Here is a 57,671-nt window from a genome sequence, read left to right on the forward strand (position 1 = left end):
GCTTGCCCTTGATGGGTTCTGACAGAAACGCTACGATGTTGTCCCCGACGGTGGGAAGTATTAGCTGTTCTTATCATCTTCACCGTCGGCAAAGCCAAGCAGCGTTTCTGTCGGGTTCGGTCAAGGGTGGCGTACGGTAGCAATTACATTAGTTTAGTACGATGGAAAGTGGACTATTATTGACACTCAAACTTCATGATGATAGCCTAAAATGAGCGGATGAAATTTCGCTTATTCTTATGATGCCAACAAGGCAAAGGCATATCAAGGTTCCTTTAACCCATTAAATCCTACAGTAAATTTACACTGTCCTTGACTTTCATAACTTTGACTGAATCCAGTAGAGTATTATAATTGAATTAATTAAACTTCGCACTTGGGGATGCCGGTCCGTCCAAGTGCGAAGTTTCCATTGAATTAAAATAATGAGGCTTTGTAATGAGGAAAAAAACGGATAATGCGATAACAGAAGGCGTGATTTGGAAAGAGATGCTAAAGTATTTCTTTCCTCTTTTGTTTGGAACTTTTTTTCAGCAGTTATATAACACAGTAGATGCTATCATAGTAGGAAGGTTCGTGGGTTCGGGAGCACTTGCTGCCGTAGGCGGCTCCGCAGCTATGATAGTTAACCTTTTTGTTGGCTTTTTTACAGGCCTTGCATCAGGTGCAACTGTAATAATAGCTCAGTATTATGGCGCAAGAAGACAGGATGATGTGACCAAGGCTGTGCATAATGCAGTAGCTGTGGCACTTGCAGGCGGTGCCATGTTTATGATAGCAGGCTTAGTCCTGGCTCCCTGGGGGATAAAAGTTTTAAATACGCCTCAGGATACAGTTGAGATGTCAGTATTATATCTAAGGATCTATTTTATAGGAATGATACCTAACCTTATGTACAACATGGGCGCGGGGATACTGCGCGCGGTAGGTGATTCCAAGAGACCTTTGATCGTACTTATCCTTGCAACATTTTGTAATATAGTACTTGATATAATCCTTGTTCTTGGCCTTAACCTGGGAGTTGCCGGAGTTGCAGTAGCTACTATAATATGCCAGACAATAAGCGGACTCTTTATACTGTATATCCTGACTCACCTTGATAAGTCTTATAAACTGTATATGTCAAAGATATCTTTTGACAGGAATATACTTGTCAAAACTCTGCATATAGGCCTTCCTGCAGGATTTCAGTCTACAATGTACTCCTTGTCCAATCTTGTAATACAGTCTGCTATCAATTCTTTTGGCAAAAACGCCGTTTCGGCATGGGCAGCATATGGCAAGATCGATGTACTGTTATGGATGATCACAGGATCACTTGGCATATCCGTAACAACATTTGTAGGACAGAACTACGGAGCCGGCAAATACGACAGAGTACGGCAGTCAGTCAGACAAGGCTTTATCATAACCGCTATATTCACTATCATGTTGTCAACTTTTATGTATATCTTCAGAATGCCTCTTTTATCATTGTTTACAACAGATGAGGATGTACTTGCTTTTGGTGATGTTATGATGTGTGCCATGGTGCCGTATTATATACTGTATATAAGTGTAGAGATGTGCTCCGGGGCACTTAGAGGTATGGGCGAAGCTATTATCCCTACTATATTGACGCTAACCGGGGTGTGCCTATTGAGAGTAGCGTGGATCATGTATGCACTTCCACTTAGGAACCAGATAACTACAGTAGTTTACTCATATCCTATTACCTGGACTGTTACATCAGTCATGTTCCTTATATATTACTTTTTTACCTCTGGCAAAAAATTAAAACGTACCCCGTCATTATAACTTTAGCAGCACACAAAAGTACCCTCCTAACCAGATGAAAAGGTAAGAAGGGTACTTTTTTAATTTGTGGAGGTAAGGGGCAGTTGTTTTTTATAACTTCTTATGACTACTTATTGATGAAGCTGTTTAAGAAGGGCTACGAATTCGGTTTTATATGGATCATCGCCTGCAGAGTTCTGCGCACGTGCTGTCGCGTTTTCAAGATTGGCATTTTCTTTATAAGCGCTTGATGAGATTATAAGGGAGCTTTCAACAACTGCTGCTGCAAATGTGAATGATGCAGAGTTATCACCTTCTGATGGTGTTATTACATAGTTAAGTTCTACAGACTTTTCATTATCAGAGTTCTTGCCTTCCGGCTTCTTGTAACGGATAGATAGAGCCAGGATCTCATCAGAATCAGCTTCTGTAGTTGTCTGGACTCCGTTTTGGTATCTAAGATCTGAATCTGATCCTTCACCATCTGCATATACAAGTTCGTATACTACAGTTACATCCTGACCGGCACCAACTTCACCGCCGTCCTTAGTGTCATCTTCAAAATCCTGTGCTGCCATTGTTCTGTTCTCGTATCCTACAAGTCTGTAGGAGCTTATCTGATTAGGATTGAATTCTACCTGAAACTTTACATCCTTGGCTACAGTAACAGTTGATTCTGAAATCTTATCGCACAGAACTCTCTTGGCTTCGCCTAGACAATCGATGTAGAAATAGTTACCATTACCTGCATCTGCAATAGCTTCCATATTGGCATCTGAGTAGTTGCCTGCGCCAAAACCAAGAACTGTAAGGAATACACCGGATTCTTTTTCTGAAGTGATAAGGTCTGTAAGCTCTGTTGCAGATGTAAGACCCAGATTCATATCACCATCGGATGCAATGATGACGCGGTTATTGCCGCCTTCTATAAAGTACTTGTTGGCAATCTCGTAAGCTGCTGTGATTCCTCCGGAGCCGTTGGTACCGCCGCCGTATTGTACGCAGCTATTGTAGGCTGCAGTTAAGGCCTCTTTGATCTGACCTTTGTCAGAGGAACCTTCGATGAGAGTTTCAGATGATCCTGAATATGTAACAACTGAGATAGTATAATTACCGGAGAGCGTTTCGAGAAATGCATTAAATGACTGTACTACAAGGCCTATCCTCTCTTCTTCAGGACTTGACATAGAACCTGAAGTATCTATAAGGAATACGAAGTTGGTTCCTGCATTATCTACCTGAGTCTGATTGGCCTTTACGTTCATAACTAAAAGCCCGTTTTCTGTATTCCAGGGGCAGGTTCCTGTTTCGTAAGTTACGCTGAAAGCTTCCTGTACATCTGATGAGATATTCACAGCATTTGTATTTAGGTTATCATAATCGAAATAGTTGAGCATCTCTTCAACTCTGATGGATCCTTCAGGGATAGTATCAATTGTATATCCGCTATTTACAAGTCTTCTGAAATTGGTATATGATGCCGTGTCAACGTCTGCTCCAAATGTAGAGAGTGCATTATCGGATACGTTTGTGAAGCCGTTTTCGACTTGCTGGGTATATTCTTCTGTATTCATATCCGGTTCTTCATAGGCGTAGCTGTCGGTTTCACAGCCGGATGTATCAGTGCACTCGTTATCGACACAATAATTGCTGGGAGCTTCAACACACTTATAGTCGCTGGCTGGATCTTCAATAATACAAGGACTCATTGTATTATAAGTTTGATCTGTCGCCTGATCATTAGTTGTCTCTACCTGGACGGAAGATGAGCATCCTGCAAGGATCGTGAGAGAAGTTGTCAGTGTTAGAGCTTTTACAAATGTTTTCTTCATAATATATCCTCCATTTATTTATTTGAGATGTGTGCATATACAGGTTTATCTTTTGGGGAAGATGTACAAGCCTATACACCATATCTTTTGTTCGGTACATTTATATAGACGGAGGCATTTTTTTAAGCGTCACATATTAAGTCAAAAAAATTTTGGGCTTTAATTATCATGTTTTTTGGCCGATATATTTAATTAGTAGAGTACTGATTTTAGAGAAAGGACATGGGCGTGCCGGGATTTGATGAAAAACTGAGACTGTCATCAAGACTAGTACAGGAGTTATACCATAAGTATAATTTTAATATGTATGATGATATACCCTATGGCTACGCTGTTTTGAAAGTCATCGAAACAGGTGATGATGATGGCGAGGCTTTCTTTATCTATGCCAATTCGGCCTTTTTGTCCATGACAGACAATGCGGATGTAGATGTCAAAGGCCGCTCTTACAGAGAGGTCATGGGATATCTTAGCAGCAACGTATATACTCATTTATGCAGCGCGGCTCATTGCAAAGAAAAAGCTGTATTTTTTGACAATGTCAGAAAAGATGGTTCATGGTTTGATATTATGGCTTTTGGAACTTTGCAGGATGGATATTGTGCCATGACTTTGTTTGACACCTTTTCTCTTAATGGTAATTCTATAGAAAACGAAGATCTTGCAGAAGCTGACAGAGTTATAGTTAAGACTTCCAAGATGATCCATTCTAAAGATGATGAATTTGATATCAATATTCACAGAGCCTTGAGATTTATCGGAGACTGCCTTAAGTGTGAGAAGTCTTATATCATAGAATATTATCATGGACAGCCGATCATCAGGTACGAGTGGCAAAAAGATGAGAATATAATGGATGACGACTTTGCACCTGAACTTGTGATGGAGAGGATCAGATATGTTGAGCCGCTTATCTGTGAGGGGCAGATTCTTATCTTTGAAGATATAGAGAAGATCCGTAATGAGAGCATGCCTTTATATGAACTTCTGCGCTCAAAGGGCACCAGATCCATGATCCTGGCCCCCTATTATATAGACAGCAGCATAGTGGGCTATTTTATAATAGATAATTATAATGAAAAAAATATACGCGTCGTAAAATACCTCGCTGAGACACTTGCGATAACCTTTTTTGCTGAGATCCATTCAAGACGCCTTGTTGAAAAGCTGACCTTCATGGGAATCCATGACCAGCTTACCAATGTAAATAACAGGAATGCCTTTAATCTGAGAATACAAGAACTTGAAGGCATGGACTGCAGCGTAGGAATCGCATATGCTGATGTTAACGGCCTTAAGATGATTAATGATGAACTGGGGCACGATTCAGGAGATGCCAGGATCATCAAGATCGCTTCGATACTGTCCAGAGTATTCCTTAGAAGGGATGTATTCAGAGTTGGAGGCGATGAGTTCGTAGTTATCGTACCTGATATAAGTAAAGAAGAGTTTGAGACCAAGATAGAATACCTTAAGAAAATATCAAAACAGCTGGAAAACGAGGAATCATCTTCAACTGCAGATATCAGTATGTTCTACTCGCTTGGAAGCATATGGTCGGATACTTGTTTTGAACTTGATGCCCTATTGAAGAAAGCTGATGAATACATGTACGAAGAAAAGAAGAAATATTATAAAAAGGTTGGCCATAGCAGATGATGACATTTTTTAGAATGTTTTTGTGATAGTATACAGGTTTTACAATACGGAAATTAATTTCAGATTGTGAAAAAACTCAAAGTGTGGTACAAAATGTATGGAAGCATTTACATTTTTACTACACTTTTTTGAATGGAAGGGATGTTTCAAATGGAAGATAAGAACCCTATACAGGTTGCTGACAGACTGTTTGGCGTTGTAGAGTTTCTGGCAGAAAGAGACTCCTCAGGACTTATGGAGATAGCATCAGCACTTGGACTTAATAAAAGCACAACACACAGAATACTGACATCTTTGCAGTACATGGGATATGTCAGACAGACAGAAGAAGGCAAATATGTTCTTACTATGAAAATAGTAGAGCTGTCAGGCAAAGTCATGAGCCGCGTTGATATCATAGGAGTTGTTCGTCCCCATCTTAAAAGCCTTATGGAACTTACAGGAGAGACTGTCCATTTTGTAAAAAGAGATGGTAATGAAGCAATATATATAGACAAAGTTGAATCACGTACCAATACCATACAGATGGTATCACATATAGGAAGCCGTATACCTTTGTTCTGCTCTGGCGTTGGCAAAGCTATGGCAGCTACTTTTTCACCTGATGAAGTCAGACGTATGTGGAAAGACAGCAATATAGTAAAGCTCACTCCAAATACCATTACCGACTATCTTGACTTTGAAGAGACACTGGCAAGGGTTAGGGAAGAAGGCTATGCCATAGATGATGAGGAGAATCAGCTGGGCGTAAGGTGCGTTGCAGCAGATCTGTCTGCTCCCGGCAAACCTGCAGAATATGCTCTTAGTATATCTGCTCCTGTATCAAGAATGGATGATGGAAGACTTTTAAAGCTTGCAGATTATATGCTCAAAACCAGAAATGAGATCCTTGATGCTATAAGACCGATTTTGTGATTTTTGCATGAAAGTGTTTACAAAAATCGGTGCAAAATAACTTTATATAACTTATTGACATAAGTTTGTGAGAGATTATAATAAAACTGTCAAAACCATTATATGAAAACAGGTTTCATAATATGAAACTTTTAACTGACAATAATAGTTTTTTTAATAAGGAGAATAATTATGAACGCAGTACTTGAAAAGTTCCAGAAAATCGGAATCATCCCTGTAGTAGTCCTTGATGATGCTAAGGACGCAGAGGCACTTGGAAATGCTCTTATGGAAGGTGGTCTTCCGGCTGCAGAAGTTACATTCCGTACAGAGGCAGCAGAGGAATCTATCCGTATCATGGCTGAGAAGTTCCCTGATATGCTTGTTGGTGCAGGAACAGTCCTTACAACAGAACAGGTTGACCGTGCTGTAGCAGCCGGCGCTAAGTTTATCGTAAGCCCTGGACTTAATCCTAAGGTTGTTAAGTACTGTATTGAAAAGAATATCCCTGTTACTCCTGGAACTCAGACACCTACTGAGATGGAGCAGGCTATCGAGCTTGGTCTCGATATTGTTAAGTTCTTCCCAGCAGAGCCTGCCGGTGGTCTTAAGATGATCAAGGCAGTCTCTGCACCCTATACAATGCTCAAATTCATGCCTACAGGCGGAATCAATGCAGAGAACGTAAAAGAGTATCTTGCATATGACAAGATCCTTGCATGCGGCGGAAGCTGGATGGTTAAGAAAGATATGATCAAAAACGGTGAGTTCGATAAGATAAAAGAGATGGTTGCCGAGGCAGCTGCTATCGTTAAAGAGATCCGCGGATAAGTTATATTGAACTTATAGTAAGTTCAATATCAGGTTGCAGCCTGCGAATATCCAAAAGTTAAAACTATACATTAGGAGAAAATACAATGAAAGTAAATATGAATTTAAGACCTGCAGAAGAATGCAAGTTTGATGCAGTATCACTTGGTGAGATCATGCTTCGTCTTGATCCGGGCGAAGGACGCATCCGTACAGCACGTTCTTTCCGTGCATGGGAAGGCGGCGGAGAATACAACGTAATCAGAGGCCTTCACAAGTGTTTTGGCATGAATACAGCAGTTATCACATCTTTTGCTGATAACGAAGTTGGTAAGCTAATGAAGGATTTCATCGAGCAGGGCGGTGTTGATACATCTCTTATCAACTGGAAGAAGACAGACGGAATCGGACGTCTTTGCAGAAACGGTATCAACTTCACAGAAAGAGGATTCGGTATCCGTGGAGCAGTTGGATGTTCTGACCGTGCTAACACAGCTATCTCACAGGCAAAGCCTGAAGATTTCGATTTTGACTATATCTTCGGTACACTTGGAGTTAGATGGCTTCATACAGGCGGTATCTATGCAGCTCTTTCTGAGCAGTCTTGTAAGACAGTTATCGCTGCTATCAAGACAGCTAAGAAGTACGGCACAATCGTATCTTACGACCTTAACTATCGTCCTTCTATGTGGAGCGCTATCGGTGGTCTTGAGAAGGCTCAGGAAGTTAACAAAGAGATTGCTAAGTATGTTGACGTTATGATCGGTAACGAAGAAGACTTCACAGCTTGCCTTGGTTTCAAGATCGAAGGCAATGACGAGAATCTCAAGAGCCTTAACATCGATGGCTACAAGAAGATGATTAATGAAGCAGCTAAGACATATCCTAACTTCAAGGTTGTAGCTACAACTCTTCGTACAGTTAAGACAGCTACTGTCAACGACTGGAAGGCTATGTGCTGGGCAGATGGAGAGATCTTCATGTCCAAAGAATATCCTGGTCTTGAGATCATGGACCGTGTAGGCGGTGGTGACTCATTCGCATCAGGTCTTGTATATGGACTTATGACTACAGAGGATCCTGAAGCAGCTGTTAACTACGGTGCTGCACACGGCGCTCTTGCAATGACAACACCTGGTGATACATCTATGGCATCCAAGGATGAAGTAGAAGCAATCATGGGCGGCGCAGGTGCTCGTGTAAAGAGATAAAGGGACATAGGAATGCATCCATGCATTCCTGGACATGTCCGAATTACATCCTGTAATTCTAGGACATAGAAATGCATCCATGCATTCCTAGGCATGTTCTAACATCTTTTGCTATTTTCTAAATTTCAAATATATACTTCAAAGACATGGCCGGGGATTTCCTCGGCTATTTCTTTTTGGATAAAAGACCGATATATAACTATAGCGGGAAGTTTGCAGTATACATTTTTGAATCTTTGATTCAAAAATATATACTATTTGAAAATGTAAGAGTTTTTTAACAATTGCGTCGTTGACTGGTACTGGTTTCGTTGTTACGATTGAATATGCAGGAGGAATTTGACATGAAATTTGATAAAGAATGGCTGAAGCAGAACTGGGTAGCATATTCCGTCGCTTTGTGCACAGGCATTTTATTTTTTGTGATTATTTCTAATATAGGAAACATCTGGTCCGGTCTTAAAGTCTTATATAGTTTTATCTCACCTATAATAGGTGGAGCTATCATTGCATATCTTCTCAATCCACTAATGGTTTTTTATGAAAAGACTCTTTTTAAAAAGATCAAAAATCATGTAATACAAAGAGGTTTATCTGTATTTCTGACTTTTGTGACCTTCGTACTTGCTATTGTTATACTTCTGATAGCCCTTATACCACAGATATTAGACAGTATTTCTACTATCATAGACAATCTTGATGTTTATGTTGCAACTTTACAGGATCTTCTTTCAAGAGTAGGGACATCTGCACAGGAACTTAAGATAGATATTCACTCTCTTACAGATATGGGCACTAACATGCTGAGCTCATTTACAGAGAATCTCCCTGACAATATTAATAGTATAGTAAGTACTTCTGTTAATATAGGTACATCTATCATCACTTCAGTGATAGCTTTCATATTGGCGATATACTTCCTTAGTGATAAGGAACATATGGTTGGAGGCATGACAAGGCTCCTTAGCCTTATATTGACCGATAAACAGTATAAAGAGTGGTCAGATTTCTGGAGACGTTGCAATTCAATCCTTATAAGATATATAGGCGGAGATATTCTGGATGCTATACTGGTTGGCGTTGCAAATCTGATATTTATGAATTGTACTTCAATGTCATATGCAGTACTGATATCACTTGTTGTTGGAGTTACTAATCTTGCTCCGACATTTGGACCTATAGTAGGCGCAGTTATAGGCGCATTTATACTGGTACTTGTAAATCCCTGGCATGCACTCTGGTTCCTGATCTTTACAGTGATATTACAGACATTGGATGGGTATGTGATCAAACCCAAGCTTTTTGGCAATACACTTGGAATATCATCTGTATGGATACTTATAGCGATCATAGTTTTTGGAAGAGTATTTGGAATAATTGGCGTACTTTTGGCAATTCCATTTGCAGCGATCATAGATTTCAGTTATAGAGAGCTGTTTATAGTTTGGCTTGAGAAACGTAAGGGCAAGGTGTAAAATGATTTCTATGTGCGGTTAAGGAGATGATTATCATGAGACACTATATTTATTCCTTACAGTCAGAAAAAGATTTAGAGAAGATCACTGACGATATTTATGAGCAGGATATGCTTGAATCAGCGACTTCGGTTGTTCTTGAACTTTTTTCAGCGGGTAAACACAAGAACATACTTCAAAGACTATCTGATTTTCTGATTGAAAAATATCCGGAGCTCCCAGTAGAGGCTGTTTTTGTTACAACAAGTCCGGTGAGAGAGGATGATGATGTAGATAAGACGACTCTTGTGATGATGATCCTTGAAAACTCAGAAGTGACTGATATTGGAAGCAAAAAATTCAGATCAGTATCTGAGGCCAAGCAGGATCCGCTTAGCGGAGTTTATACAAGAACCGAGATAGAACGAGTATTTGTAAAGCTTGTAGAAGAGGCTGGGGTACTTAATTCTGCGCTGGTCCTTCTTGATATAGACAAACTGGATCAGATCAATGTCAGCCTTGGTCATGATGCAGGAGATTATGTTATAAGAAAGACTGCTGATATCATCAAGCAGATACTTCGTGACAGCGACGTTATAGGAAGATGGGAGAGTGAGAAGTTCATGATCCTTCTTCGTGATGTGGATGCAGAGTCTACGACCAGTGTATCTGAGAGAATCCGTGAGAAGATCGAAACTGAAGATTTTGCTGATGTTAAGGACGTGACAGCATCATTTGGTGCAACGCTTATTACTCCGGGACTGTCTTGCGAAGAAATTTTTGAAAAGGCGGACAGAGCACTTGCTATGGCCAAAGAAAACGGCCGTAACCGTTTTGAAATGCTCTGATTTGTTATAAAATATAGCTTTTATCTTTAGAAGTGAGGTGCTATTTTGGTTAGGAAAAAACTTATAAAAATCGCCGCAGCTGTTGTAAGTGCGGCAATACTGGCTGCTGCTACGCCTATGTCTTCATTTGGAGTATTGACAGGAGCTTGGGTAGAGGCTGCAGCATTTGACTATCATATGGTATTTGATGCAACTTTCTATGCTCAGGCTTATCCGGACGTTGTAGCTGCAATAGGAACAGATGCTGAAAGCTTGTATCAGCACTATGTTAACAGCGGTATGCTTGAAGGAAGACAGCCGTCAGCTTTATTCAATGCACAGATCTATATGTCCAATTATGAGGATCTTCAGGCTGTATATGGTAATAATATTGCTGCATATGTACAGCACTATATCCTTGTGGGTAGTGCTGAAGGAAGAGTCGCTGATCATCTCCTTCCCGGCAAGAGTCTTGTGAGCTTTGACGCTCTTACGGCTACCGGAGTCACTCCTGCTAGTACATCTGTAGATCTTTCTGCGTGGAATCTTGTCCTTGTAAATCATGAACATCCTATAAGCACAGCATATGCTCCTGAAGTAACCCTTTGTGCCAATGGCGAGTATATGCACAAAGATGTAACTCCTATAGTCAAGCAGATGATAGCTGATGCCAAAGCCCAGGGCATAAATCTATATCTTGTATCAGGTTACAGAAGTTCATCCAGACAGACTTATCTTTATAATAGAAAGGTCAATTATTATAAGCGACTTGGATACAGTCAGGCAGATAGTGAGTATCTTGCTGCAACAGTAGTTAATCCTCCGGGACAGAGTGAGCACCAGACAGGTCTTTGTATGGACATAACCGATGCAGGCTACACATCTCTTACAGAAGATCAGGAGAACACTGCAGGTTATAAGTGGGTTCTTGAACACTGCGCTGAGTACGGCTTTATATTAAGATATCCTAAGGGAAGAGAAGATGTCACAGGTATCATCTATGAGCCTTGGCATTTCAGATATGTTGGAGTTGATGCTGCCACGGAGATCATGTCTCGTGGTATAACACTTGAAGAGTATATTGCAGAGAACTCTTTATAAACTGTTTTAAAAACTAAATATGACTATATTTTAGGTAGAAAAATATACAATAAATGAAAATCCGTAATAAAAAATATTTTTTGTTGCGGATTTTCTTTTTGTTAGACCAAATCTATGATATACTAAAAAAGTACTTGGATGGGGGGAGAGCCTTATGTCATCTAGAGTGTTTGTCCGCAGGGGGCGGAACAATCTAAGAGATGAAAGAAGAGGGAGCTGGCAAGGACCTGTTTCCGTAACCCATAGTATTAAGGGTGACGAATATGACAAGGTCACAAAGAGCGCCACGCTGTCTGATGCTATAACCCGCCCATTCAGATTTTCAACTGATTCCCTTCACAAAACAGATAATGCTATTAATATATCATTAGTATATTCCGGGGATGCCGATAAAAAGGCTTTGGCTGAAAAAGAAACTAAAATCGCCAAAGATGCAGTTGATAATAAGCATAGCAGTGACAACTACGGCGATGAGAACTTTCAAGCTAAGATAGGTAATAAGATATCTGTTTCAAAAAGCTTAGATATCGGCCAATATACAGATGGCACCGCTTCTGCTAAAGGACCGGATACTAAAGGACCAGAAACTAAAGGACTAGAAACTAAAGAAGCAGAAGTTAAAGAATCAGATATCAGGCAATCAGAAAAACAAAAATCAGATGCCAAAGAGTCTATCGTCAAAGAAATAAATACTAAAGAATCAAGTATTAAAGAAGCCAAAAATAAAGAAAACAAAAACAAAGAAACAAATACTAAAGATTTAAGTATTAATGATATTAGTATAAAAGAGTCACAAGCTGTAAATTCAGATAATATAGGGTTAAAAGATAAGGAAGCTGATCTTAAGAAGCCATGCGTTAATGAAGCCTATGATACTAAAAATGGTGACGAAGAAGATGAGCCGCCCAGAAGGATAAGCGCTAAGAATTTTAGTGATATTGACCTGGATGAGATCAAAGTTGAGAATGCATCCGGACAGTGGGTAGAATATCGGAGCCTTAGAGAAAGGCTATCTTCCTTTGATTTTAGAGACAGTTCCTTTCTTATAAAAGCATTTGTTGCAGTATTTCTTGTAGTTACAATAGCTTTCTTTTCATTTCAGTGTGTAATACTAAAAAGCGAATATGACAGAATAAACGACAGATTATTAGCTCTTCAGGATGAATTCAACGATTATAAGGACAGTCTTATAGCTGTTCAGGATATTGCTGATAAAGAAATGCCGCTTTCTGACAATCAGGAAGCAGTATCAGTTGTTTCCAAAAATACGCCGGGCAACGGTATAAGATATGTTTATCTTACGTTCGACGATGGCCCGAGCCCGTATACAGACGAGATTTTGGATGTTCTGGCTTCATATGATGTTAAAGCCACGTTCTTTGTGTGTGGGAAGTCAGGATATGATGATATGTATAAACGTATAGTGGATGAGGGACATACGATCGGTATGCATTCCTACAGCCATGATTACAAAGTATTATATGAGTCATTAGACAGTTTTCAGACAGATCTTCACAAGATTCAGAATTATATATTTGATGTTACAGGAGTATGGACTACCTATTACAGGTTCCCCGGTGGCAGTTCCAATACAGCAAGTCAGGTACCAATGTCCGAGCTGATCGGATATCTTGATCGGAATAATATTACTTATTTTGACTGGAATGTTTATGGTGGTGACAATATAGCTTCAGATATCATAGTTTCCAATGTTACTTCCAATATTTCAGGTCATGAGAATTGCATGATCCTCCTTCATGATGCAGGTGATAAGGAGGAAACAGTTGAGGCTCTTCCTAAGATAATCGAGTATGTTGAGAGCCTTCCCAATACGGTGATTGTACCGGTAACGGAGAGTACTGTACCGGTTCAACATAGCAAGAATCAATGAGAACGGAGGATAAAGATATGGGATTTTTCTCAGAGCTGAAACAGGGGCTGGCAAATGCAGTAGACGAAATAGACCCTGACGGAAAAGCGGCTGCAGAGAAGAATGCCGGGCAGGATAACGCAGGGGTCGAGGAAGTGGATCTTGACAGCATGCTAAGTCACCTGGATAAGATTCAGGTCGAAGACATTCCTGAGCCGGAGGAAAGTGTTGCAGCTAAGGACAAGGAACCATTAAAAGAGGCTGAAGAAATGCCGGCAACGGAAAGTTTGAAAGAGCCGGAAGCAGCATCGAAAACAGAAGAAGCTTTAGAACCTGATTATGATGCTATAACATTTCCTTCAGATCCGGTAAGTTCATTTGGAAGTTTGGATGAGCCGAAAGAAGAACCGGAAGAAAATGTATCAGAGCCGGAAAAAGATAATCCGGTACAAGAAAGCTATGAAGAGCCAGAGCCTGTTAAAGAACCGGAAAATGACGATTTTGTTATACCAAGCGTTTTCCCTGCAGGACCTTCATTTGAGCCAAAAGAAGATGCTCCGTATGAGGATCACGCAGAGCCGGTAGTAGAAATATCTGAACTTGATAACGTAGGCCAGGATGCGGATGACTATTCCGCTTCTGATAATATTAACGAAGACGGGGGATATATCATGATGGACACAGAACGCGTAGCAACAGACGAAACAGCATCGATCACCGAGGGTATGATTGTAAACGGTGATATCCAGACAACAGGATCACTTGATCTTATCGGCAAAGTCATCGGTAATGTAACTGCATATGGCAAACTTAATGTAACAGGTGAGATAGAAGGAAATTCTAATGCTGCAGAAATCTATGCAGAAGCAGCAAGAATCAATGGTGATATCCACTCTAACGGAAGTGTTAAGATCGGTCAGAGCTCTGTTATCATCGGTAACCTTTATGCTACAAGTGCTGTAATAGCAGGCGCTGTAAAAGGTGATATTGATGTACACGGACCTGTAGTTCTTGATACAACTGCTATTGTAATGGGTAATATCAAGTCCCAGTCAGTACAGATCAACAATGGTGCGGTTATTGAAGGTATGTGCTCACAGACATATGCAGAAGTTAATCCATCTGCTTTCTTTGAGGGCTTGAAGAATAAGAACTGATGATGGTATCATAAGACATTGAGGAATGTCTTTTGCGGACCAGAATTATTTAATGCCGGGGAGACTATTCCCGGCATTATTTATTGAAAGAGGATAAAAGCAATGAGAATTCTACTCAAACTTAGCGGTGAAGCGCTAGCCGGTGATAAGAAGACCGGATTTGATGAACCTACTGTAAGAAAGGTTGCGAAGCAGGTACAGGAGATTACACAGTCAGGAACACAGGTTGGAATTGTTATCGGAGGCGGTAACTTCTGGAGAGGAAGAACCAGTGAGAGTATTGATCGTGTTAAAGCTGACCAGATCGGTATGCTTGCTACTATTATGAACTGTATCTATGTTTCTGAGATATTCAGAAGTGAAGGAATGAATACTGCAATTCTTACACCATTTGAATGCGGATCATTCACAAAGCTTTTTTCCAAGGATCGTGCACAGAAGTATTTTTCCAAGAATATGGTAGTCTTCTTTGCAGGCGGAACAGGACATCCTTATTTCTCAACAGATACCGGCGTAGTTCTTCGTGCTGTTGAGGTTGAGGCAGATATGATCCTTCTGGCTAAAGCAATTGACGGAGTTTATGATTCTGATCCGGCTGTTAATCCTAATGCCAAGAGATATGACAAGATCACTATTGATGATGTTGTAGCACAGAACCTTCAGGTTGTAGATATGACAGCATCTATTCTTGCAAGGGACAATCATATGCCAATGCGTGTTTTTGCACTTCAGGAAGACGGAAGCATTGTTAAGGCAGTAAGTGGCAATTTTAATGGAACAACAGTTGAAGCGTGAAGGAGGAGAGACAATGAACGAAAAGATTAAAGTTTATAATGATAAGATGAATAAAGCGTATGATTTTCTTGTAGAAGATCTTGCTACTGTAAGAGCAGGACGTGCTAATCCACACGTACTTGATAAGCTTCGTGTAGATTATTATGGAACACCTACACCTATCCAGCAGGTTGGTAACGTATCTGTTCCTGAAGCAAGGATCATCCAGATCGCTCCTTGGGAGAAGAATATGCTCAAAGAGATTGAGAAGGCTATCCTTACATCAGATATCGGAATCAATCCTACTAATGATGGAAGCGTAATCCGCCTTGTATTCCCTGAACTTACAGAGGAGAGACGTAAACAGCTTTCCAAGGACATCAAGAAAAAAGGTGAAGATGCCAAGGTTGCTGTAAGAAATGTTCGTCGTGATGGCAATGAAGCATTCAAGAAGCTTAAGGGAACAGAAATCTCAGAAGATGAGATCAGCGATCTTACAGATGAGCTTCAGAAACTTACAGATGAATTTGTAAAGAAGATCGATTCTACAATCGAAGCTAAGACTAAGGAAATAATGACAGTATGAGCGAAGAAAGAAAGATTCCCAGACACGTTGCCTTTATCCTTGATGGTAACGGACGCTGGGCTAAAGCCAAAGGAATGCCCAGAAACTATGGACATGTTCAGGGTGCAAAGGCTGTTGAACAGATGCTGTTTGATGCAGGCGAGCTTGGAATCGAGTATGTAACAGTTTATGCTTTTTCGACAGAGAACTGGAACAGACCTGAAACAGAGGTTTCTGCTCTTATGGCTCTTTTCAAAAAATATCTTAAGTCTGAGATCAAGACTTGTATGAAGAATAATGTAAGAAGCTGTGTTATCGGCGAGAGAAGTCGTCTTCCTAAAGATGTACTTAAAGTTGTGGAAGAGCTTGAAGAAACAACTAAAAATAACACAGGACTTACTTTCACGATCGCTATCAACTATGGAAGCCGTGATGAGATCACACGTGCTGCTAAAAAGATAGCTGGGAAAGTCGAAAGTGGAGAGATAAAGGCTGAAGATATCACTGAAAAGATGATAAATGATAACCTTGATACAGGTTTCATGCCTGATCCCGATCTTCTTATCAGGACATGTGGCGAGCAGAGATTGTCCAATTATCTTCTCTGGCAGCTTGCATATACAGAGTTTTATTTTACAGATATATGCTGGCCTGATTTTAACAAAGAAGAACTTGAGAAAGCCATCGATGCTTACAATCACAGAACCAGAAGATTTGGCGGACTTAAGAAAGGTGAAGAATAAAGGAGACATTTAGAGTGAAGACCAGAGTTATAAGCAGCATAGTAATAGGCATTATACTGGCTATTACACTGGTACTGGGCGGCTATGTCCTTGGTGGAGCATCTTTGATCGTAGCGCAGATTGCTTATTATGAGATTGCGAGGGTACTTGGAGTCTTTGATGAAGATGGTAAGACGGGACTTTTATACAAAGTCGGATTTGTTGGCGTATTATTGCATTATATCTTGGTGATATATATACATGATACTAAGACATATCTGCTCTCTGTATTATTTGTATTCTTTGCAGTCATGGTTACCTATGTACTTACTTTCCCAAGATACAAGGTACATCAGGTAATTGGCGCTGTTTTTGCCTTTTTGTATGCGCCTTTAATGTTATCTTTCATATATCTGTTAAGGATACGTGAAAACGGTGAATTCCTTGTATGGATGCCTTTTGTGGCCTGGGTATGTGATTCTTTTGCATATCTTACGGGACGAGCTTTTGGCAAACACAAGATGACACCGGTGCTTTCGCCACACAAGACTATTGAAGGCGGAATCGGAGGAGTATTCTTCTCAATCGTTGCAGGAGTTATATTTGGCTTTGTAATGATGAAAGTCAAAGGAGTAGATGCAGGTATCATCCCGCAGTTTATGGTGATAACTCTTGTAGCCGGTTTTATCTCACAGCTTGGCGACCTCGCAGCATCAGCTATAAAAAGGGACAGAGATATCAAGGATTATGGAAGGCTTATTCCCGGCCATGGTGGTATCATGGACAGATTTGACAGTGTTATATTTGTGACCCCATTTATTTATGGACTGGTCGTCTTTATTATGAAGTGATAAAATACATGTTACAGTTCACAAAGTTTACACATGTGGACTGTAACGTTTTTATTGTAAGCTGTTTTGCAGTAGGTACAAACAGTATTCATCTAATGAAATATAGAAAATGAGGAAATTGTGAATTATGGGCAGAAAAATTGTTCTTTTGGGATCAACCGGTTCTATAGGAACCCAGACACTTGATGTTGTCAGATCCAATCCTGATGAGCTTAAGGTTATAGCTCTTGCTGCAGGTCGTAATGTTGATCTTATGGAAAAGCAGGCCAGGGAGTTCAAACCCTTAAAGATCGCTATGTTCGATCAGGGTGCTGCCAAAGAGCTTGAAAGCAGAATATCTGATCTTGGAATAACAGTTCTTTCAGGAATGGAAGGACTTTTAGAGCTTGTCCGTGATGAAAATGCCGATACTGTTCTTACGGCTGTAGTAGGAATGATCGGAATCAGACCTACTATAGAAGCTATAAATGCAGGCAAGGATATAGCACTTGCCAATAAAGAGACATTGGTATGTGCAGGCCATATCATAATGCCACTTGCTAAGAAGATGGGCGTTAAGATCCTTCCGGTAGATTCTGAGCACAGTGCTATATTCCAGTCTCTTAACGGAGAACCTGTAGATAAAATAGAAAAGATCCTTCTTACAGCATCAGGCGGTCCTTTCCGCAAGAAGAGCAAAGAAGAACTGGAGACTGTAACAGTTGATGATGCTCTAAAGCACCCCAACTGGGATATGGGCGCCAAAGTTACTATAGACTCAGCATCTTTAGTTAATAAGGGACTTGAAGTAATGGAAGCCAGATGGCTTTTTGATGTGCCGGTTGATAAGATCCAGGTTGTGATCCAGCCGCAGTCTATACTTCACTCTGCTGTACAGTTTGTGGACGGCGCTGTTATAGGACAGATGGGAGTTCCTGATATGAAACTGCCTATACAGTATGCTCTTTTCTATCCTGATAGAAGACCTATGTCAGAAGATAGACTTGATCTTTTTGAACTTGCCGATATGACATTTGAAAAGCCCAGAACAGATGTATTCAAGGGTCTTCCACTTGCTATTAGAGCAGCAAAAGAAGGTGGAAGCATGCCTACAGTATTTAATGCTGCCAACGAGCTTGCAGTTAAGAAGTTCTTAAAGCGTGAGATTCATTTCCTTGACATATATGATATGATTACCGATGCGATGGATAATCATCACAAGATCGAGAATCCTACTGTAGAGCAGATTCTTGAAACAGAGAGCTGGACATACAGTTTTCTTGGAGATCGTTACTGATAACTATTCAAATGACTGATTCTGTAATTGCCGGTGAGATAGGAGAGACGTATTGCTTCAGAACATCATAGTATTTTTAATATTCATAGTTATATTCTGTGTACTGGTCGTATCTCATGAGGGAGGCCATTTTCTCATAGCCAAGGCTAATGGGATACGTGTGACTGAGTTCACTATAGGAATGGGGCCTGTTCTGTATCAGAAGAAAAAAGGCGATACAATGTATTCTATAAGACTTCTTCCTGTTGGAGGTGCCTGCATCTTTGATGGTATGGACGGACTCGAGGTGACAAAACCCAGTGAAGATAGTGGATACGACGAAGAGGAAGAAAAGGCTCAGGAAAGTCGTGATGAAAGCCTTACTGGACAGATTTCATTCAGAAGGGCTAATGTATGGTCAAGAATAGCAACTGTAGTGGCAGGACCCTTTGCCAATTTTATACTCGGGTTTATTCTGGCACTTATAATAGTATCCAATACTTATTGGAGCTTTCCTACAGTAAGCGGCTTTTCTGTTGACAATTCGCCGGCTCAGGAAGCAGGACTTAGAGAAGGCGACGTCATTACAAGTGTCAATGGAAGTGCTGTCCATATGAGTGCGGAAGTTACACTTAATATGTACCTTACAGACGGTGAGGATGTTGATATCACTTATGAACGCGATGGCAAGAGTTATTCGACTACCATAACCCCTATTCTTTATGAAGATGAAGAGACCGGGGCGAGCAGATATGTGATAGGAATATATATTGGTGAGTATGACACGGTTTCAGGCGTGAAGACTTTGAAGTATGCAGGTTATATGTTCAATTATTATCTGACATCCACCTGGAAGAGCCTTGGCCTTTTAGTAAAAGGCAGAACCGATAAGGTAGAACTGTCAGGACCTGTAGGCATGGCTGAGATGGTAGATGAGAGCTATGAAACAGCAATGCAGACCGGGGGAATACTTGATGTTATACTTAATATGGTCAATCTTGCAATGCTTTTGTCTATTAATTTAGGACTTATGAATTTGCTTCCTATTCCGGCACTTGATGGTGGAAGACTTGTTTTTCTATTGATTGAGGTGATACGAGGCAAACCGGTTCCTGAAAAGTATGAGGGAATGATCGAACTTGTGGGAGTTGCGGCACTTATAGGCCTTATGGTCGTGGTGCTGTTCCATGATGTTAGTAAGTTATTCTAAGGGAGATTTATTATGGCATATAGAGATAATACAAAGGTTATTAAAATTGGTAATAAGGTCATCGGCGGTGGTAATCCTATCATGATTCAGTCTATGACCAATACACGTACTGAGGATGTTGATGCGACTGTTGCACAGATCCTTAAGCTTGAAGAGGCGGGCTGCGATATTGTAAGGAGTACCTGTCCTACACTTGAAGCTGCCAAGGCTATAGGTGAGATCAAAAAGCGTATTCATATTCCGCTTGTTGCAGATATTCATTTTGATTACAAGATGGCTATTGCGGCTATTGAGAACGGAGCTGACAAGATCCGTATCAATCCCGGCAATATTGGCGGCAAGGACAAGATTGAAGAAGTTGTCCGCGCTGCAAGAGAACGTCAGGTTCCTATCAGAGTAGGTGTTAACTCCGGATCTTTGGAAAAAGATCTTGTTGAGAAATACCACGGTGTTACACCTCAGGGCCTTGTAGAAAGTGCTCTTGATAAGACACATATCATTGAAGATTGCGGATATGACAATATAGTCATAAGCATCAAGTCTTCAAATGTAATGCTTGCTGTCAAAGCTCATGAACTTCTCGTAGAGAAGACCCAGTATCCGCTTCATGTAGGTATAACAGAAGCAGGAACTGTATATTCAGGAAGTGTCAAATCTTCCGTAGGTCTTGGTATTATTCTTAACGAAGGAATAGGTGATACTATCCGCGTATCTTTGTCAGGAGATCCTGTTGAAGAGATCAAGGCTGCCAAACTGATACTCAGAGCTCTTAATTTAAGAGGCGGCGGAATAGATGTTGTATCATGTCCTACATGCGGACGTACCAAGATAGACCTTATAGGACTTGCTAATAAGGTTGAGGAACTTGCTTCCCATTATCCTCTCAACATCAAAGTTGCAGTTATGGGATGCGCAGTAAACGGCCCCGGAGAAGCCAAAGAGGCTGATATAGGCGTTGCCGGCGGAGTAGGCGAAGGACTTCTTATCAAGAAAGGCGAAGTTATTCGCAAGATGCCCGAGGATCAGCTTCTGTCAGCGCTCAAGGAAGAGCTTGATCACTGGGGCGAATGATCTTTTTATATATAGAAATTTAGAAAACAACGGGGGAAAGATATAAATGGCCAAAGCTTTTTTTGAAGTATTTCCACAGCTTAAATTAAGTGGACATACTAAAGAACTTATGGAAGAAACTACAGTTGAGAAAGTTTCTGCCACAAGGAAGCAGGATTTTATCCGCATTTATATTTCCTCCGAACGTCTTATAGATAAACAGGAAATCGTAAAAGTAGAAAAAGAGATAAGGTCTCAGCTTTTTCCAAATGTATCTATAGTTATAAAGATATATGAGCGATTTCATCTCTCTGCACAGTATACTCCGCAGAACCTTATGGATATCTACGGAGAAAGTATTCTGCAGGAATTCAGAACTTATAATCCAATAGAATATACACTTATGAAGGGTGCCGAATTCAGGTATCCTTCTTTGGATGCAATGGAGATTGTCCTCGAAGATACGGTCACATCTACTCAGGAGGCACCTGAGATAGAACGTATCATGGACAAGATCATCAACGAAAGATGCGGCCTTAATATAAAGATTAAAACTGTTTTTGAGGCCAAAAAGGACAAGAAGAAGTCAGGAGCTCCTGATTACAGTGCAGAATCCGAAAGAATGTCTGCCAAGCTTGAAGCTGCTCTTGAAGCTAAAAAGGCTAAAGAGCAGGAAAAAGGCAAAAAGGATGCATCAGGTTCTAAATCTGCCTCAAAGAGCGTCGCTGCGCCTAAACAGGCGGTTGATGGTGCTAATACAAAGACTTCTGATGCTAATATTGAGGTTCAGAAAGCCGCAGAGGCAGCTGCAGCTGCTATGGCCAGTGATGAAGCTAAAGGTAAAGGCGGAACAACAAGCCCCGGCGAAGGCGGTGTCAATCAGAACCGCGCGCCTTCAGGCTTTGGCGGCAAGAAGTTTGGAACCTGGAAAAAAGGCAGCTTTGGAAGTGGCATGAAGAAGTCTGACGATCCCAATGTTATATACGGCCGGGATTTCGATGACGATCCGATGCGTATTGTCGAAGTAGATGGAGAGATCGGTGAAGTTACTATACATGGTAAAGTCATCCGTTACGAAGAAAAGCCTCTTCGAAATGGTGAAAAGACCATTGTTATGTTTGATCTCACTGACTTTACTGATTCTATTACAATTAAACTATTCGTAAAGAATGAAGATCTTAAAGATCTTAACAAAGACCTTAAGGTTGGTGCCTTTATCAAGGTTAAAGGTATCACTATGATCGATAAGTTCGACCATGAACTTACCATAGGATCAGTTGGCGGCATCAGAAAGACAACTGACTTTACAGTTAAGCGTAAGGATAATGCGCAGGTTAAGAGAGTTGAGCTCCATTGCCATACCAAGATGAGTGATATGGACGGAGTATCTGAAGTTAGCGATATAGTCAAGCAGGCATACAAATGGGGGATGCCCGGAATCGCTATCACAGATCATGGTGTTGTTCAGGGACTTACAGTAGCCAATCATGTATGGGAAGACCTCTACGGCGCAGCTTGTAAAGAAGCCAAGGCAGCAGAACTTCCTGCTCCTGACAGACAGAACTTTTTCAAACTCATACTCGGCGTAGAAGGTTATCTTGTTGATGACCTTGTTGAGATAGTCAGAAACGGTAAGGGGCAGCAGATCAAAGATACTACCTTTGTAGTATTTGATATAGAGACAACAGGTTTTTCACCTCTTAAGAACAAGATAATAGAGATTGGTGCCGTTAAGGTTAGAAATGGCGAGATCCTTGAAAGATTCTCAGAATTCATTAACCCTCAGGTTCCTATTCCTTATCGTATAGAAAAGCTCACATCCATAAGTGATGACATGGTAATGGGAGCTCCTACCCGTGATGTAATAATCCCTAAATTCGTTGATTTTTGTAAGGACTCAGTTCTTGTAGGACATAACGTTGGATTTGATATCAGTTTCATTAACCAGAACTGTAAAGAGCTAGGAATAGAAGTTGATTTTACAACAGTAGATACCATGTGGCTTTCACGTGTGTTTTTCCCTCTGCAGGCCAAGCATACACTTGATGCTACAGCCAAGACTCTTAATGTAGTACTTGATCACCACCATAGAGCGGTAGATGATGCGGAGTGTACTGCTTATATTTTCCTGAAGTTCCTTCCTATGTTGGAAAAAGAGGGTATAGCAGACCTTACCAAAATGCAGGAATTCGGTCAGTCTACACCTGAAATGATCAAACACCTTCGCCCGCACCATGTTATTATCCTTGCTAAGAACACACTGGGAAGGTGTAATCTGTATACCCTTATAAGTAAGTCTCACCTTGACTACTTCAGGCGTTTCCCGCTTATACCTAAGTCTGTACTTAGCCAGTACAGAGAAGGTCTTATTATAGGTTCTGCCTGCTGTGCAGGTGAACTCTACGGAGCTGTTGTAGAAGACAGACCTGAAACAGAGATTGCAAGAATAGTTAATTTTTATGACTACCTTGAGATACAGCCTGTTGGCAACAACCACTTCATGGTTGATTCAGAGAAGTATGACAGTATCGAAAGTGATGATGACATCAGAGAAGTTAACAAGAAGATCGTTAAGCTTGGAGAACAATTCCATAAGCCTGTAGTAGCTACCTGCGATGCTCACTTTTTAAATCCCGAGGATCAGATCTACAGGACTATCATTCAGGCAGGACGAGGCTTTGATGATGAAGAGCCTGCAGATCTGTATGTCAGAACAACAGACGAGATGCTCTCGGAATTTGATTACCTTGGAGGAGACAAGGCATTTGAAGTATGCGTGACCAACACCAGGAAGATCATGGAGATGTGCGATAGCATATCACCGGTTCGACCCGATAAGTGTCCTCCTGTTATCGAAGATTCTGATAAGACACTTGAGAAGATATGTTATGACAAGGCTCACGAGATATACGGAGAAGAGCTTCCGGAAGTAGTAGATGCAAGACTTAAAAGAGAGCTTAATTCAATTATCAAAAACGGCTACTCGGTTATGTATATTATCGCCCAGAAGCTCGTTTGGAAGTCCAACGAAGACGGATATCTGGTTGGTTCCCGTGGATCAGTTGGAAGTTCTTTTGTTGCGTTTACATCAGGTATTACTGAGGTTAATGCACTTGCTCCGCATTATGTATGCCCACGCTGTCATTACAGCGACTTTGATTCTGAAGAAGTCAAAGCTTTCGGCGGTAAGGCCGGAGTGGATATGCCTGATAAAAGATGCCCCAAGTGTGGACATATGCTTTATAAGGACGGATTCGACATTCCTTTCGAAACCTTCCTTGGATTTAAAGGAGATAAGGAGCCTGATATTGACCTTAACTTCTCAGGTGAATATCAGTCCAAGGCCCATAAATATACTGAAGTTATCTTTGGCTATGGTCAGACCTTCAGAGCAGGAACTATAGCTGCGCTTGCAGATAAGACTGCTTTTGGATATGTCAAAAAATATTATGATGAGATAGGCGTTCCTAAGCGAATGGCCGAAATTAACAGAATAGTTGCAGGTTGTACCGGTATAAGACGTGGTACAGGTCAGCATCCTGGCGGTATCGTAGTTCTTCCGGTGGGAGAGGATATCAATACCTTTACACCGGTTCAGCACCCGGCTAATGACCAGACAACAGCTACCATAACAACACATTATGATTACCACTCCATCGATCATAACCTGCTCAAGCTCGATATACTCGGACACGATGATCCGACCATGATCAGATTCCTTATGGACTGCACAGGCGTAGATCCCAAGGATGTACCTTTTGATGATCCACTTGTAATGGAACTCTTTGAAGATACAGGTTCTCTTGGCATAACTCCTGAGCAGATAGGCGGAACACCACTTGGATGTCTTGGAATCCCTGAATTTGGTACTGACTTTGCCATGAACATGGTTGTTGAGGCTAAGCCTACATCGCTTAGCCACCTTATAAGAATCTCAGGTCTGTCACACGGAACCGACGTATGGCAAGGCAACGCCCAGGTTCTTATCAGTAACGGAACTGCAACGATCGATACAGCTATCTGTTGTCGAGACGATATCATGATCTACCTTATCCAGAAGGGTCTTGATCCATCTGATTCTTTCAAGATCATGGAGTCAGTCCGTAAGGGTAAAGTCGCTAAAGGCAAAGAGCCCAAGTGGGAGCAGTACAAAGCAGATATGAGGGCTCATGACGTTCCTGAATGGTATATTGGTTCATGTGAGCTTATCAAATACATGTTCCCTAAGGCGCATGCTGCCGCATACGTTATGATGGCCTGGCGAATTGCTTACTTTAAGGTATATTGCCCGCAGGCATTCTATGCAGCATGGTTCTCGATAAGAGCGAAAGCTTTTTCATACCTTGATATGTGTCAGGGAGAGAATCACCTTCATGGAAGAATGCAGGAACTCAAGAATAAAGAAAAAATGTCACCTGTTGAAGAAGCAGAGTATTATGACATGAGACTTGTCGAAGAGATGTATGAAAGAGGTATTGAATTTGAGCCTATTGATATATTCAAGGCCAAATCCCGTCTTTTCCAGGTAGTCGGCAACAAGATCATGCCTTCTCTTACTGCCTTCGATGGAATGGGTGAAAAGGCAGCAGATGCAGTAGTAGAAGCTGCCAAGGACGGACCATTTCTTTCTAAGGACGACTTTAAGGAAAGAACCAAGTGCCCTCAGAAAGTAGTTGATGCAATGGCAGAAATGGGCCTTCTTGGAGATATCCCTGAGTCCAACCAGATCTCTTTGTTCGATTTTATGAAGTAGTAATCCGTGCCTTATAAAAAGCCGAAATATATTTATGGGGTTAGGAACTGATGAAGAAGGAATAATATGATAATAGCAAAATACTTCGTAGAATTTATAGTTTACAGCTTTCTGGGCTGGGTATACGAATGCACATATTGCAGCATTAAGTCCAGACACTTTAGTAACAGAGGATTTCTTTATGGTCCTGTATGCCCCATATACGGATTTGGAGCGATCGGCTGTTCTATAGTGTTTGGGAATTTTAGTCTCACCATAGGCGGCAAGACGCCGCTATGGGAGATATTCGTCATATGTGCCTTCGGCAGTGCTATACTGGAATATGCGACTAGTTATTTTCTTGAAAAAAGATTTAACGCCATGTGGTGGGATTATTCGAATACTCCGCTTAATCTAAACGGAAGGATATGCCTTCCTGCAACCCTTGGTTTTGGACTTGCCGGAATGCTTATAGTTAAGTTTGTACTGCCGGTCTCCGAGAATATTAAGGGACAGATGGAACCTGTTTTTGCGGAAATACTAGCCCTTTTTCTTATGGGAGTACTTGCTGCGGATACAGCACTTACCGTACAGTCGCTGGTTGATCTGACCCAGAAACTTGACAATTTTGAGCTTGGTTTTAATAATAAAGTAGAAGAGAATATTAAGGCGATATATGAAATGCCCGGAGAGATACGTGAAAAATACGAGGCATTTACTGCTAAGCTTACACAAAGGCAAAAGTATGCTCTTTTTTCTATTAAAGGATATACGTCGCAGTCGAGAAGTTATATGGCTGCGCGTGTTAGAGAATATTTGGAAAATATAGGTTCTAAGATCAAGAAGAGTCTACCGGAGAAGACGCAAGACAGATCAGGAGACTTAAAATAGGATTGAGTATCAGTTATGACCAAAGTTGAAAGAGAAATACATTTTAAACTGCTTGTGGATGAGATTGCTAAGGATGCAAGATCACAGCAGATGAAAAAATATATACAGCATGGCAGGATAACAACATTTGATCATTGTATGAGAGTAGCAAGACTTTCTTATGCTTTGGACAGAGCGTTTAGACTTAGATCAAGTGAGAGAGAGCTTGTTAGAGGTGCTTTTTTGCATGATTATTTTCTGTATGACTGGCACAAAGATTTCGTGATCAAGAAGGCGCCGGAGAACTGGATACTTCCTTTTAGACTTATGCACAAGTTTTTTCATCTTCATGGATTTACACATCCTCAGTCAGCTATGGAGAATGCGTTAAGAGATTTTGATCTTACAGATAAAGAGGCGCAGATAATCCGTAGTCACATGTGGCCACTTACTTTTTTGCATCCGCCAAAATCAAGAGAGGCGATACTTGTATGCGCTGCAGACAAGATCGTATCACTTCAGGAAACAGTGGCTATGCGCTGATAAAAATATTTTTTTGAAAAAATTCAAAATAATGCTTGCATTAATATAGATAACATGGTATCTTGTTCAAGTCGGTTCAATGCACCGACAAAAACATGGCTCGTTGGTCAAGAGGCTAAGACGCTGCCCTCTCACGGCAGAATCACCGGTTCGATTCCGATACGAGCTACTCACTGTTTTTAAACACTGAAGCGGAAAAGAGCAGCCCAACCCGAAAGTTACCGCAGATTGAAATTTGCGGTATATTTTTTGCCCTGATGCAAGGCTTTGGACTTACTTTTGGGAAGTTTTTAACCTGCCATTACAAAACTTGACGTTTTTGCATAAAGGTGGTATGGTTATAAAGTAATTATGTGGTTTTTGGGAAGTGGACTTTCGCGAGTCCGCTTTTTTGTTGCACAAGACCGGCAAGCGAATGGATGCTTGCATACAAATTCATTTGCCGGTTGTAAGAACATGGAGCACGAAGTGCGGAATGTTCGTGTGCGAAATCGAGTAGGAGTCAGCCTACTCGATTGCATAAGGCGAATTTACCAAGAAGTAAGATCATGATTGCAATAAGTATTATGTGAAAGGTGGCATATGTCGAGAAAAGAAGATATTGAGAGAAGAACTGAAGAGTTACTTACTCCTATTGCCCAGAAGCATGGCACAACTGTTTATGATGTTGAATATGTCAAGGAGGCAGGAGACTGGTATCTTCGCGCCTATATTGACAAGGAAGGCGGAGTTAACATTGGCGACTGTGTTGATGTGAGCCATGATCTGTCGGATGCGCTTGATGCAGACGATTTTATTGAAGACGCTTATACACTTGAGGTTTCAAGTCCCGGCCTTGGGAGACAGCTCAAAAAGGACAGACATTTTGAGAACAGTCTCGGTCAGGAAGTGGATTTAAAAACTTATAAACCTGTAGATGGCTGTAAAGAGTTTACAGGAATCCTGAAGGCATTTGATGCTGATAACGTTACGATCACAATTCAGGATACAGACAAGATTTTTTTGAGAAAAGATATTTCAGTCATTAGACTGTCACTGGATTTTTAATGGTGATGCGCTAAGGCGCAGAAAGGAAGAAGAGGAAAAGACATGAGTAAAGAACTTATGGAAGCACTTGATGCATTGGAGAAAGAGAAGAATATCAGTAAGGAAAGCCTTTTTGATGCAATTGAGAATTCTCTCATGACCGCATGCAAGAACAATTTTGGCAAGGCGGACAATGTAAAAGTTGAGGTCGACAGACAGACCTGTGAATTCCATTTATATGCCGAGAAGACTGTAGTGGAGACAGCTGATGATGTTATGGATCCGGCTGAGGATATATCACCGGAAGATGCTACCAAGATAGACAAACATGCCAAAGTCGGCGATATAGTAAGAGTTCCGCTTGACTCTAAGAACTTCGGTCGTATTGCGACACAGAATGCCAAGAATGTCATTCTTCAGAAGATCCGTGAAGAAGAGCGCGGCGCTATCTATAATGAATATTTCGAGAAGGAGCATGACATCGTAACAGGTGTAGTACAGCGCTTCATCGGACGTAACATTTCCATAAACCTTGGACATGCTGATGCTATTCTTACAGAGAATGAGCAGGTTAAGGGTGAGAGCTATCGTCCTACAGACAGGATCAAGGTTTACATCCTTGAGGTTAGAAATGGCAACAAGGGACCTCGTATCCTTGTTTCACGTACACACCCTGATCTTGTAAAGCGTCTCTTTGAGCAGGAAGTTACTGAGATCAAGGATGGTACTGTAGAAGTTAAGGCTATCGCAAGAGAAGCCGGAAGCCGTACTAAGATTGCCGTATATTCTCAGAATCCTAATGTAGATCCTGTAGGAGCATGTGTTGGTGTTAACGGCAGCAGAGTAAACCTTATAGTAGAAGAGCTTCGCGGTGAGAAGATCGATGTTATCGAATGGGATGAAAACCCCGGTAATCTTATTCAGAATGCTCTTTCACCTGCTAAGATCGTTGCAGTATTTGCTGATCCTGATGAGAAGACAGCTAAGGTTGTTGTTCCTGATTATCAGCTTTCACTTGCAATTGGTAAGGAAGGACAGAATGCCCGCCTTGCTGCAAGACTGACAGGATACAAGATTGATATTAAGTCTGAGACTCAGGCTAAGGATGCTCCGGGATTCCGTTATGAAGATTATCTTGATGACGAAGAAGAGTATGAAGATGAGGAGTTCTCAGAAGACGAGATCGATGAAGCCGTTGAAGAAGTTCTTGATGAAGAGGTTTCTGATGAGGCTTCTGAAGAATCATCTGACGAAGAGTAATGTTTCGTTTCCTTTTTTAGGGATGAATATTTATTGAAATAAATATTTCAAATCAGTATTATTCGAAATAAGGTATCTGGATTTGATATAAACTTGTTTCGGTAACAATAAAGGAGTCTGAATGGCAAAAAAGATACCGATGCGTCAATGTATCGGATGCGGTGAGATGAAAGAAAAAAAAGAACTGATAAGGATCATAAAGACGCCGGAAGGCGAGCTGGTTCTTGATAAGACGGGCAGACAAAACGGCAGGGGCGCATATATTTGCAATAATGCTGAGTGTCTTGCAAAAGCCCGTAAGAGCAAAGGGCTTGAACGTTCTTTTAAACAAAGTATCAACGCTGAAATATATGATGCGCTGGAGAAGGAGCTTTTAGGAACATGACCAAAGAAGAACAAGGAATCTATTCTTTCCTGGGCTTGTGCATGAAGGCCGGTAAGGTGACTTCCGGTGAGACCGGAACCCTTCAGAATATCCAGTCGGGCAAGGCGAAGCTTGTAATAGTAAGTCTTGACGCTTCAGACAATACAAGGAAAGAAATGCTAAACAAATGTAAGTCCCATAATGTAACGGTCCAAGTCTTCGGGCAGAAAGACCTTCTGGGACTTTCAATAGGCAAATCGGAGCGGAGCAGCCTGGCGATCACTGATCAGGGGCTTGCCAAAGCTCTTTTAAAGAAACTGCAGACCATAGAACAGAACGGAGGGGAAACGAATGTCAAAGATTAAAATATCCGAACTTGCTAAGGAGCTTGGAGTAGAGAGTAAGGAAGTTGTAAGCTTCTTGCAGGAAAAAGGCGTTGAATCTGCAAAACGTTCCACCAGTTCTGTTGAGGATGATGATGCAGACAAAGCCAGAAAACATTTTGGCAAAAACGGTGCATCTAATACACCACAGTCTAAGGCTGCAGATAGTGCCTTAGATGATAACAAAAGCGAAAAAGAAGTAAAGGAAGATAAGAACACGATAGCAGCAGATAAAACACCAAAGGCCGGTCAGGCAGCGGCTGATAATCAGCCTAAAAAGAAAAAGAAGATCATTATTGTGAGCAATCAGGGAAATGCCAGAGGTAACTCTTTTGGTTCATCCCATAATAACTCATCCAATCAGAATCAGAAGAGAGATCGTTCTGATAATCAGAGAAACGGCCAGGGAAGAAATGGCCAGAATGGAAGAAACAATTCATTTGCTTCCAGCCAGAATGTATATCATCCTATCAAGCCTAAGACAGCACCATCTCAGCTTGAGTATGAATCAAACATTCGTAAGACAGAGGATAAGCCTGCGGCACCTAAGAATGTGCAGCCGGTTAAGCCAGCTAATACAGAAACAGCTCCAAAAGCTCAGGAGGCTGCTCCTGCAAAGGTTGAGACTGAAGTTAAGACTGAAGTCAAGAATGATGTAAAGAATGATGTAAAGAAGCCTCAGGTTAATGAGACCAAGCAGACTGAATCAAATCAGTCATCTCAGCCTCGTGATAACAAGAATTCCGGTAATCAGGGCAGAAACTTTGAAGATCGCAGACAGGGTCAGAACAGAAATGACAGAAATGCCGGCGGCTTTAGAAACGGTCAGGGCAGAAACGATCGTAACGATCGTAATGACAGAAACTCTCAGAACGGTGGAAGAAACTTTGACAGAAACTCTCAGGGCGGCGGAAGAAGCTTTGACAGAAACTCTCAAGGTGGAAGACCGGGCCAGGGCGGCATGGGTTCAAGACCTTCATTTGACAGAAATGGTCAGGGCGGTGGAAGAAGCTTTGACAGAAACTCTCAGGGCGGAAGACCGGGAGCAGGAAGAGGAGGTCAGGGAGCTTCATTTGCAGCAGCTTCTGATGCACCTACAGAGAAGTCCAATCGTCACAATGATCGTAGATTCGACAAGGACAAGAAGACCAAGAAGGATTATGAAGAGGAAGAGATGCCACGCAGCAAGCGCGTAGGCCGCTTCATTAAGCCTGAGGTCAAGAAGGAAGAGGAGCCTGTTGAGCAGATCAAGACAATTACTATTCCTGAAAGCCTTACTATCAAGGAACTTGCAGAGAAGATGAAGATGCAGCCATCTGTTATCATCAAGAAGCTCTTCCTTGCAGGTCAGATCGTTACAGTTAATACAACTCTTTCTTATGAAGAGGCTGAGAATATTGCAATCGAATATGACATCATCTGTGAGAAGGAAGTTCAGGTTGACGTTATCGAAGAACTTCTTAAAGAGGATGAAGAGGACGAGAAGGATCTTGTACCAAGAGCTCCTGTTGTCTGCGTAATGGGTCACGTCGATCATGGTAAGACATCACTTCTTGATAAGATTCGTGATTCAGCTGTTACTGAGAAGGAAGCAGGCGGAATCACACAGAAGATCGGTGCTTATATGGTATCTGTCAAGGATAGAAAGGTTACATTCCTTGATACTCCCGGTCACGAAGCATTCACAGCTATGCGTATGCGTGGTGCTAACTCTACTGATATCGCAGTTCTTGTTGTAGCTGCAGATGATGGTGTTATGCCTCAGACAGTAGAAGCTATCAACCATGCTAAGGCTGCCAATATCGAAATAATCGTAGCTGTTAACAAGATTGATAAGCCAAGTGCTAATATTGATCGTGTTAAGCAGGAACTTACAGAATATGGTCTTATAGCTACAGATTGGGGCGGATCAACAGAATTCGTACCTGTATCAGCTAAGACCGGCGAGGGAATCGATACTCTCCTTGAGACTATCATTCTTACAGCAGATATCCTTGAACTTAAAGCTAATCCTAACCGTACAGCAAGAGGTCTTGTACTTGAGGCCAAGCTTGATAAGGGTAGAGGTCCTGTTGCTAACGTACTGGTACAAAAGGGTACACTTCATGTTGGAGATTTCATCTCTGCAGGAGCTAGCTCAGGCCGTGTACGTGCTATGGCTGATGACAAGGGCAGACGTGTTAAGGAAGCAACTCCTTCACAGCCTGTAGAGATCCTTGGTCTTTCAGACGTACCTAATGCAGGTGAAGTATTCATAGCTCATGATTCCGATAAGGAAGCTAAGCAGTATGCTAACATCTACATGCAGCAGCACAAGAAAGACCTTATCGAAGAGACTAAGGCTAAGATGTCTCTTGATGATCTGTACTCAAAGATTGAGGAAGGTAAGCTCAAAGAACTTGATATCATCATCAAGGCAGATGTACAGGGTTCTGTAGAAGCTCTTAAGGCAAGCCTTATGAAGCTTTCCAACGAAGAAGTTATGGTTAAGGTAATCCATGGCGGCGTTGGTGCTATCACAGAGTCTGATGTATCACTTGCATCTGCTTCCAATGCTATTATCATTGGTTTCGATGTAAGACCTGATGCAACAGCTAAGTCTATGGCTGAGCATGAAGGCGTAGAGATCAAGCTTTACAAGGTTATCTATCAGGCTATCGATGATGTAGAAGCTGCCCTTAAGGGAATGCTTGCTCCTGTATACGAAGAGAAGATCACAGGTCATGCAGAAGTTCGTCAGATATTCAAGGCTTCTTCTATCGGAAATATCGCAGGTTCATTCGTACTTGACGGTAACATCCAGAAGGGCTGCAAGGTTCGCGTAAGAAGAGGCGATGAGTTGATCTTCGAAGGCGATCTTAAGTCACTTAAGCGTTTCAAGGACGATGTTAAGGAAGTTAAGGAAGGCTACGAATGTGGTCTTGTATTTGACGGATTTGACGGCATGAATGTTGGCGATAACATTGAAGCTTATATCATGGTAGAAGTTCCGAGGGACTAAGCTTATGAGAAAAAACAGTATAAAAAACAGCCGTATCAACGGCGAAGTTATGAAGGTTGTAGCTGAAGCAATTCGTTTTTCCAAGGATCCCCGTATCAGCCCTATGACATCCGTAATGGATGTCGAGGTTGCTCCGGATCTTAAGACCTGTAAGATATGGGTTAGTGTCCTTGGCAACGACGAAGATCGCCAGCAGACCATGGAAGGACTTTCAAGTGCTTCCGGATATATACGTTCTACACTTGCGCGTACTATTAATCTTCGTAATACACCACAGCTTCGATTCATAATGGATGATTCAATAGAATATGCTATTGACATGACCAAGAAGATCGATGAAGTTACAGCTCATGATAATGAAGTAAGAGCTGCTCGTGGTGATGAGGAAATAGAGGAAGAAGATGAGAATTGAAGAAGTTATCGGAAGCGCTAAGACTATAGGAATCACTGGGCATGTAAGACCTGATGGTGACTGTGTAGGCTCATGTATTGGAATGTATCTGTACCTTAAGAAGGTATATCCGGCTGCCAGAATTGATGTATTCCTTCAGGAGATACCAAAAGTGTATTCGTTCCTTACCGGAACTTCTGATGTTAATACAAGTTTTGAAACAGATGTTGATAGTTATGATGCATTTATAGTTCTGGACACCGGCAAGGGTCGTACAGATGGCGCTGAAGCCTTTTTTGACAAGGCCAAGATAAAGATCAACATAGATCATCATATATCCAATAAAGAAGGTACCGGAGATATCAATTATATATATCCCGAGGCAAGCAGTGTGTGCGAGCTTTGTTATGAAGTGATGGATCCTGAAGTTATCGACGTGGATATTGCTAAGGCATTATATACAGGAATGGTAACAGACACAGGAGTATTCAAATACTCTGATACATCACAAAAGACAATGGAGATCGCAGGTAAGCTGATCACTTACGGATTTGAATTCGATAAGCTTATAGATCATGTCTTTTTCGAAAAGACATATACACAGATGCAGCTTTTGGGAAGAGCACTTCTTGACAGTAAGCTTATGCTGGATGGAAGACTTATCGTATCTTCAACAGATCTTAAAACCCTGAATGAATATAATGCCAAGGGAAGCGATCTTGAAGGAATTGTAAGTCAGCTCAAGCTCACTGTAGGCGTAGGATGTGCACTTTATGCACATCAGCTTTCAGAGAATGAGTACAAACTTTCTCTTAGAAGTGATGGATCTGTCAATGTTGCCAAAGTTGCCGAAAGCTTCGGTGGTGGCGGACATGACAGAGCTGCCGGAATCACAATGCAGGGAGATCTTGAAGATATTTTTGCTAAAGTGATTTCAAAGATTGAAGAACTTATGCAGTGATAATGATAGGGGAACGATGAACAGTCGTTCCCCTTTTGTAGCACAAGAGATTAGTGCTGCGACTCATTCATGATCAGATTAAATTTAGTAATGATCTGGCTGATTAAAATAATATCTTTTGAAAGGTTTTTATGGCTAATAATTATAATGGTCTTATAAATATATATAAAGAACCAGGATTTACCTCTAATGACGTAGTTGCCAAGATGCGTGGAATCCTTAAGATGAAGAAGATAGGGCATACGGGAACACTTGATCCTGAAGCTGTAGGTGTCCTTGTCTGCTGTGTAGGAAGCGGTACCAAGCTTGTTGAAGAGCTGACAGATCATACCAAAGAGTATATAGCTGTATGCAGGCTCGGAGTAGAAACTGATACCCAGGATATGACAGGAACAGTTATTAGAGAGTATCCTGAGGATACTATACCTGATGTAGATGCTCTTAATGAGGCGGCACAGGCTTTTGTCGGTGACTATGATCAGATTCCGCCTATGTATTCTGCGATCAAAGTTGGAGGCAAGAAGCTCTATGAACTTGCAAGACAAGGCAAGGAGATAGAGAGAAAGCCCAGAAGGATACATATTGATTCTATTTCGATCCTTGATACAAGCCACCTTGCCGACAGGCATGAGTTTACAATGGAAGTCAGGTGCAGTAAAGGAACCTATATCCGTACGCTTTGTAATGATATAGGTCTTAGGCTTGGATGCGGCGGTGCGATGGCACATCTTACACGAACTGCTGTTGGAAGCTTTCACCTTGATACCGCCATCACGCTTGGACAGCTTGAGAAGCTCCGTGATGAAGATAAAGTAAATGATGTGGTGGTTCCTGTAGAAGACTTCTTTAAGGATCTTGATAGTGTTCATGTAAAGAGCTCTTGCCGTAAGCTTATAGAGAACGGCAATCCTTTTACGGTTATGGATATCTGCGATGCAGAGCCTGACAAAGCACAGGATTCTCAGAAAAAGGATGCGATGTACGAGGATGGAACAAGAGTTCGTGTATATGATCAGGACGGTTTGTTTTTTGGAGTTTATAAATACAATGCAAAGATAAAGCGTTTCTGCGTTGATAAGAATTTCTATACTCCATAACAATATGAGCGTGTTAGAAGATGCGTCCTTGTTACATCGTGTAATTGGGAATGTCTGGAAGTGCATGGATAGCTCGAGATAAATTCAGAGTTTACTATATATTTACTGAAAGTAGAAAAACAATGGAAATAATAAAGGATACAACTGATTTTCATATAGAAGGTCCGTCAGCAATTGCTATCGGCAAATTCGACGGAATACACAAAGGCCACAGGAAACTGCTGTCAGACCTTATAGAGGAGAAGAATAACGGAAGAAAGACTGTGATCTTTACTTTTGATCCGTCTCCGGCATCTTTTTTTGCAGGACATGTTGTCCCCGGACTTACTACAAGAGAAGAAAAAAGAGAATGGTTCCTGCAAAACGGGATAGATGTTCTGATAGAGTTCCCTATGAATGAACAGACTGCAGCTACAAGTCCTGAGGAGTTTGTAAAGCGTTATCTTGTGGACCAGATGGGTGCTAAGTATGTTGCAGCAGGAATGGACGTTTCATTTGGAGATAAAGGAAGAGGTGACTGGAAGCTCCTTTCGGCTCTTGGCAAGGAATATGATTTTGAGACACATTTTATTGACAAGGTCGAGCTTGAGGGCAAAGAAGTCAGTTCAACCCTTATAAGGCAGGAAGTTACTAATGGCAATATGGAAAAGGTTGCAAGACTCCTCGGATGCCCATATACAATACACGGTGTTGTAAGCCACGGACGTGCCCTTGGACGTACGATAGGTATTCCTACAGTCAATGTAATACCTTCTAAAGAAAAGCTCCTTCCGCCAAACGGTGTATATTATTCTGTAGTCCATGTTGGAGATAAGATACTCAGAGGTATGACCAATATTGGTACTAAACCGACTATTACAGATGAAGACGTTGTTGTATCTGAAACATATCTGTATGACTTTTCGGGAGATCTTTATGATAAGGATATCTCTGTATCACTTCTGTCATTCAAAAGACCTGAGATGAAGTTTAACAGTATAGATGAGCTCAAAGCTCAGATGAGCAGTGACGTAGAGAATGGAAGAATATATCACCACAATATGGAAACATCTAAACATAATTGGAGCGAGTAGGGATACATATAAGCAAAATTCATAAATAAAATACGATAAATCAAAAGATACTTTACAATTTGTTCTAGATGTGATAAGTTTAAATAGCTGTCCTTATATTTTAAGGGCATAATAGAAATGACCTTTACCTGGTTTATGGATCTCCGACCCGGACCCGGTAACAGGCGACTTGTATAAAGGAGAAAAGAAATGATTTCAAAGGAAAAGAAAACAGAGATTATCAACAAGTACGCTGTAAAGCCTGGTGATACAGGATCACCGGAAGTACAGGTAGCAGTTCTCACAGAGAGAATCGCTGAGCTCAATGCTCACCTTGACAAGAACCCTAAGGATCACCACTCAAGACGTGGTCTTCTTAAGATGGTTGGTCAGAGACGTAATCTTCTTGGATACCTTAAGGCAAAGGATATTGAGAGATATCGTAAGCTGATCCAGGAACTTGGTCTTAGAAAGTAATTCTGTTCACAAGGGCGGGGAGACTGTATCTTCAGTTGTCCCTGCCTTTTTGCTTATATCAGAAATTTTGAATAAGCCGTAAATATAGTAGAAGAAAAGAGAAGAAGAGTACTGCACACGCGCCTCTGAAAAACGGGGATTGCGGATGAGCAGCACAAGAAGGAGAAAAAATGGTAAAAACTTACACAATGGATCTTGCCGGACGTACTCTCAAGGTTGAGATAGGCAAGGTTGGTAAACAGGCAAACGGATGCGCTTTCGTTCAGTATGGCGATACAACACTTCTTTGCACAGCAACAGAAGCTAAGGCACCTCGTGACGGTGTTGATTTCTTCCCACTTAACATCGAGTACAGTGAGAAGTTCTATTCAATCGGTAAATTCCCGGGCGGATTTAATAAAAGAGAGGCTAAGCCATCAGAGAACGCGATCCTTACAGACCGTATGATCGACCGTCCTATGAGACCTCTTTTCCCTAAGGATATGAGAAATGACGTAACTGTTGAGAACATGGTTATGGCAGTTGATCCTGCATGCAGGCCTGAGCTTGTTGCAATGATCGGATCATCCATTGCTGTAGCTATTTCTGATATTCCATGGGATGGTCCTTGTGCATCTACACAGATCGGCCTTGTTGACGGACAGATGATCATCAATCCTTCACAGGAACAGTGGGACAACGGAGATATGAAGCTTACAGTTGCTTCTACTGCTGAGAAGGTTATCATGATCGAAGCCGGAGCTAAGGAAGTTCCTGAGCAGGATATGATCAGATACATCTATGAAGCAGATGCTGTCAACAAGCAGGTTGTTAATTTCATCAACTCTATCGTTGCTGAGATAGGTAAAGAGAAGCAGCCTTATGTTTCTGCAGCAGTTCCTCAGGAGATCTTTGATGCGATCAAGACTATCGTAACTCCTGAAGAGATGGAGAATCTTGTATTTACTGACGACAAGATGGTCAGAGACAAGAACATGGATGATGTAACAGAGAAGATCCTTGCAGATCCACGTTTTGCTGAGAATGAAGAATGGGCAGCTTTCGTAGGCGATGCTGTATATCAGTATGAGAAGAAGACTGTTCGTAAGATGATCCTCAAAGATCACAAGAGACCTGATGGACGTGAGATCACACAGATCAGACCTCTTTCAGCTGAGATCGATCTTATACCTAGAGTACATGGCTCTGCTATGTTCACTCGTGGACAGACTCAGATCTGTGACGTAGTAACACTCGCTCCCCTTTCAGAGGCTCAGAGAGTAGAAGGTCTTGATCCTTTCGTTACAGAGAAGAGATATATACACCAGTACAATTTCCCTGCTTACTCTGTAGGTGAGACTAAGGTTTCAAGAGGACCGGGACGTCGTGAGATCGGACATGGTGCTCTTGCAGAGCGTGCTCTTCTTCCAGTACTTCCTTCAGCAGAAGAGTTCCCTTATGCAATCCGTGCCGTATCAGAGACATTTGAGTCCAATGGATCTACATCCATGGCTTCAACATGTGCAAGCTGTATGGCTCTTATGGCTGCAGGTGTTCCTATTAAGGCTCCTGTTGCAGGTATCAGCTGTGGTCTTGTTACAGGCGATACAGATGATGATTTCGTACTTCTTACAGATATCCAGGGTCTCGAAGACTTCTTCGGCGATATGGACTTCAAGGTAACAGGTACACACAAGGGTATCACAGCTATTCAGATGGATATCAAGATCCATGGTCTTACACGTGCTATCGTTGAAGGCGCTATCGGAAGATGTAAGGACGCTCGTGAGTTCATCATGAACGGTGTAATGCACGATGCTATCGCTGAGCCTCGTAAGGAAGTATCCAAGTACGCTCCTAAGATCATCTCTATGGAAGTACCTGTTGATAAGATCGGTGATGTAGTTGGTCAGCGCGGTAAGACTATCAACGAGATCATCGCTCGTACAGGTGTTAAGATCGATATCACAGATGATGGTAAGGTTTCTATCTGCGGCGAAGATCAGGCAAAGCTTGATGAAGCTAAAGAGATGATCAGAATCATCATCACAGATTTCGAGAAAGGTCAGATCTTCAAGGGTAAAGTTGTAAGTATCAAGGAATTTGGTGCATTCATCGAGTTCGCTCCCGGAAAAGAAGGAATGGTACACATTTCTAAGATTTCTAAAGAAAGACTTGATCATGTAGAAGACATCCTTACACTTGGCGACGAAGTAACTGTTGTATGCCTTGGCAAGGATCGTATGGGCAGAATCAGCTTCTCTATGAAGGATGTAGCTCAGAACTGACATTAAAAATAAGAGATTGCCTGATAAGCTTTAGAGCTTTGAAGACAGTCTCTTTATGTTGTGTAAATCGGCCGGTGTGGAAAAAACATACCGGCTTTTATTAGGCCCCGGCACAAAAGGGCTTAATTAGAGTTTTAAAAGATATGTGTAGATAAGCTACCGGATGATCAGTATCATCTATGTAGACTAGGATTAATAGAGGTTTATTTAACAATGAGTGATAAGAAGACAGCAGCAGAAATAGCAAAGCGCAGAACCTTTGCCATTATATCCCATCCTGATGCAGGTAAGACAACACTTACTGAGAAGTTTCTTCTCTATGGTGGAGTTATCAATCAGGCAGGTTCTGTTAAAGGTAAGGCAACTGCCAAGCATGCAGTTTCTGACTGGATGGAAATAGAAAAACAAAGAGGTATCTCAGTTACCTCATCAGCACTTCAGTTTAATTTTGAAGATCATTGTATCAATATTCTTGATACACCAGGACACCAGGATTTCTCTGAGGATACATATCGTACACTTATGGCTGCAGACTCTGCTGTCATGGTTATAGATGCAAGTAAGGGTGTTGAGGCACAGACCAAGAAGCTCTTTAAGGTTTGTACCATGAGACACATTCCGATATTCACATTCATCAACAAGCTTGACCGTGATGCCAAGGACACATTTGATCTGATGCAGGATATCGAAGATAACCTTGGAATAGAGACTTGCCCGGTTAACTGGCCTATCGGTTCAGGTAAGAACTTTAAGGGTATCTATGAAAGAAAAGAAAACAGGATAGTTACTTTCTCAGGTACAGAGAAGGGAACTAAAGAAGGAGAAGAGAACTTCATAGATTTTGATAATGAATCTGCTGTTCTTGATCAGATTGGTGAAGATGCTTATGAGAAGCTTCAGGAAGAAATGGAACTTCTCGATGGCGCAGGAGCTCAGTTTGACCTTGATGCAGTTCGTGCAGGACAGCTTACTCCTGTATTTTTTGGTTCAGCTCTTCAGAACTTTGGTGTGGAGATATTCCTTCACAACTTCCTGCAGATGGCTACACTTCCTACAGGTCGTGTGTCAGGTGATGAAGTTATCGATCCTGTAGAGCATGATTTTTCTGCATTTGTATTCAAGATTCAGGCCAACATGGATGCAAGACACCGTGACCGTATCGCATTCATGAGAATCTGTTCAGGAAGATATGATGCAGATAAGGAGATCAAGCACGTTCAGTCAGGACGTACATTCAGATTGTCTCAGCCACAGCAGCTTATGGCTGATGAAAGAAAGATCCTCTCTGAGGCATATGCAGGAGATATCATCGGTGTATTTGATCCGGGTATCTTCTCAATAGGTGATACTGTATGTATGCCAAAGGACAATGTTAAGTATGAAGGAATCCCGACCTTTGCGCCTGAACACTTTGCAAGAGTTCGTCAGGTTGATACCATGAAGCGTAAACAGTTCGTTAAAGGTATCCAGCAGATAGCTCAGGAAGGTGCGATCCAGATTTTCCAGGAGTTCAATACCGGACTTGAAGAGATTATCGTAGGTGTAGTTGGTATACTTCAGTTTGATGTTCTTAAGTTCCGCTTAAAGAATGAGTACAACGTTGATATCATTTTGGAGAATCTCCCTTATGAATATATAAGATGGGTAGATTCTGATACAGATATGTCTTCACTTGTTGGAACTTCTGACATGAAGAAGATTAAAGATATGAACGATCGTCCACTTCTTCTTTTCATTAATGAGTGGAGCGTTGATATGACTGTTAAGCGTAATGAGGGACTTGTGCTTTCAGAATTCCGTAAGAACTGATTTTGAGATTATATATTGATCACCAATGTCGGGCCATTAGCCACTAGCCTTGCTCTTGGCATGCGGTTGTGAGTTGATTCAAGATTAACGAGGTTGGGAGATGTCAAAACAAGGAAAAACAGTAACGAACGGATCTGGAAACTTTATATCATGCATAAAAACGTTGTTCATTGCTGCTGTCTGTCTATTCATAAGTGCATCGCTTACAGCATGCAGTCTGGATGACGCAGTAGATATTGCCGGTGAACTTGCAAGTGATATTGGTGAAGGCGCGCAGATTGCAGGCCGTGAGATAGAAGATATATATGAAGAACTTACGGATACAACTGCAAAAGAAGGCGCGACTTCCCCGGAACAAGACAGCAGTAGTGGTCATAACAGTACTTCGGACCTCTATGAAAGTATTATAGAAAGTACTGCAACAGGGGATTATCCTACAAGTCAGATGCAGGAAGATCTGGATGATATCGGACTATCTGAGGATAGAATCGGTGATATAAAGGCTGAGCAAGAAGGATATTATTATTTTGATCAGCTTAATAGTGATCAGCAAAGTCTTTATGCTCAGATATTACATATCATGTCTTGTCAGGCAGACGATATTTATGTAAGCACTACGGATATGGATGAAGTTGAGATTGTGCAGCAATGCGTTCTGAATGATCATCCTGAGATCTTTTATATAGACGGATATGTTATGAAAAGGTATATGGATCCTGATACGCAAGAGATCAAAGCTCTTACTTATGGCGGTAAATATACTCTTTCATCAGATCAGATATCTGAAAGAGAGGATGAGCTTGCATATGCTGCTGATATCATAATAGAGGGGATGCCTGATACATCAGATGAGTACGAGATCGTCAAGTATTTCTATGATTACATCGTACTTAATACGCAGTACAGGATAGGATCAGAGGATAACCAGAACATCTGTTCTGTACTATTGAATAAAGAAAGCGTTTGTCAAGGCTATGCCAAGACATTACAATACCTTCTTCAAAAGGTTGGGATCACCTGTGAGATGGTATCAGGAACAGTTGATAATGGTCAAACAACGTCCACACATGCATGGGATATTGTAAAGATAGATGGAAACTGGTATTATGTTGATCCTACCTGGGGAGATTCTTCTTTTTCAGGTTCTGTAGCGAGTGACACAGAAGTGGTCAATTATGCATATTTATGCGTTACTACACAAGAGCTTTCTGCAACCCATAAGATAAATGAGATTGTCCAAATGCCTGTGTGCACAGCAACTAAAGACAACTATTTTGTCAAAGAGAATGCGCTTTTTGACAGCATCGACACAGCAAAACTGAGCAGTCTTTTTACACAGGCTATATCAGATGGCAGTAGTAGTGTGACATTTAAGTGCACTGACGCTGATACGTTCAATGAGATGAAGACATATCTTTTTGCAAGTGACACAGGAAAAGTATTTAATTACCTTCCGGCGATGTCTACAAGAGCAGTATATCTTGCTCAGGATGCGACACTTACATTTATTATATGGCTTTAAAGCCCTTAAATGCGCCTTCTTTGCAAAATGCATAAAAACAGTTATAATCATTATTGATTATATTTTTATAATCTATGATTCTAAAAATACAGAAATATAGCTAATTTAGTATTATTCTATTTGAAAGGGAGATTGTTATGGAAAAGACAACTGATAACAGCTCTTTTAATTTGAGAGAGAATTCAGATATCGGAAGTGTTAAGATCGCAAATGACGTTATTGGGATGATAGCAGCACTTGCTGCTATGGAGATAGATGGAGTTTCCGGAATGCCGGGTAATATTACATCTGAGTCACTTCAAAAGAGTGGTAAGAAGCTCACTAAGGGCGTAAGAGTACAGCTTAGCGGTAAGAATGTAGCTGTTGACCTTGCTCTTTTAATGGGATATGGTTTTAACATCCCTGCAACAAGCCAGAAGGTTCAGACTCGTGTTAAGAGCACGGTTGAGAACATGACAGGCTTAAACGTTACAGATGTTAACGTACACATTTCAGGTATTACCGTAGCTGAAGCGTAAGTTTTGTAGTTGAACATTGAAAAGGAAATAGTTTATGAAAAGAAGTGAAGAAAGAGAGCAGGTATTTAAGCTCCTGTTTCGTGTAGAATTTAATCCTATAGAGGAGATGGCAGAGCAGGAACAGCTCTTCTCAGAGGATCTCCCTGAATCAGAAGACCTTTTTATGAATTCTGATGCTAAGAGATTAGCAGAAAAAGATGCAGATAAGATCAGAGATAAATATGAGAAGATCGCTGCAAAACTGCCACAGATTGACGAGATGATCAATGAGAAGACACTTGGCTGGGATACAGAACGTATGGCCAAGGTTGATCTTACTATCATCCGCCTTGCGGTATATGAGATTAAATTTGATGAAGACATACCTACAGGAGTAGCTATTAACGAGGCAGTTGAACTTGCCAAGAAGTTTGGTCAGGATGGATCTGCTTCATTCGTTAACGGAGTATTGGCTAAATTTGCTTAAGAATAATGTTTATACCGTAGCACAGGTAAATTCATATATTAAGGGAATGTTTAACCAGGACTTCCTTCTTAGGAAGCTCACGGTTAAGGGCGAAGTCAGCAATTGCAAGTATCATTCTTCGGGTCATATCTATTTCACTTTAAAGGATCCGTCAGGAACTCTTAATTGTGTTATGTTTCGTGGAAACAGAAACGGTCTTAAGTTTCAGATGACAGAGGGCCAGCAGGTGCAGGTAACCGGAAGCTGTGACGTATATGTCAAAGGCGGAAGTTACCAGCTCTATGCTACAAATATAGAGCCTGACGGAACCGGACAGCTGTATGAGAAGTATGAACAGCTGAAGAAGAAGTTGGAAGAACTTGGAATGTTCTCACCTGAGTACAAGCAAGAGATTCCAAAATACATACGTACACTTGGAGTTGTGACTGCTCCCACAGGAGCTGCAGTGCGTGATATCATCAGCATTACCAGAAGGCGCAACCCCTACGTGCAGATTATTCTCTACCCTGCGATCGTGCAGGGAGTTGATGCTCCTGCCAGTATAGTCAGAGGGTTGCAGGTTCTTGCAAGCACTGATGTTGATGTGATAATAGTTGGACGAGGCGGAGGATCTATCGAAGATCTGTGGGCTTTTAACGATGAGTCTGTTGCACAGGCTATATTTGATTGCCCGATTCCCATCATATCTGCAGTTGGACATGAAACAGATACAACAATAGCTGATTATGTAGCAGACCTTAGGGCACCAACCCCGTCAGCAGCTGCAGAACTGGCTGTGTATGAGTATCAAAGGTTTATGTCAGATATAGAGGATTATAGGAATATCCTTTACGGACAGCTGGATGCGACGCTAAGTTCATATAAGCATGAGCTGAAAGTAAGACAGAGTATGCTAAGAGCGTATTCTCCATGGGCCAGAATAAGGGACAGGAGGATGAGGCAGGCTGATTATGTTGATACTTTAAATCTGTTATGGAAACAGCAGCTTTTGAAAAAAAAGAATATGCTGGATATCCGAATTGAGAAGATGAAGGGATTGTCTCCGCTTGATAAGCTGAAAAGCGGTTTTTCATATGTGGAAGATGAAAATGGCAACAACATAAAAAGCGTAAGTCAGACTGCTCCGGGCAAGGATATTAAAGTCAAAGTCACAGATGGAACTATATATGCCAAAACTATATCAACTGATACACATAGTATGTTTTCTTAAAATAATCCATATTCAAGAATGCATAGAATGAGGTGGGAGATGCCTGCAGCAAAGAAAACTAAACCAAACACAGCCAAAGATGAATTAAATATAGAAAACCTTGAAAATATAAGCATAGAAGAAGCTTTTAAAAGAGTTGATGACGTTATTTCTGCAATGCAGGAAGATGATATTACATTGGAAGACTCTTTTCGAAGATACAAGGAAGGAATGGATCTTCTAAAGACAGCTGGAAGTCTGATCGACAAGGTTGAGAAAGATGCACTCAAGATATCTGAAGACGGAGACCTTGAGATTTTTGAAGATGATGAAGAATAAAGAGATTATGACCATGTAGGGTCATAACTTTGGACCTAAAAACCAGATCTAGAGATAAAGAGTGAATTATAAATAATTTACTTAAGATGTAAAGGCAATAATGGAGGAAAATATGTCAGATCCCGATGAAACTTTTGAAATTAAGCGTCAGGAGAGAATTGAAGCGGCAGAGCATATTATAACAAGCTATTTGCCAAGAGAAGAAGGTCGTCAGAAAACAGTCATTGAAGCCATGAATTACAGTGTTCTTGCCGGTGGCAAGAGACTAAGACCTGTTCTTATGCGCGAAGCATATTTTATGTTCGGTGGAAGAAATGAGATGATCATTGGACCTTTCATGGCTGCACTTGAGATGATACATACATACTCTCTTGTGCATGATGATCTTCCGGCGCTTGACAATGATGAATTCAGACGTGGAAAAAAGACAACACATGCTGTTTATGGCCCCGGTATAGCAACTATCGCCGGAGATGGTCTTTTGAATTTTGCTTTTGAGACAGCCCTTCAGGCTGCTCAGGAGTGCAAAGATCTTCCGGAGTATGATGGAAGTGTATCAAGCCGTATGCTGGCAGCGCTTACTGTTCTTGCTGAAAAAGCGGGAATATATGGCATGATCGGCGGTCAGTGTGCGGATATTGAGGCTGAGAATAGACAAGATGTGACACCTGACGATCTTCTCTTCATACATGAGAACAAGACAGGAGCACTTATTGAGAGTGCGCTTATGATCGGTGCTATCCTTGCAGGTGCAAGCGCAAGTGATGTTCATAAGATGGAGCAGATAGGTCAGAATGTCGGTGTTGCCTTCCAGATTCAGGACGATATACTTGATGTTATCGGAGACCAGGACAAGCTTGGTAAGCCGATAGGTTCTGATGAGAAGAATGACAAGACAACCTATGTCACATTTTATGGACTTGATAAATCAAAAGAGGAAGTAGCTAGACTTTCTGATGAAGCTCTTGAACTTTTAAGAGAGCTTGAAAGCCAGGAAGGTCATGAAGATATTTTCCTGGAAGAGCTTATTACCTGGCTCATTCACAGAGATAACTAATAAAGCTGCGTGAAAGAAAATGGATAAAATTATACTTGATAAAATAAATAAGACCGGAGATGTAAAAAATATACCTGAGAACGAACTGCCTATGCTTTCACAGGAAATACGTGATTTCCTTGTCCAAAAGCTCAGTGTTACAGGTGGTCATCTTGCATCAAATCTTGGAACTGTGGAGCTTACTATCGCTCTTCACAGAAGCCTTAATCTACCTGAAGATAAGATCGTATGGGACGTAGGACACCAGTGCTATACCCATAAGATACTTACAGGAAGAAAGAATGATTTTGATAACCTTCGTAAGTTCGGAGGTATAAGCGGTTTCCCTAAAAAGTCTGAGTCTGATACAGACTGCTTTGATACAGGACACAGCTCAAACTCTATTTCTGCCGGCCTTGGAATGGTCAAAGCAAGAGACCTTAGAGGAGAAGACTATACAGTTGTATCTGTGATAGGTGACGGAGCACTCACTGGCGGTATGGCTTATGAGGCTCTTAATAATGCTGCCAAGCTTGAGACTAACTTTATAATCATCCTCAATGATAACAACATGTCTATATCCGAAAGTATCGGAGGTATGTCCAAATATCTGGGACATATACGTACTATGGACGGATATCTCAACCTCAAGGCTGATGTATACAAGCAGCTCTCGGGTCAGACACGAGTTATCGAGAAGATCCGCCACGTCAAGAATAACTTCAAGCAGTTCTTCGTGCCAGGTATGCTCTTTGAAAACCTTGGTATTACTTATCTGGGCCCTATAGATGGCCATAATGAAGCTCTTCTTGAACATGAACTTCAGGAAGCCAAGAAGGTTAAGAAAGCAGTTATGCTCCATGTTATTACCAAGAAAGGCAAGGGCTATGAGCCTGCAGAAAAGCATCCTTCAAGATTCCACGGAGCAGAGCCTTTTAATATAGAAAATGGTATCCCTGCGCACCACAGAAAGGTTGCAGCATATCAGGATATATTCTCTACAGTTATGTGGAAACTTGGTGAGCGTGATCCAAGGGTATGTGCTATCACAGCTGCTATGGCTGATGGAACAGGACTAAAAAGGTTCAGGAACAAGTTCCCTGACAGGTTCTTTGATGTGGGAATCTCTGAAGAGCATGCTGTAACATTTGCAGCAGGACTTGCAGAAGGTGGCATGAGACCTGTTTTTGCAGTATATTCCACTTTCCTTCAAAGAGCTTATGACCAGATCATAGAAGATGTATGTCTTCAGAATCTACCTGTAGTTCTGGCGATAGACAGAGCAGGACTTGTTGGCTCTGACGGCGAGACTCATCAGGGAATATTCGATCTTTCATATCTATCAAGTATGCCAAACATGCATATCATGGCGCCTAAGAACAAGTGGGAGCTGTCCGATATGCTGAAGTTTGCAGTTAATTTTGACGGACCTATAGCGATAAGATATCCAAGAGGAGAGGCTTATGCAGGTCTTGTTGACTGGAGAGCGCCTATTGAGATGGGCAAGGCTGAGCCAATATTTGAAGAAGGAGGAGTACTCCTTCTCGCAGTAGGAAGCATGGTTAAGACAGCAGTAATGGTGCGCGAGATCCTTGCCGCTCAGGGAATAGCCTGCTCTCTTACCAATGCCCGATTTGTAAAGCCTATTGACGAAGAGTATATCCTCTCAGTAGCTGATAAGCATCCTCTTATCGTGACCATGGAAGAGAATGTTCTCTCAGGCGGATTTGGCGAAAAGGTAAGAAGTCTTCTTGGTGAAAAAGGTTGTAATACCAAGATCATGAATATAGGTATTCCTGATCAGTTTGTAACACACGGAAGCCCTGATACTCTTATGGCAATGCTTGGAATTGATGAGAAGTCTATAGCACAGAAGATCAAAGCAGAGCTTGACAGGATGGAGGACAAGAGATAATGCCTAAAACCAGATTAGATGTACTTTTGGTTGAAAGAGGGCTTGTAACGTCTAGAGAAAAGGCCAAAGCTTTGATCATGGCAGGAGATGTTTTTGTCAATGGTCAAAGAGAAGATAAACCGGGAACTTCCTTTCAGGAAGACAAGATAAAAAATATCGAAGTAAAGGGCGCTACGATTCCGTTTGTGAGTCGTGGAGGCCTTAAGCTTGATAAAGCTGTAAAGACATTTGAACTTGATTTTACAGGCTTTACATGCATGGATATAGGAGCTTCTACAGGAGGCTTTACCGATTGTATGCTTCAAAATGGAGCATCTAAGGTATATTCCGTAGATGTAGGTCATGGACAGCTTGATTGGAAGCTTAGAAGCGACGAAAGAGTCGTATGCATGGAGAAGACTAACTTTAGATATCTGACCAGAGACCAGATTGATGATGATATAGACTTTGCTTCATGCGATGTATCTTTTATCTCACTTACAAGGATACTGGTGCCTGCCAGAAAGCTTCTCAAGGACGGCGCTCAGATGGTGGTACTTATAAAACCACAGTTTGAGGCAGGTCGTGACAAGGTTGGCAAAAAAGGTGTCGTAAGAGATAAAAAGGTCCACGAAGAGGTTATAAACAGAATAGTTGACTTTGCAGATGCTGTAGGTTTTAAGATACTTCATCTTGACTATTCGCCAATAAGAGGCCCTGAAGGCAACATAGAATACCTTCTTCATCTTCAAAAAGATGCTTCCAGAAATGAAGAAGTATCGCTTTACGACGAGGCTACAGCCCTTAAGAAGTTTGGCACTATAGAAGACGAAGGCACGGGAATATCTAAGACATCACAGTACGTAACACTAATACATAATGCTGTAGAAGCAGCGCATGGGGAGCTGGAAGTTTGAAAGTGTTTCACTTTCGAACCCAAATTGGTGTAGTATACCCCACCAATTTAAAACAATAACAACTCGCCTTGCTCGTGACATGAGGTTAAGTTTAATGAATCACTTTTTGATTTTTACTAATAAAAGCAAGGACAAGGATCTGGAATTAACACACAAGGTTAAGGATTTTCTGGAAGCTCATGGCAAGGTGTGTCATATAGCTCAGTTTGAAGAACCGGGCAACAAAATCTTAAGACCGGATGCGGTAATGTTCAAAACACAGGTGCCGCCTGATACTGAGTGTTGTATAGTCCTTGGCGGCGACGGAACGATGCTTCAGGCTGCAGTTAATGTCAGAGATATGGACATTCCGCTTCTTGGAATCAATCTCGGGACTATGGGATATCTCACCGAAATTGATAAAAATCATATAAATGAAGCCCTTCAGAGGCTTATAAGTGATGACTATGTTATCGAAGAGCGAATGCTTCTGTCAGGTACTAAGATAACAGGTGAGAGAAAAGAATTTACAGCACTTAATGATATTGTTATCGCAAGAAAGGCTGCAGTTCAGATCATCAAGCTTGTGGTATATGTTGATAACAGGCTTCTTACTACCTATCTTGCAGACGGTGTTATTATATCAACACCTACCGGCTCTACCGGCTATAATATGTCAGCAGGAGGTCCGCTAGTAGCACCGCAGTCCAATACAATAGTGATCACTCCGATATGTCCTCATTCACTTACTAACAGAAGTATAGTACTTCCTGCAACCGAGACAGTAACAATAGAGCTTGGTGCAGGCAAGGCTGACAGAATACAGGAAGCCGAAGCCAGCATAGATGGTCATTATGGAACGTCTATATCAACAGGTGACAGGATAGAGATAAGGAAAGCCGCCAAGACATCCAAGATCTTAAGAATGAATCAGGTAAGCTTTGTTGAAATATTAAATCAGAAGCTTTTATAAAATAACCTTAGACAGGGGGGAACATGAAAAAAAACAGACACAGTAAAATAATAGAACTAATCGAGAATAATGAAGTAGAGACTCAGGAACAGCTTGCAGACCTTCTTAAAAAGGACGGATATGACGTAACTCAGGCTACAGTATCCAGAGATATAAGAGAACTGCGCCTTACTAAGGTTCAGACCGGTGATGGACGCCAGAAGTATCGTGTTATGGATCACAATGATGAAGAACTCCAGGACAAGTATATCAAAGTCCTTCAGAGCGGATTTGTATCTATGGACAAGGCTGGCAATATGCTGGTACTTAGAACCGTATCAGGTATGGCAATGGCAGTTGCAGCAGCACTGGATGCTCTGCATCTTTCACAGATAATAGGCTGCATTGCAGGTGATGATACTATCTTTGCTGCAATCAGAACAGAAGAGGATGTACAGGAAGTTATGGACAGAATCAGAGAGATGCTCTGATATCTGACACATGAAGCGCTTATAGAAGCTTTTGGGGGAATAAATGCTATATTCATTACATGTCAAAGATCTTGCACTTATCAAAGAGCAGGAAATAGAATTTGGAGAAGGGCTCAATGTACTTACAGGTGAGACAGGAGCCGGAAAGTCGGTTCTTATCGGATCTGTTAACCTTGCATTGGGGAGTAAGGCAGACAAGGATCTTATAAGAACAGGTGCAGATTATGCACTTGTAGAGCTGACTTTTTTTGTTGATAACGAGATAACCAAGTCAAGGATCAAAGAGATGGATCTTCCTATAGAAGAGGATGGAACTGTGATCCTGAGTCGTAAGATAATGGACGGCCGTAGTATCTGTAAGGTCGGAGGAGAGAATGTCACAGTTCGCCAGCTTCGCCTGCTTGGCGAACTTCTTATCAATATTCATGGTCAGAATGATAATCAGACCCTTCTTCAGAATAAAAAACATCTTGAAATACTGGATAGCTTTGCCGGTGACAAAGTTCTAGAACATAAGAAAAAGTTAAAAGAAGTCTGGAGCCTGCATGAAAAGATAAAAGCAAAACTTGAAGAAACTGACATAGATGAAGCTACCAGAAAACGTGAGCAGGATCTTGCTATGTTCGAACTTGAAGAGATCCAGGGAGCTGATCTTAAGGAAGGCGAGGATGAAGAGCTTGAAACAAGATATCGTCGTATGGCCAATAGCCTTAAGATTACAGAGGCTGCAGGAGAAGCAAGGCAGCTTCTTTTTGGAGAAGAAGGAGAGAGTGCATCAGACGCAATCTCCGGTGCACTTCAAAGGCTTATAGCTGTAAGTGCATATGATGAGAGCGTCAAAGAAGTTACAGATCAGCTTGGAGATATAGATAATCTCATGACAGACCTTGGACACAGCCTGTCAGCTTATCTGTCGGATCTTGAATTTGACGACGAAGAATTTAAAAATACAGAAGACAGACTGGACCTTATCAATCATCTGAAGGATAAATATGGTAATAGTATAGGCGATATCTTAAAGTATGCTGATGAAAAGCAAAAGCAGCTTGATATCCTATCTAATCTTGAAGAAGAAAGAGCAAGGCTTCAAAAAGAACTTGGAGATTGCCTTGAAGAAGCCAAAAAGATCTGTGGGAAGATATCCGAAATCAGAAAAAAGAATGCCAGGGAACTTGCAAGCCAGATGAAGCAGGCTCTTATAGATCTCAATTTCCTTGATGTACAGTTTAGAATAGATGTTATTCCGGATGAAGAGCATATTACATCATCAGGATATGATGAAGTTGTATTTATGATATCTACTAATCCGGGTGAACAGTTAAGACCACTTTCTGAGATAGCAAGTGGCGGTGAACTATCAAGAATCATGCTGGCACTTAAGACAGTATTTGCAGATCAGGATGATATAGCTTCTCTTATATTCGATGAGATAGATACCGGTATTAGCGGTGTTACAGCCTGGAAGGTTTCTGAGAAGCTTGGAAAGCTTGCGGCAAGCCATCAGATAATATGCATCACGCATCTTCCTCAGATTGCAGCGATGTATGACAGACACTTCCTGATCAAAAAGGGTCTGTCTGACAGCCGTACTATCACAAGTATCAGCAGGCTTTCAGATGATGAGAGCATTGACGAACTCGGCCGCATGCTCGGCGCCGGAGAAGTAACGGATGCTGTAAGACAGAATGCAAGAGAGATGAGAAATAAGGCACTTAAAACTAAGGTATGAAAGGACACCCATGACAATTAATACAGATGATCTGATCAACAGCATAATTGAAAGCCTTGACCGTATAGAAAATGTACAGCTTTCGGATATCCCGAATATGGATCTGTATATGGATCAGCTTACCACTTTTATGGATGAAAGGCTTCATAAGACTACCCGATATCCCGGTGAAGACAAGATCCTTACCAAGACCATGATCAATAATTATGCCAAGAATGATCTGCTTCCCCCTCCCATAAGGAAGAAGTATTCCAAGGATCATCTGATTCTTTTGATATTTATATACTATTTCAAAACAGTTCTTTCAATAAGTGATGTTCAGACGCTCCTTGATCCTCTTAAGAAGAGATTTCATATAAGTGATACAGATGGTCTGACATTGTCTGAGATCTATCAGACAATATTTGATATTGAGGAAAAAGAGGTTGATCCGTTAAAGGAAGACCTTTTGAAAAAGGCAGATATAGCCAACAGCCTATTTGAAGATGCAGAAGACGCAGATAAGGATGAGATGAAGCTCTTTGCTTTCTTAAGTCTCCTTGCCTACGATGTATATGTCAAAAAGCTGATAATAGAAAAAGTGATTGACGGAATTGATGAGAAATCCGGCAAGAACAAATCCAAAGAACAGTTAAAAGAAGAAAAACGTGCTGCAAAGGAAGCGGCAAAAGCCAAGAAGGCAGCTGCCAAAGCGGCTTTAAAGAAAGGAAAGGAATAAACTCTCTTGAGTATTTACGATACACTTAACGTTGAACAAAAAAAAGCAGTACTTCAGACTGAAGGCCCTGTCCTGATATTGGCAGGTGCCGGATCAGGTAAGACAAGAGTACTGACACACAGAGTTGCTTACCTTATAGATGAATGCGGAGTCAATCCATGGAATATCATGGCTATTACTTTCACCAACAAGGCAGCAGGAGAGATGCGCGAGCGTGTTGACAAGATAGTAGGATTTGGTTCAGAGAGTATCTGGGTCACAACCTTCCATTCTACCTGTGTAAGGATCCTTAGAAGATATGCAGACAGACTTGGATATTCCAATAACTTCACGATCTATGACAGTGATGACTCTAAGTCTGTGCTAAAAAATATAGTCAAGCAGTACAATCTTGAAACAAGAGACTTAAAGCTTAGACAGATTCAGAACACGATCTCGAAATGTAAGGACAATCTTGTAACAGCTAACTCATATACACTTTCAAGCGGTAATGATTTCCAGAAGCAGAAGATCGCAAAAGCTTATCAGGAGTACCAGATATCTCTGAAGAAGAATAATGCGATGGATTTCGATGATCTTATCATGAATACCGTCATTCTTTTTCGTGAGAATAAAGATGTACTTGAAAACTATCAGGAACGATTCAAGTATATTATGGTCGATGAGTATCAGGATACCAACAATGCCCAGTTTGAGCTTATAAGACTCCTTGCAGACAGGTACAAGAATCTGTGCGTTGTAGGTGATGATGACCAGTCAATCTATCGTTTTAGAGGCGCCAACATCAGGAATATTCTTGATTTTGAAAAGAACTATCCGGATGCAACAGTAATAAAGCTCGAGCAGAACTACCGCTCTACTCAGAACATCCTTGATGCTGCCAATACAGTTATCAAACATAACAGAAGCAGAAAAGAAAAGGCGCTTTGGACTGATGATGGTGAAGGCTCTAAAGTGAGATTCTGTGAGTTTGAACAGGCACCTGAAGAAGCCAATTTTATTGCTGATGACATCTCTAATAAAAAGAGACAGGGCAAGCTCTCCTACTCTGAGACTGCAGTTCTGTACAGAACCAATGCCCAGTCAAGACTTATAGAAGAGCGATTTGTAATGTATGGTATCCCTTACAATGTTGTAGGCGGTACCAACTTCTATGCAAGACGAGAGATCAAGGACCTTCTGGCATACCTTAAGACAATCGATAATGGAAGCGATGAGCTTGCAGTCCGTCGTATCATCAATATTCCAAAGAGAGGAATAGGTGCTACAACTCTTAATAAGATTGCTGATTATGCAGGCACACATGATATGAATTTCTACGATGCCATCGCTCATGCAAACGAGTTCATCACAGGTAAGACTGTAGACAAGCTCCATGACTTTGATCTTATGATCAAGGCATTCAGGGCCAAGCAGAAGATGATGAGTCTTGAAGAACTCATACATGATGTAATAGATGTCACTGACTTCGAGGAATACCTTAAGAGCCTTGAAGAAGATGATGAGAACAATGGAAGCCAGGACAATGACAGAAGGCAGAATGTTCAGGAACTTATAGGTAAAGTCATATCCTATGAGGAGAAGGCTGATGAGCCTACTTTGTCAGGATTCCTTGAAGACGTAGCTCTTGTAGCAGATATAGATAATGTTGCAGAAGGTGATGAGAGAGTCCTTCTTATGACCCTTCACTCTGCAAAGGGACTTGAATTTGAGCATGTATACCTTGCCGGACTTGAAGAGGGTACGTTCCCAAGTTATATGACTATCAATGCAGAAGATTCCGATCCTATGGCTATGGAAGAAGAAAGACGTCTTGCCTATGTCGGAATCACAAGAGCCAAAAAAGAGCTGACTATATCCTGTGCTCATAGACGTATGGTCAGGGGATCATTTGAATCTCTTGCTGTCAGCAGATTTGTAGATGAGATACCTGAGAGACTTCTGGACAGGTCAGGATCGAGCGTGATGCCTTCATTCCTCTTTGAAGGCGGCGATACAATAGAAGATGATGATGACTACGACTATGATGCTGATGCATATATGCCAAGTTCTAGAGGTAATAATACCCGCAGGACCTTTGGCAACTCCAGTGGATATTCGGGTTCATCATATACTAGAGCTGATTATGCAGACAGATCTTATGGTCACAAGAATTTCAGCTCAGGAAGTGCTTATAACAGCGCTGCCAATACCAGTTCAAGGCTTGGCGGATTCAAGAGTAATGCCAATGACAGATCTTCTGAGAAAATAGATCATGTTCCCGGCAGCAGTATATACGGCCCTGTAGGTAAGCCCAAGGCGACTATCGGCAGAAAGCCTGCGGCAAGAACACCTGTCTCCAAGCCCTTTATAGCAGGAGCTGCCTCATCTCATAAGAGCGCCGGCAAGGGAAGCCTTAACGGTATCTCTAAAGGCCTTCAGAAGCCTTCAGCACTTGATTATAAAGAAGGCGACAGAGTAAGCCATATCAAGTACGGCGTAGGCGTAGTCAAGAAGATCGAAGATGGAGCCCGTGATTATAAGGTTACGGTTGAGTTTGATGATGCAGGGCAGAAGATAATGTTTGCAGCCTTTGCAAAATTAAAAAAGCTTTAAAGAATAGGAACAAGCACGTAACTTTATGGTACAATATAACATAGTAGGTCCTTTGCAATACTATATAATGTTATTATGAAAGGGGTCGCATATGGATAGACTTGATGAAGTATTGGAACTTAAAAAGCTCAATGAACTATTAGGACACAAGGAAGAAAAGGAAGACAAGTTTCCAAAGACTATTCTCTGGATTCTTGCACTTATAGGTGTTATTGCTGCTGTGGCTGCAATAGCATATTGTGTATATCGTTATCTGACACCTGTTTATGATGACGATTTTGATGATGATTGGGACGATGATTATGATTTTGATGATGATCTTGACCCGATCGCTGTAAAGGCAGCAGCTAAGGCCGCTAATGAGGCTAGCAATGTATAAGGCGCTTCAACACGAGTGTTGAAACGCTAGACGGCGATATCTTCGATGTCGACGTCCAAAAAGATGCAGAGCATTCAGTGTTGGCGGCATCTTCGATGTCGACGTCCGATGCGGAGCATTCGGTGTTAGCGATGTCGGCGTCCAATAACAGAAATATTGACGGGAGCAGTGAGCCCTGGGGGGCGGCTGCTCCCGTTTTTGGGGAATGGCGCTGTTGGTTAAAGTGCATTGACAGTAATGCTGATTGCTAATGTATATTAATAAGATAAACACGGTTAAAGATGCGGATTGTTAATGTATACTGATAAGATAGATATGTTTTTACGCTAAGAGTGTGGACAATACGCTTAGTAATAAGTTTGTAATTGGAGATTTATAATGAGAAAAAGGCAGATAATAGAAGGAACAGTTATAAGACGCGACTTCCCTAACAAGGGAATTGTCAGTGATCTTATAAAAGTATCAGCTGATGATGCAGTTGAAAATGAGAAGATGGAGGGTAACTGTGTTATCAAAAATACCCTTCCCGGGCAGCGCGTTCGAGGCATTGTAACTAAGAGCGGCAAGAACAGACTTGAAGCAAGGCTCTTAGAAGTATTAGAAGAAGCTCCTGATGCTATCGAAAGTCCATGTCCGCATTTTGGCATATGCGGAAGCTGCCATTATCTGTCAATGACATATGAGCAGGAACTTGCTCTTAAAGAAGAGCAAGTCAAAAAGCTATTATCCGATGCCTTCAAAAAACAGGAGACAGAGCCTGTATGGGATGGCATCAAGAAAAGCCCTATACGATTTGAATACAGGAACAAGATGGAATTTTCCTTCGGTGATGAAGTCAAGGACGGCCCACTTTCTCTTGGTATGCACAAAAGAGGAAGCATGCATGATATAGTGACTGTTAAGGGATGCCAGATCATTGATGCTGATTACAGGAAGATACTGACATGCGTTCTTGATTATTTTGCAAGCATGTACACACCTCTTTCAAACAATGAAGTTTGTGAAAAGAATATATCTGATGATAACAGTGATGTTGTAGAAAAGAATGATTTAACAACAAATAATATAGTAAGTCAAAAGTATGATCAGAAGATTATTACTGGAAAAGAAACCGTTACTTTTTATCATACAATGCAGAAGAAAGGATACCTCCGTCACCTTCTGGTACGTAAGGCAAGAAAGACAGGCCAGATCCTTGTAGATCTTATAACTACAACTCAAGAAGAGCATGACCTTAATCCTCTTAAAGATGCACTTCTTTCACTTGACCTTGATGGTGAGATAGTAGGCTTTCTTCATACCAAAAATGACAGCCTCTCAGATGCTGTAGTAGATCAGGGCACAGATATTATCTATGGTCAGGACCATTTTACAGAAGAACTTCTGGGTCTTAAATTCGATATAACTCCGTTCTCCTTCTTCCAGACCAATTCGCTTTCTGCAGAGGTACTCTATGATACAGTAAGAGATTATGTCAGAGAAGGAATGAAAGAACAGGGCAGAGACAAGGCACATATCCTGTATGACCTCTATTGCGGAACAGGTACTATATCTCAGCTTATGTCTCCTGTTGCCGATAAAGTCATAGGCGTAGAGATAATCGAAGAGGCCGTAGAAGCTGCCAAGATTAATGCAAAGCGCAATAACGTTGATAACTGCGAGTTCATAGCAGGTGACGTACTCAAAGTGCTCGATG

48 protein-coding genes and 1 tRNA gene (1 of these 49 running past the window's edge) are annotated in these 57,671 nt (G+C 41.4%); 48 read left to right on the forward strand and 1 reads right to left on the reverse strand.

Translation table 11 applies throughout. The annotated features are described in order from the left end of the window. Positions 1-438: 438 nt before the first annotated feature. Positions 439-1,797 (forward strand): MATE family efflux transporter, encoded by a 1,359-nt coding sequence (locus BMX21_RS14570; protein WP_092045505.1) that lies wholly within the window; start codon positions 439-441, stop codon positions 1,795-1,797. 110 nt (positions 1,798-1,907) lie between these two features. On the opposite strand, the gene BMX21_RS14575 is transcribed toward BMX21_RS14570, so the two are convergent. Beyond that, positions 1,908-3,608 carry a vWA domain-containing protein gene (locus BMX21_RS14575; protein ID WP_092045507.1) on the reverse strand — a complete coding sequence of 567 codons (1,701 nt, stop codon included), beginning with the start codon at positions 3,606-3,608 and terminating at the stop codon, positions 1,908-1,910. A gap of 222 nt (positions 3,609-3,830) precedes the next feature. Here BMX21_RS14575 and BMX21_RS14580 point away from each other — a divergent pair, with 222 nt between their 5' ends. From BMX21_RS14580 to BMX21_RS14810, 47 genes are all read left to right on the forward strand, one after another. Next, on the forward strand, positions 3,831-5,267 hold the full coding sequence (locus BMX21_RS14580; protein WP_092045509.1) for a GGDEF domain-containing protein: 1,437 nt from the start codon (positions 3,831-3,833) through the stop codon (positions 5,265-5,267). Positions 5,268-5,417: 150 nt separating this feature from the next. Next, positions 5,418-6,182 carry an IclR family transcriptional regulator gene (locus tag BMX21_RS14585; RefSeq protein WP_022755393.1) on the forward strand — a complete coding sequence of 255 codons (765 nt, stop codon included), beginning with the start codon at positions 5,418-5,420 and terminating at the stop codon, positions 6,180-6,182. Positions 6,183-6,353: 171 nt separating this feature from the next. Then, a complete protein-coding gene (locus tag BMX21_RS14590; protein WP_022755392.1) occupies positions 6,354-6,992 on the forward strand; it encodes a bifunctional 4-hydroxy-2-oxoglutarate aldolase/2-dehydro-3-deoxy-phosphogluconate aldolase in 639 nt (212 codons plus the stop codon). An 86-nt stretch (positions 6,993-7,078) separates the two neighbouring features. After that, on the forward strand, positions 7,079-8,182 hold the full coding sequence (locus tag BMX21_RS14595) for a sugar kinase (RefSeq protein ID WP_022755391.1): 1,104 nt from the start codon (positions 7,079-7,081) through the stop codon (positions 8,180-8,182). A gap of 344 nt (positions 8,183-8,526) precedes the next feature. Further along, complete coding sequence (locus tag BMX21_RS14600) at positions 8,527-9,657, forward strand: AI-2E family transporter (RefSeq protein ID WP_027205311.1); 1,131 nt, start codon at positions 8,527-8,529, stop codon at positions 9,655-9,657. 35 nt (positions 9,658-9,692) lie between these two features. Next, positions 9,693-10,484 (forward strand): GGDEF domain-containing protein, encoded by a 792-nt coding sequence (locus BMX21_RS14605; RefSeq protein ID WP_051199669.1) that lies wholly within the window; start codon positions 9,693-9,695, stop codon positions 10,482-10,484. A 45-nt stretch (positions 10,485-10,529) separates the two neighbouring features. After that, complete coding sequence (locus BMX21_RS14610; RefSeq protein ID WP_022755388.1) at positions 10,530-11,564, forward strand: M15 family metallopeptidase; 1,035 nt, start codon at positions 10,530-10,532, stop codon at positions 11,562-11,564. Between the two features lie 154 nt (positions 11,565-11,718). After that, positions 11,719-13,455, forward strand: a complete 1,737-nt coding sequence (locus tag BMX21_RS14615; protein ID WP_092045511.1) for a polysaccharide deacetylase family protein — start codon at positions 11,719-11,721, stop codon at positions 13,453-13,455. Positions 13,456-13,472: 17 nt separating this feature from the next. Further along, complete coding sequence (locus BMX21_RS19740) at positions 13,473-14,591, forward strand: polymer-forming cytoskeletal protein (protein WP_242952935.1); 1,119 nt, start codon at positions 13,473-13,475, stop codon at positions 14,589-14,591. Between the two features lie 102 nt (positions 14,592-14,693). Then, entirely contained in the window at positions 14,694-15,386 is a 693-nt protein-coding gene (gene pyrH / locus BMX21_RS14625) for a UMP kinase (protein WP_022755385.1), read from the forward strand. Between the two features lie 13 nt (positions 15,387-15,399). Further along, positions 15,400-15,951 carry a ribosome recycling factor gene (gene frr, locus BMX21_RS14630; protein ID WP_022755384.1) on the forward strand — a complete coding sequence of 184 codons (552 nt, stop codon included), beginning with the start codon at positions 15,400-15,402 and terminating at the stop codon, positions 15,949-15,951. Further along, entirely contained in the window at positions 15,948-16,673 is a 726-nt protein-coding gene (locus BMX21_RS14635) for an isoprenyl transferase (RefSeq protein WP_022756655.1), read from the forward strand. Before frr ends, BMX21_RS14635 begins: the two co-directional genes overlap by 4 nt. A gap of 14 nt (positions 16,674-16,687) precedes the next feature. Next, positions 16,688-17,503, forward strand: coding sequence for a phosphatidate cytidylyltransferase (locus BMX21_RS14640; RefSeq protein ID WP_022755382.1), 816 nt, complete (start codon positions 16,688-16,690; stop codon positions 17,501-17,503). A gap of 127 nt (positions 17,504-17,630) precedes the next feature. Then, positions 17,631-18,779 carry a 1-deoxy-D-xylulose-5-phosphate reductoisomerase gene (locus BMX21_RS14645; protein WP_092045514.1) on the forward strand — a complete coding sequence of 383 codons (1,149 nt, stop codon included), beginning with the start codon at positions 17,631-17,633 and terminating at the stop codon, positions 18,777-18,779. Positions 18,780-18,831: 52 nt separating this feature from the next. After that, positions 18,832-19,968, forward strand: a complete 1,137-nt coding sequence (rseP, locus tag BMX21_RS14650; protein ID WP_242952936.1) for an RIP metalloprotease RseP — start codon at positions 18,832-18,834, stop codon at positions 19,966-19,968. Between the two features lie 12 nt (positions 19,969-19,980). After that, positions 19,981-21,039: a flavodoxin-dependent (E)-4-hydroxy-3-methylbut-2-enyl-diphosphate synthase gene (gene ispG / locus BMX21_RS14655; protein ID WP_092045516.1), complete on the forward strand. Its 1,059-nt coding sequence runs from the start codon at positions 19,981-19,983 to the stop codon at positions 21,037-21,039. 46 nt (positions 21,040-21,085) lie between these two features. Then, positions 21,086-25,771, forward strand: a complete 4,686-nt coding sequence (locus BMX21_RS14660; protein ID WP_092045518.1) for a PolC-type DNA polymerase III — start codon at positions 21,086-21,088, stop codon at positions 25,769-25,771. Between the two features lie 66 nt (positions 25,772-25,837). Then, positions 25,838-26,641 carry a putative ABC transporter permease gene (locus BMX21_RS14665; protein WP_022755377.1) on the forward strand — a complete coding sequence of 268 codons (804 nt, stop codon included), beginning with the start codon at positions 25,838-25,840 and terminating at the stop codon, positions 26,639-26,641. Between the two features lie 15 nt (positions 26,642-26,656). Further along, positions 26,657-27,163, forward strand: coding sequence for an HD domain-containing protein (locus tag BMX21_RS14670; RefSeq protein ID WP_034490408.1), 507 nt, complete (start codon positions 26,657-26,659; stop codon positions 27,161-27,163). 97 nt (positions 27,164-27,260) lie between these two features. Next, positions 27,261-27,332: transfer RNA gene (locus tag BMX21_RS14675), tRNA-Glu, on the forward strand. 413 nt (positions 27,333-27,745) lie between these two features. After that, complete coding sequence (rimP, locus tag BMX21_RS14680; RefSeq protein ID WP_022755070.1) at positions 27,746-28,210, forward strand: ribosome maturation factor RimP; 465 nt, start codon at positions 27,746-27,748, stop codon at positions 28,208-28,210. A gap of 42 nt (positions 28,211-28,252) precedes the next feature. Beyond that, positions 28,253-29,449, forward strand: coding sequence for a transcription termination factor NusA (gene nusA, locus BMX21_RS14685; protein ID WP_092045520.1), 1,197 nt, complete (start codon positions 28,253-28,255; stop codon positions 29,447-29,449). 121 nt (positions 29,450-29,570) lie between these two features. Further along, positions 29,571-29,834, forward strand: a complete 264-nt coding sequence (gene rnpM, locus BMX21_RS14690; RefSeq protein ID WP_022755068.1) for an RNase P modulator RnpM — start codon at positions 29,571-29,573, stop codon at positions 29,832-29,834. Continuing rightward, positions 29,831-30,178: a L7Ae/L30e/S12e/Gadd45 family ribosomal protein gene (locus tag BMX21_RS14695; protein ID WP_092045522.1), complete on the forward strand. Its 348-nt coding sequence runs from the start codon at positions 29,831-29,833 to the stop codon at positions 30,176-30,178. The genes rnpM and BMX21_RS14695 overlap by 4 nt, the downstream gene beginning before the upstream one ends. After that, positions 30,165-33,197 carry a translation initiation factor IF-2 gene (gene infB / locus BMX21_RS14700; RefSeq protein ID WP_092045524.1) on the forward strand — a complete coding sequence of 1,011 codons (3,033 nt, stop codon included), beginning with the start codon at positions 30,165-30,167 and terminating at the stop codon, positions 33,195-33,197. The genes BMX21_RS14695 and infB overlap by 14 nt, the downstream gene beginning before the upstream one ends. Before the next feature lie 4 nt (positions 33,198-33,201). Continuing rightward, the gene (rbfA, locus tag BMX21_RS14705; RefSeq protein ID WP_022755065.1) at positions 33,202-33,609 is read left to right on the forward strand and encodes a 30S ribosome-binding factor RbfA; all 408 of its coding nucleotides are present in this window, start codon (positions 33,202-33,204) and stop codon (positions 33,607-33,609) included. Beyond that, a complete protein-coding gene (locus tag BMX21_RS14710) occupies positions 33,599-34,549 on the forward strand; it encodes a DHH family phosphoesterase (protein ID WP_092045526.1) in 951 nt (316 codons plus the stop codon). The genes rbfA and BMX21_RS14710 overlap by 11 nt, the downstream gene beginning before the upstream one ends. A gap of 131 nt (positions 34,550-34,680) precedes the next feature. Next, positions 34,681-35,646, forward strand: coding sequence for a tRNA pseudouridine(55) synthase TruB (truB, locus tag BMX21_RS14715; protein ID WP_027215742.1), 966 nt, complete (start codon positions 34,681-34,683; stop codon positions 35,644-35,646). Positions 35,647-35,768: 122 nt separating this feature from the next. Next, positions 35,769-36,719 carry a bifunctional riboflavin kinase/FAD synthetase gene (locus BMX21_RS14720; RefSeq protein WP_027205301.1) on the forward strand — a complete coding sequence of 317 codons (951 nt, stop codon included), beginning with the start codon at positions 35,769-35,771 and terminating at the stop codon, positions 36,717-36,719. Between the two features lie 189 nt (positions 36,720-36,908). Next, a complete protein-coding gene (gene rpsO, locus BMX21_RS14725) occupies positions 36,909-37,175 on the forward strand; it encodes a 30S ribosomal protein S15 (protein WP_022755061.1) in 267 nt (88 codons plus the stop codon). A 170-nt stretch (positions 37,176-37,345) separates the two neighbouring features. After that, entirely contained in the window at positions 37,346-39,442 is a 2,097-nt protein-coding gene (locus BMX21_RS14730) for a polyribonucleotide nucleotidyltransferase (protein WP_092045528.1), read from the forward strand. 213 nt (positions 39,443-39,655) lie between these two features. Continuing rightward, positions 39,656-41,251, forward strand: coding sequence for a peptide chain release factor 3 (locus tag BMX21_RS14735; RefSeq protein ID WP_092045530.1), 1,596 nt, complete (start codon positions 39,656-39,658; stop codon positions 41,249-41,251). 100 nt (positions 41,252-41,351) lie between these two features. Further along, positions 41,352-42,773, forward strand: coding sequence for a transglutaminase domain-containing protein (locus BMX21_RS14740; protein ID WP_092045532.1), 1,422 nt, complete (start codon positions 41,352-41,354; stop codon positions 42,771-42,773). A gap of 137 nt (positions 42,774-42,910) precedes the next feature. Beyond that, on the forward strand, positions 42,911-43,291 hold the full coding sequence (locus BMX21_RS14745; RefSeq protein ID WP_022757512.1) for an Asp23/Gls24 family envelope stress response protein: 381 nt from the start codon (positions 42,911-42,913) through the stop codon (positions 43,289-43,291). 34 nt (positions 43,292-43,325) lie between these two features. Then, positions 43,326-43,757 (forward strand): transcription antitermination factor NusB, encoded by a 432-nt coding sequence (nusB, locus tag BMX21_RS14750; RefSeq protein WP_022757513.1) that lies wholly within the window; start codon positions 43,326-43,328, stop codon positions 43,755-43,757. Between the two features lie 46 nt (positions 43,758-43,803). Next, a complete protein-coding gene (gene xseA, locus BMX21_RS14755; RefSeq protein WP_051199708.1) occupies positions 43,804-44,967 on the forward strand; it encodes an exodeoxyribonuclease VII large subunit in 1,164 nt (387 codons plus the stop codon). 39 nt (positions 44,968-45,006) lie between these two features. After that, positions 45,007-45,285 (forward strand): exodeoxyribonuclease VII small subunit, encoded by a 279-nt coding sequence (xseB, locus tag BMX21_RS14760; RefSeq protein WP_177174059.1) that lies wholly within the window; start codon positions 45,007-45,009, stop codon positions 45,283-45,285. Positions 45,286-45,397: 112 nt separating this feature from the next. Continuing rightward, on the forward strand, positions 45,398-46,342 hold the full coding sequence (locus BMX21_RS14765; protein WP_022755053.1) for a polyprenyl synthetase family protein: 945 nt from the start codon (positions 45,398-45,400) through the stop codon (positions 46,340-46,342). A 28-nt stretch (positions 46,343-46,370) separates the two neighbouring features. Continuing rightward, positions 46,371-48,236, forward strand: a complete 1,866-nt coding sequence (gene dxs / locus BMX21_RS14770) for a 1-deoxy-D-xylulose-5-phosphate synthase (RefSeq protein ID WP_027205297.1) — start codon at positions 46,371-46,373, stop codon at positions 48,234-48,236. Then, on the forward strand, positions 48,236-49,132 hold the full coding sequence (locus BMX21_RS14775) for a TlyA family RNA methyltransferase (RefSeq protein ID WP_022757518.1): 897 nt from the start codon (positions 48,236-48,238) through the stop codon (positions 49,130-49,132). The genes dxs and BMX21_RS14775 overlap by 1 nt, the downstream gene beginning before the upstream one ends. Before the next feature lie 94 nt (positions 49,133-49,226). Next, positions 49,227-50,084: an NAD(+)/NADH kinase gene (locus tag BMX21_RS14780; protein WP_092045536.1), complete on the forward strand. Its 858-nt coding sequence runs from the start codon at positions 49,227-49,229 to the stop codon at positions 50,082-50,084. Between the two features lie 23 nt (positions 50,085-50,107). Further along, a complete protein-coding gene (locus BMX21_RS14785) occupies positions 50,108-50,554 on the forward strand; it encodes an arginine repressor (RefSeq protein ID WP_022755049.1) in 447 nt (148 codons plus the stop codon). A gap of 43 nt (positions 50,555-50,597) precedes the next feature. Beyond that, positions 50,598-52,283, forward strand: coding sequence for a DNA repair protein RecN (recN, locus tag BMX21_RS14790; protein ID WP_092045538.1), 1,686 nt, complete (start codon positions 50,598-50,600; stop codon positions 52,281-52,283). 10 nt (positions 52,284-52,293) lie between these two features. Further along, a complete protein-coding gene (locus BMX21_RS14795; RefSeq protein WP_022755047.1) occupies positions 52,294-53,001 on the forward strand; it encodes a DUF1836 domain-containing protein in 708 nt (235 codons plus the stop codon). Positions 53,002-53,007: 6 nt separating this feature from the next. Next, positions 53,008-55,596 (forward strand): ATP-dependent helicase, encoded by a 2,589-nt coding sequence (locus BMX21_RS14800; RefSeq protein WP_092045540.1) that lies wholly within the window; start codon positions 53,008-53,010, stop codon positions 55,594-55,596. Between the two features lie 91 nt (positions 55,597-55,687). Next, positions 55,688-55,975: a hypothetical protein gene (locus BMX21_RS14805; RefSeq protein ID WP_022755045.1), complete on the forward strand. Its 288-nt coding sequence runs from the start codon at positions 55,688-55,690 to the stop codon at positions 55,973-55,975. Between the two features lie 378 nt (positions 55,976-56,353). Then, a protein-coding gene (locus BMX21_RS14810; RefSeq protein ID WP_092045542.1) for a class I SAM-dependent RNA methyltransferase crosses the window boundary here: on the forward strand, positions 56,354-57,671 show its 5' portion. Its footprint extends 254 nt past the window's final position; the window shows 1,318 of its 1,572 coding nt (coding positions 1-1,318); the start codon lies at positions 56,354-56,356; the stop codon falls past the right edge of the window.

The sequence above is a fragment of the Butyrivibrio sp. TB genome (genome assembly GCF_900110805.1).
GTDB lineage: Bacteria > Bacillota > Clostridia > Lachnospirales > Lachnospiraceae > Butyrivibrio > Butyrivibrio fibrisolvens_C.

Coding starts and splice junctions, on each gene's coding strand:
- BMX21_RS14780 (WP_092045536.1), top strand. CDS start 49,227: ATGAATCACTTTTTGATTTTTACTAATAAAAGCAAGGACAAGGATCTG.
- rbfA (WP_022755065.1), top strand. CDS start 33,202: ATGAGAAAAAACAGTATAAAAAACAGCCGTATCAACGGCGAAGTTATG.
- pyrH (WP_022755385.1), top strand. CDS start 14,694: ATGAGAATTCTACTCAAACTTAGCGGTGAAGCGCTAGCCGGTGATAAG.
- BMX21_RS14695 (WP_092045522.1), top strand. CDS start 29,831: ATGACCAAAGAAGAACAAGGAATCTATTCTTTCCTGGGCTTGTGCATG.
- xseB (WP_177174059.1), top strand. CDS start 45,007: ATGCCTGCAGCAAAGAAAACTAAACCAAACACAGCCAAAGATGAATTA.
- rnpM (WP_022755068.1), top strand. CDS start 29,571: ATGGCAAAAAAGATACCGATGCGTCAATGTATCGGATGCGGTGAGATG.
- BMX21_RS14745 (WP_022757512.1), top strand. CDS start 42,911: ATGGAAAAGACAACTGATAACAGCTCTTTTAATTTGAGAGAGAATTCA.
- BMX21_RS19740 (WP_242952935.1), top strand. CDS start 13,473: ATGGGATTTTTCTCAGAGCTGAAACAGGGGCTGGCAAATGCAGTAGAC.
- BMX21_RS14710 (WP_092045526.1), top strand. CDS start 33,599: ATGAGAATTGAAGAAGTTATCGGAAGCGCTAAGACTATAGGAATCACT.
- BMX21_RS14735 (WP_092045530.1), top strand. CDS start 39,656: ATGAGTGATAAGAAGACAGCAGCAGAAATAGCAAAGCGCAGAACCTTT.
- rpsO (WP_022755061.1), top strand. CDS start 36,909: ATGATTTCAAAGGAAAAGAAAACAGAGATTATCAACAAGTACGCTGTA.
- truB (WP_027215742.1), top strand. CDS start 34,681: ATGGCTAATAATTATAATGGTCTTATAAATATATATAAAGAACCAGGA.
- BMX21_RS14585 (WP_022755393.1), top strand. CDS start 5,418: ATGGAAGATAAGAACCCTATACAGGTTGCTGACAGACTGTTTGGCGTT.
- BMX21_RS14805 (WP_022755045.1), top strand. CDS start 55,688: ATGGATAGACTTGATGAAGTATTGGAACTTAAAAAGCTCAATGAACTA.
- infB (WP_092045524.1), top strand. CDS start 30,165: ATGTCAAAGATTAAAATATCCGAACTTGCTAAGGAGCTTGGAGTAGAG.
- BMX21_RS14660 (WP_092045518.1), top strand. CDS start 21,086: ATGGCCAAAGCTTTTTTTGAAGTATTTCCACAGCTTAAATTAAGTGGA.
- BMX21_RS14570 (WP_092045505.1), top strand. CDS start 439: ATGAGGAAAAAAACGGATAATGCGATAACAGAAGGCGTGATTTGGAAA.
- BMX21_RS14605 (WP_051199669.1), top strand. CDS start 9,693: ATGAGACACTATATTTATTCCTTACAGTCAGAAAAAGATTTAGAGAAG.
- rimP (WP_022755070.1), top strand. CDS start 27,746: ATGTCGAGAAAAGAAGATATTGAGAGAAGAACTGAAGAGTTACTTACT.
- BMX21_RS14765 (WP_022755053.1), top strand. CDS start 45,398: ATGTCAGATCCCGATGAAACTTTTGAAATTAAGCGTCAGGAGAGAATT.
- recN (WP_092045538.1), top strand. CDS start 50,598: ATGCTATATTCATTACATGTCAAAGATCTTGCACTTATCAAAGAGCAG.
- BMX21_RS14670 (WP_034490408.1), top strand. CDS start 26,657: ATGACCAAAGTTGAAAGAGAAATACATTTTAAACTGCTTGTGGATGAG.
- BMX21_RS14665 (WP_022755377.1), top strand. CDS start 25,838: ATGATAATAGCAAAATACTTCGTAGAATTTATAGTTTACAGCTTTCTG.
- nusA (WP_092045520.1), top strand. CDS start 28,253: ATGAGTAAAGAACTTATGGAAGCACTTGATGCATTGGAGAAAGAGAAG.
- BMX21_RS14775 (WP_022757518.1), top strand. CDS start 48,236: ATGCCTAAAACCAGATTAGATGTACTTTTGGTTGAAAGAGGGCTTGTA.
- nusB (WP_022757513.1), top strand. CDS start 43,326: ATGAAAAGAAGTGAAGAAAGAGAGCAGGTATTTAAGCTCCTGTTTCGT.
- BMX21_RS14600 (WP_027205311.1), top strand. CDS start 8,527: ATGAAATTTGATAAAGAATGGCTGAAGCAGAACTGGGTAGCATATTCC.
- BMX21_RS14720 (WP_027205301.1), top strand. CDS start 35,769: ATGGAAATAATAAAGGATACAACTGATTTTCATATAGAAGGTCCGTCA.
- BMX21_RS14785 (WP_022755049.1), top strand. CDS start 50,108: ATGAAAAAAAACAGACACAGTAAAATAATAGAACTAATCGAGAATAAT.
- BMX21_RS14645 (WP_092045514.1), top strand. CDS start 17,631: ATGGGCAGAAAAATTGTTCTTTTGGGATCAACCGGTTCTATAGGAACC.
- frr (WP_022755384.1), top strand. CDS start 15,400: ATGAACGAAAAGATTAAAGTTTATAATGATAAGATGAATAAAGCGTAT.
- BMX21_RS14575 (WP_092045507.1), bottom strand. CDS start 3,608: ATGAAGAAAACATTTGTAAAAGCTCTAACACTGACAACTTCTCTCACG.
- ispG (WP_092045516.1), top strand. CDS start 19,981: ATGGCATATAGAGATAATACAAAGGTTATTAAAATTGGTAATAAGGTC.
- BMX21_RS14590 (WP_022755392.1), top strand. CDS start 6,354: ATGAACGCAGTACTTGAAAAGTTCCAGAAAATCGGAATCATCCCTGTA.
- BMX21_RS14740 (WP_092045532.1), top strand. CDS start 41,352: ATGTCAAAACAAGGAAAAACAGTAACGAACGGATCTGGAAACTTTATA.
- BMX21_RS14615 (WP_092045511.1), top strand. CDS start 11,719: ATGTCATCTAGAGTGTTTGTCCGCAGGGGGCGGAACAATCTAAGAGAT.
- BMX21_RS14795 (WP_022755047.1), top strand. CDS start 52,294: ATGACAATTAATACAGATGATCTGATCAACAGCATAATTGAAAGCCTT.
- BMX21_RS14595 (WP_022755391.1), top strand. CDS start 7,079: ATGAAAGTAAATATGAATTTAAGACCTGCAGAAGAATGCAAGTTTGAT.
- xseA (WP_051199708.1), top strand. CDS start 43,804: ATGTTTAACCAGGACTTCCTTCTTAGGAAGCTCACGGTTAAGGGCGAA.
- BMX21_RS14635 (WP_022756655.1), top strand. CDS start 15,948: ATGAGCGAAGAAAGAAAGATTCCCAGACACGTTGCCTTTATCCTTGAT.
- BMX21_RS14730 (WP_092045528.1), top strand. CDS start 37,346: ATGGTAAAAACTTACACAATGGATCTTGCCGGACGTACTCTCAAGGTT.
- BMX21_RS14580 (WP_092045509.1), top strand. CDS start 3,831: ATGGGCGTGCCGGGATTTGATGAAAAACTGAGACTGTCATCAAGACTA.